This window comes from Prevotella sp. C561, assembly GCF_000224595.1.
GTDB classification, from domain to species: Bacteria; Bacteroidota; Bacteroidia; order Bacteroidales; family Bacteroidaceae; genus Prevotella; species Prevotella jejuni.
This window is the reverse complement of record NZ_JH114140.1, coordinates 99,804-157,474: the sequence shown is the minus strand read 5'-3', so window position 1 is coordinate 157,474 and position 57,671 is coordinate 99,804. Positions and strand designations below refer to the sequence as shown.

Below are 57,671 nucleotides of genomic sequence, written 5' to 3'. Positions count from 1 at the left end.
ATCAATTCATAATCTGTTGGCTGTGCTGGCTCCATAAGGAATACCTCTATAAGTGCTCCTGTTTCCTTGCGAAAGTGCATACGTGCCTGAATGACTTTCGTATTGTTGAAAACCATTAATGCACCTTTAGGCAAATATTCAGGAAGATTATAGAAAATGTCCTCCGATACTTCACCATGTTTATAAAGCAACAGCTTACTATGGTCGCGCTCTGTTAATGGAAACTTAGCGATGCGCTCATCGGGGAGTGGGTAGTTATAATCAGTAATGCAAATATGTTTTGTATCTTCAGACATAATTTAATTTATATAGATAAGACGGCACGAAATGCCGCATAAATGAATGACAATATAAGTACACAGATAACAACGTCTATATCTGCGAAGCTATAACCTGTTCGCGTATATTTCGTAGAGATATAGTGTAACTTATCACTAAACCGAATATACATGCGAAGGTATAAAAAATAAATGAGAACAGCGACACTTGATCCAAATATCATACCTACAAGTACATCTGAAGGGTAATGGACTCCAAGATAAGGACGGGTTAGTGATACGATAATACTCCACACTATCATCAAGATAGAAAAGATACGGTCACGTACTAATAAACTGAAAAAAACAGCAAGAACAAATGCGTTTGCCGTATGAGAAGAGAAGAAGCTGTAGCCATCGGCCACGTAATGGTTTACGGAAACAACTATCCCTTGTAAATCAGGACTATTAAGCGGTCGTGCCCTTGCTATAAGTGGTTTGACAATACCAAGATTGGTGCCATTCACTATGAAAAGACCTAATGCAACAGTACCAATAATAAGCATTATCTTCTGCCAATTCTCATTATTCTTTATAACCAGATAAAGTAAAGACGCATAAAGAGGAATCCACGTGTAAGCAGACGTCAACGTGAGCACAAAAGAGTCAAGAAAGATATTCTCACCTCCATTGAATGCGAGTAAAATTGACTTATCAAATGTCTGTAAAGCGTCTAAATTCATCCTTCGATTAAAACAAATATTAACTGACAACAGACTTAAATAGCCTCAACATTATCAGCCTTAATCCAGCCTTGACGACCATCACTTAATTTGATTTCAGTCCATTGACTCATGCTATTATCTATGATTCTCACTTTCGATCCTTCATGGAGAATAAAGGAGTCAGCAGATTTCTGATCGGGCATCTTTCTAACAACAGCAGAAGGCGACATGATAATACCATGGGTTTCTGAGTCTAATAGATATACCTGTTGTATAGCAAAGAAAGTATTGATAAGGAAGAAGAAAAAGAACAAAGGCAGTACTATCTTAGATAACTTTCTAAGAATTTCTATATCAACAAATAAATAAACAACAAGTGCCACAATAGAAATAAACAGACAAACAAGACTAAGATAAGCCCAGCTATCTATACTAAAGAGATTAACCAATGCCTTATACCAAGTAACAAAAATCATCTCAGACTCAGGAGTTAAATTGTCTATTGTCTTAGACTGCGCTAACTGAAGATTGAAACGAATATCTTCATCACTTGGGGCAAGACGTTGTGCACGCTCATAAGATAATACAGCGTGAGGAATATTATCAAGTCGATAATAGCAGTTACCAAGGTTATAATATAAAGCGGCAGACTCTCCCTGCTTTAATAATTTCTCATAACCCTTCACTGCTTGTACATAATTTCCTTTCTGATAGAGATTATCTACATCTGACTTAGTCTGCGCAGAAAGCTGCGCAGAGAAGAAGAACGACAGACAGAAGAGTAAAGGCAAAAAGAGGAATGCTTTTTTCTTTGAGGATTTCAATTTCTTAATAGCTTCTTCCATATCTGCAATAGCCTTCATTGCAACAGTTAGAGTACGTTTCATATTACCTTTTTCGTCTCCTGGAGCATAACGCTCAAACTCACATTCATCAATAGCGGAGATATAATTATCTATTACTTCCTTTGCTATATCTATCTTACTAAATTGTTCACTCAAATTCTCTCGTGACAAATGTTCTACCGGCAGATTTAGCTTATCACTCGCATAACCCCATAAAGTTTGTAATACCTCATCATAGAAATCAAGGTTCTTATTCTTTAACATCAAGAGCTCAGCAGCACGTAAACGACTGGAAGCTATACGATTTGCGTTCTTACCACGCTTAAAAACCATATCTACACGATAAGCAAAACGTTTACGATAGTAGAAAGACAAACCACCACCTATACTTAACAGTAGAATTAGAATAATATAATATACTGTAGAACCGAAGAATAAATTACCAATATTGTCAAGAGTGCTGTCACCCTTCTTCAAAGGTAATATGTCTTCATTAGGCAAATCAACAGACAGAATATCTTTTGAGGAACCATCACCTCGAGATACAACCAAGTCCATTGGCTCAGTCTGTAACGTAATATACTTTTTTTGTGATAAGTCATAATAACAGAACTTTACAGGAGGAATAGCTACAAGACCTTCTTGATGAGGTATTACAACCTGATCATAAATCATGTTTCCTTCAGCTCCCTTTGTAGTAAGCTGAGTTTTGTCTGTTACCTTAACATCATAAGATTCAACTCCCTTAGGAATTTGAATAATAGGCTGCTTAATTAGTTTCAAGTTGCCTGCTCCACTGACAACAACACGAATAGTAATTGGATTGCCAGCTTTAACTTCCTTCTTATTTAATTGTGCCGAGAGATTGAAATGTCCAACACCACCTGAAAAATTAGCAGGACGATTAGGTAAAGGAAGAACCTTTATAGCTAATTCTGGCGCTACGACATCTTTCTTGAAACTTGTACTCCCTCCATCGATGCCAAAAGCTTCAAAAGGATTGAAACTATTTGGTACCTGAATGACACCATGGAAAGTCAAAGGAGGAACCTTTAATGTACCCGTCATTTGTGGATACATAACATACTGACTCCAAGTGACACAGTTGTACACACGTTTTCCTATACGTTCTTTATGGAAAGTCTTTTGTTGTGGTAAATCTATTTCTTGTACATGAAATCCCGCCAAATCGGGCATTTTACCAATAAGCTGACGTAAGTTCTTTGTTGTATATACCTTATATGTAAGTAAGACTGGCTCCTGCTCATATACAGTGGTCTTATTTGCACTTACCTTGATGAATAAGTCCTTAGCTGTTACCTTTGAAGCAGCTGAACGAGAATCACTTCGCGTATCATAATATCCATTACTCATAGAGCCATGAGACCCTGTAGTAGCCATAATCTTTACAGGTGTTGAAGCTAATTCCTGACCATTCACAAAGATATGTGCAGGACCAATACTTACGCTACCTTTCTTTGTAGCTACAAATACGTATGTGAATGATACAGAAGATGAACTACTTGCATGTCCATCAATAAATTGATAATTGGATTGTGATGAAGTTGCCGGCCCAAATACTTTTTCAACACCGCTTGACAATCTTCCCAACTGAAATCTACGTACATCTTGAGTATATACAACATATTCAACTTGGAACTCCTCTCCAACAGTTACTTGTTTAGGTGCAGCTACTCGTACTCGTTGTGCTTGTAAGAAACAAACACTCATGAGAGAGAATAATAAAAATATATATCGTTTCATATTTCCAATATTACCAGTTTTTATCAAGTTTTCTATCAGAAGGCTGACGCATGGCTTTTGATAAACGCTCTTGAGTCTCTTTCTCTTGTTGCTTAACAGCATTAAGAAGCTGCTCAGCATTCTCTTTACTCATATCTTGCTTATCTTTCTGCTGATTATTCTTTTTCTGATTGTTCTTTTGATTCTTATTCTGAGACTGCTTCTTCTTATCTTTATCCTTATTTGATTTATTCTTCTTATCGTTTGATGATTGTTGCTTCTGCTTTTGTTGCTTCTGCTTTTGTTTACACAACTCAAGGTTATATCGTGCGTTATTGTGGTTTGGATTATGACGTAACGCATTTTTATAAGCCTCTATCGCCTTTGTGTAGTCTTTTTCGTTTTGGAAGATAGTTCCTAAGTTATTGTAACTACTTGACTGACGAATAGGATCCTTCTCTAACTTTGCTGCAGCTTCATAAAACTTCTTTGCTTCTGCGTTCTTCTTTTGTTCTTGTAGGCTTCGGCCTAAATTATAATTAGCTATAGCATTGTTGACATCCTTATCTACTGCTTTGCGATAAAGTATCTCAGATTGAGCATACTTCTTTGAGGAAAAGAGTCTATTCCCTTCCCTTATCAGTTGATTAGATGTTTGTCCATTCATTTCAACAAACATCATCAACAAGCATACTATGATATAAAGTCGTTTTGTCATACTCTTACCATCGTCTTTTTCTTTCAAGTAATACAGCATCTGCAATCAATAAAATAACAACAAGCAATGCTAATGCTTGAAATTGCTCATCAAAGTCGCTATAAGCAATATTATTGATTTTTCCTTTTTGAAGTTTATCGAGTTCTCTACCCAGCACAGCATCGGCAGTACTACTATTATTAACATGAAGATATACGCCATGACCTGCGTCAGCAATTTGTTTACACATCTCTTCATTAAGATGTGTCTTAACAACATCACCGGTCGAAGTCTTTAATAATCCTCCATCTGGCATTGGAATAGTGGCCCCTTCTTTTGAGCCAATACCCAAAATGAAGACTTTTATTCCCTTACTTTGTGCTTGCTTTGCCATTTCTTCAGCACCACCTTCATTATCTTCACCATCTGTTATCAAGATAATAGCCTTACCCACTTTTGAATTAGGTGTGAAGCTATTCATAGAAAGTTGGAGTGCTTTTCCGATGTCAGTACCTTGTGTTTCAATTAATGAAGGGTTGATATTATCTAAAAACATCTTAGCAGAAACATAATCACTTGTTATCGGTAACTGAACAAAAGCATCTCCAGCAAAGACTATTAACCCTATTCTATCCTCGCTAAACTTATTCATTAAGTTCTCTACCAACAACTTACTCTTTTCTAAACGAGACGGAGCAACATCCTCTGCCAACATAGAGTTACTAATATCAAGTGCTATAATAGTCTCTATTCCTTCTCGCTCCTTGTTAGTTGCAAGCTTACTTCCTATTTGTGGACGGGCAAGAATAAGTATGAGAAAAAGCAATGATAATTCAAGTAACACAAATTTAATCCAACTACGCTTCTTACTTGTCATTGGAGATAGTTGGCGTACAAGTATGGGATTCCCAAATCTTGCTATTCGTTGCTTACGCTTACGAATAGAATACAAGTAAATCATTACTGATAAAGGTATCAGTAACAACAACCATAGATATATAGGATTATCAAATCTAAACATTCTTCAAATATTCTTGTTATGCAATTGATCTATTATTGACATTACAAAGAGATAAACTTATGGTAATCGTCTAAAGACTGTCCAACGAAGTAATAGCTCAAAGCAAAAAAGTATCAATGCTAACCATGCAAAAGGCATATAAGCTTCATGTAGATGGTCATAAGCCTTTACCTTCATCTTAGTTTTTTCAAGTTTATCAATATCTTGATAAATTTTAGATAACTCTGCCTGACTTTGTGCTCTATAGAATTCTCCATGTGTTGAAACGGCTATGTCCTGCAGAGTCTTATAGTCAATAGCACCTATATCCTCACCAGTCTCTCTACCAAGACCAATCGTATAGACTCTAATACCGAATTTCTTAGCAATAGAAGCTGCTGTCATCGGAGAGATAGAACCAACATTATTACTACCATCAGTTAAAAGGATGACTATCTTACTCTTTGCCTTTGAGTCTTTCAAACGACTAACAGAATTCGCCAACCCCATACCAATAGCAGTACCATCTTGCATCAGTCCACTCGTAACTAAATCTGTACGCACACCATGAAGAAGATTCAATAAGGCTGTATGATCAAGTGTCATTGGACATTGCGTGAAGGCTTCACCTGCAAATATCGTAAGTCCGATGTTATCATTTGGTCGACTATTAATAAACTCAGACGCTACTTCCTTAGCTACTTCCAAGCGATTAGGGAATACATCTTCTGTTAACATACTCGCAGAAACATCCATTGCCAGCATTATATCAATACCTTCCGTATCTTTATCATCCCAAGTATTATAGGTCTGAGGGCGTGCCAATATTATAACCACCAAAGTATAAACAATACAACGCAAAACCATAGGAAGATGAATTAATCTTACCTTCCAACTCTTGGGAGCATGTTGATAAGCAAATGTATCGCTCATCCTCATGGTTGGCTCTTTACCTTTACCACGAAAGAAATACCATAAAATATATGGTATCAGTAATAGTAGCAAAAGTAGATATCCTATATTGGCAAATTCCATTCCTTATATCATATTTATATTACATTACGAGAGTATACACTTCTGATAGTGTATAAAGAAATACTACTACAGACGCAACAATTAACAACGCAATTGTAAGTTTTAGCATCTTACGTGAACGTTTATCTTTTATATCCTCTTTTGGTTCGCTTACAACTTCAACAGGTTCATTTATCTTCGTACTATCAATAAAATGCTCAATACTATTAAGATAATAATCCATATCATTCAAGTTAGTTGAATACTTAGCGAATTTAACCAAATCAACAGTTGTCAGTATCGCTCTTAAGTCGTCAATCTTCAATGCGTCACACGTCTCTTTAAGAGAATCCAACATTTCATGAGAAGTCATTTCCAATGCATTGATATTGAATCTCCGATAGATGTATGTCCTTAACACGTTTGTAACATCTGTATAATAATCCTTTTGCTCTTTATACATCTGTTTCTTTGTCGCAATCTCAGTAAGGTCGTGTTTAGCTTGTTCATAAAAAGATAAAGTCTTTGATTTCTTTGGTTTCCATCCTGACTTCTTATGACGAAGGATACGATAGAGATAGAATGCAACACCAAGAAATAGGATCATCAATAAGATAAAGATAAATACTGGTATCCACTCATGCCAAGAGAAAGGAACTTTCTGTATGTCATCTGGTGGCATTGGCATGTTCTTTACTGTATCTACAGGAATAGCTTGAACATTCAAGCCAACCTTTCCTGTCATCGTTGTAGCATCTCCTACAACTACTTTCTGTGCAGGAATTGTATAATGCTTAGCATCCCAAGCTGTTATAGTATATATCTTTCTTATTCTTAATTCGTTATTTACTTCTGTTGTATCACTCTTAGTCTGGAGAACTTCCACTCCTGCTGCTATCTCCTTTTTATTATTATATTCTGGGAAAGAAACCGTCTTACCCTTGGGTACATTTACAGTAATGTAATAGTGTGAACGTCCCCCAATTAATATCTGGGCAGAATCCACACTTGCCGTTACCTGTACCTGTGCATGACATATAACAGTCAGAATTAGCAATACAAATAGTATAATATATCTTTTCATCGATTTCTCTTTGCAAACAACGACATCAACATTTTAACATAATCATCATCCGTTGCTATCGCCACACTATCTACACGACTCTGGCTTAACGTATCATGTAGGCGTTTCTCACGCTCCATCCAATACCGTTTATGTTCCTTTCTTAAGCGCACATCATGTGTATCAACATACATCTCATGCCCAGTTTCAGCATCAATAACTTTCATTAATCCTATATCAGGCATATCCTTTGCACGAGGATCATATACTTGAATCGCAACGACATCGTGCTTCTTATTAGCTATTCGAAGTTCTTGACTAAAATCCTTACGCGTATAGAAATCACTAATAACAAATGCAGTGCAACGTCGCTTCATCACTTTATTAAGGTATTCAAGACTTACTCCTACATCTGTTTTCTTACTATTAGGTGTGAAAATTAACATTTCACGAATAAGATAAAGGATGTGCTTACGTCCTTTCTTTGGAGCGATGTATTTCTCTATACGGTCTGAGAAGAATATAACACCAATCTTATCATTATTTTGAATAGCAGAAAAAGCTAAAATAGCAGCTATTTCTGTTGCACATTCTCGCTTTAACTGACCTAAAGTACCGAAATCAAGTGAGCCACTAACATCAATCAGCAACATCACTGTTAACTCACGTTCTTCTTCAAATACCTTTACATACGGACGATGGAAACGGCCTGTTACATTCCAATCAATATCTCTAACATCATCACCATACTGATACTCACGCACCTCAGAAAAAGCCATACCACGACCTTTAAAGGCAGAATGATACTGCCCAGCAAAGATATTCTGGCTTAGTCCTAAGGTCTTGATTTCTATCTTACGGACCTTCTTTAATAATTCAGTAGTCTCCATAAAAAATGACGATAATGCTTTCTAAATACTTCTAAAGCCTAATATAGAGATTATGGCACTTGTACTTTATTAATAATTTCACTTATAATCTTCTCTGTAGTAAGGTCAGCAGCCTCAGCCTCGTATGATAGTCCTATTCTATGACGTAGCACATCATGAGCCATAGCACGCACGTCTTCAGGGACAACATAACCACGATGCTTAATAAATGCGTATGCCCGACTAGCCTTTGCAAGATTAATACTTGCACGTGGACTACCTCCAAATGTCATCATTTGCTTCAATTCTGGTAACTGATAACGTTCTGGATAACGCGTAGCGAATACTATATCTGCAATATATTGCATTATCTTTTCATCAATATATACATCCTTAACTACACGACGAGCCTCAAGAATCTCATTGGCACTAACGACAGGATGCACAACAGGCATACTCTCTTGAAGGTTCTCACGTATAACAAGTTTCTCCTCTTCTATCGTAGGATAGTCTATAACAACCTTTAACATAAAGCGGTCTACTTGTGCTTCTGGCAGCATATAGGTTCCCTCCTGCTCTATTGGGTTCTGAGTTGCCATAACAAGGAAAGGATTAGGAAGTTCAAAGGTAGTCTCACCTATAGTAACTTGATGTTCTTGCATTGCTTCCAACAAAGCACTCTGAACTTTCGCTGGAGCTCGATTGATCTCATCTGCAAGCACAAAGTTAGCAAACACAGGACCTTTCTTTACATGAAAAGCCTCATCCTTTTGTGAGTATATCTGCGTACCAATAACATCTGCAGGTAAAAGGTCTGGAGTAAACTGAATTCGACTATAACGAGCATCTATGAGCTGTGATAACGTTTTAATTGCAAGCGTCTTTGCTAAACCTGGTACTCCTTCAAGGAGAATATGACCATCACTGAGCAGTGATATTAATAATGAATCTATCAGATGTTTTTGCCCAACAATGACTTGATTCATTCCCGTCGTCAAGTTGGTAACAAATGTACTCTGTCTTTCTATCCGCTCATTTAACTCTCTAATATCAATAGATTCTGCCATTATCTTACGAATTATTATTGTACTATTATATTCTTATTCTATTAGTCGCAAAAGTACAACATAAATGCGGATGAAGCGAAGAATAGTGTCTAAATTATATTAAAAAAGTCCTTAAAACATATTTTAAGGACTTTTTCTACATAATCACACCTGCGCAAGGTGGTTATAATTTTATATAAAACAACGAAACTTTACCTATTCCTATACTCGGGTCTTAATTCAACCTTAGGTACTTTCATTGTATCACCAGCTTGCATTGTCTTACAACCATTAAGTACTTGGAAATAGCCAACCATATCTGCACCAAGCGTCTTGCGGCTATATTTCTCCATTGTTTCACCCTTCTTCAATACAACAATGCGGTCTATACCAACAATGTTATATGCCCCATAACGGATACGAGCGTCATGGTTTAGTGCTGCAAACGACTCAGCTTCAGATGTTTCTTTCTTTTCTAATACCTTCTTAGCTTTAGTCTTACTAACTGTATCTGCTGGAACCGTTTTTGTTCCAAGTGAAGGGTTATCTTCTTTCTTACTTGTTTGTTCCGCAACATCAGTCGAAGTTTTCCTTACTTCTTTATTACCTATTCGTGTCCAAAGGAAAATACCAAGACATACAATTACAAGGAAAGCTATCAAGGCAACCTTCTTTAATGTACCATTTGCAGAGCTTTCCTCATCACTATCATCATCATTTGACAGCTTTGAAGGCTCTTCCTGCTTAGAAAGATTTGCAACATCTGCTACATTCTCGTCCTGCGAAGGTTCTTCTCTCTGTGGGTCTTCTACAACTTCATTGCTAGCTTTCGGTGATTCTGACTGTTTTGAATCTTCTCCAACACCTTCATTAATAATCTTCGAAGGCACCTCCTGCTGTGACTGTTCTACAACAATCGGATTATCATTCAATGGAGGTTCTTTCTGTTCAGCTGGTTTCTTTGAGTTAGTTTGTTCTGCTTTGGAAACCTCCTCAGCCCATTTCACAGTAGCATCAACCGTCTCTTCTTGTAACACATCTTCGATTTCATCTTGTGTCGAAGGTTGTTCGATTACTGTTGAGAGATTTTCGTCTTTTAGTAAAGAAGGTTCTTCATCAGCTTCATTTGAATGACTTACTGTGCTCAAGTTGTCTTCAATAACCTTCTCTACTGGCAGAGACTCTTTTTCTACATGCTGGTTCGTCTCTTTAGCAAGCTCCTTCTCTCTGTCTTTTTCCTCACTAATACTATCTGATTGTACATCTGTAATAGTAGTAGTTGAAGTTTCATTTGTTGCTTCAGACTTTACCTCTTCTGAACTATCCTCAATAGGAACACGTTCTAACTCTTCTGTATTAACACCATCATTAATAACAACAGTTTCAAACTGTGAGAATGGCTTGTTGACAAGTTCTTTCATGACAGCGTCAGGAGTGAACGTAATCTTATCATGACCTTCAATAAGTACACGCTCACCTGTATTAACGTTAACACTCTCACGAGGTTTAACGGACTGAACCTTAAAGGTACCAAGTCCTTTAATCTTAACTTGATTACCATTCTTCAGTTCCTCACTTACTATATTGAAAAAGGCTTCAACAAAAGTAGTCGCCTCTGCTGCAGACAGGTTGAAATCCTTAGCCAATCCGTTAGCTATAAGTTGTATTGTCGTCTTAGCCATTTTCCATACCTCCCTTTCTTACGTGTCCTTTTATTGTTGCAGCAGGTTTGAAATTAAGAACCAACTTAGGAGGAACCAACATACGCAAACCAGTAGAAGGATTGACCATCACACGCTCCAGTCGTTTCTTTACTTCAAACGTACCAAAACCAACCACAGGAACAGGCTCTCCTGATTCGAAGGACTTACCCATCAAATCAACAATAGCTTTCGCCATCTTTTGACTTTCATCCTGTGTGTATCCAGTCTTTGCTGCTAATGTAGCAATGAATTCTTTATTGTTCATCCTGTTTTCTCCCTATATTCAAATTCAGAATTATTAGCCTACTACCTTTTTACTCAACAACCTCACCAAAAAGGTCGAACTCATCGGAGTTTGTTATATGTACATTATAGAATTTACCAACTCGAAGAGATTTACCTTTGGATGATATCAAGACTTCTGGGTCTACTTCTGGCGAGCAGAACTCTGTTCGACCAATATAGTAATCACCTTCTTTACGGTCTATAATAACCTTAAAGGTCTTACCAACTTTTTCTTCTTCCAATTCTTCAGAAATACCTTGTTGAATAGCCATTAGCTCATCAAGGCGAGCCTGCTTAACATCCTCTGAGACATCATCTTTATAATGATTTGCACTATAGGTACCTTCTTCTTCCGAATAAGAAAAGGCTCCCATACGCTCAAAGCGAGCTTCGGTAACAAATTCTTTTAATTCTTCAAAGTCCTCATCTGTCTCACCAGGGAAACCAACAAGTAGCGTCGTACGAAGATGTATTCCTGGCACTCGACGCCGTATTTCTGCTATTAAATCGAGTGTTTCTTGCTTAGTAACATGCCTATGCATACGGTCAAGCATGTGATCAGAGATATGCTGAAAAGCTATATCTAAATATTTACAGACATTTGGTTTCTCTGCAATCACATCAAGCAGGTCGAGTGGGAATTGATTAGGATAAGCATAATGTAAGCGTATCCACTCTACTCCCTCTATATCAGCCATCCGAGAGATAAGCTCTGTAATATGATGCTTACCATCAAGGTCAACACCATAGTAAGTTAACTCCTGTTCTATTATCTGAAATTCCTTTACTCCTTCGGCTACAAGTCCTTTCACTTCCTCCAACACTTCCTCTACAGGACGTGAGCGATGCCGACCCGTTATCAAAGGAATAGCACAATAAGCACAATGCCGATCACAACCTTCAGCAATCTTGACATAAGCATAATGACGTGGTGTTGTTAGATGACGCACACCATTACATGCAGGCACATCAGCTTTCCCAAGATCTGTCAGCAGTTGTTTATAATTAAACTTACCATAGAACTTATCTACTTCTGGTAATTCTGCTTCAAGTTCATCTTTGTAACGCTGTGAGAGACAACCCATCACGTAAAGTCTATTGAGTTGTCCATTCTTCTTTCTATTGATAAATTCAAGGATTGTATTGATACTCTCCTCCTTTGCGGCTTCGATGAAACCGCACGTATTGATAACAGCAATCTCACCCTGTGGACGCTTTGAGTCATGCGTACAATGGTAGCCGTTTGCTTCAAATTGTTTCATGATAAGCTCTGAATCTACAAGATTCTTAGAGCATCCCATTGTAACTATATCTATCTGATTTTTCTTCATTTGTTCTTTGGTTTGGTGATGGGTGTCGTGGGGTAGGTGTTGATGAATTGTAGGAATATAATATCAATTCATCAACACCTAACATTTATCACCTAACACCCTATTTAAATAGGCTATCAACAAACTGCACCTTATCAAAGAGCTGCAAGTCTTCCATACCTTCACCTAAACCAATATATTTAACAGGAACCTTCAATTGGTCACTGATACCTATCACAACTCCACCCTTAGCTGTCCCATCGAGTTTTGTGATAGCAAGTGAGGTAATCTGTGTCACGGCAGCAAACTGGCGAGCCTGCTCAAAAGCGTTCTGACCTGTACTACCATCAAGTACCAAAAGTACCTCATGTGGAGCTTCAGGAACAACCTTCTTCATGACATCTTTAATTTTCTTCAGCTCGTTCATCAAGCCAATCTTATTATGCAAACGACCAGCTGTATCAATAATAACTACGTCAGCACCATTTGCCTTCGCACTTTGTAATGTATCAAAAGCCACACTTGCTGGGTCTGCTCCCATCTGCTGCTTCACCACTGGCACCCCTACACGGTCACCCCATATCTGAATCTGTTCAACAGCAGCAGCACGGAAGGTATCTGCTGCACCAAGATAGACTTTCTTCCCAGCCTGCTTAAATTGCCAAGCAAGCTTACCTATCGTTGTGGTCTTACCAACACCATTTACTCCTACAACAAGTATTACGTATGGGTGTGTCCCTTCTGGTAGTGTCCATTCGCCATTGTCTCCTGTATTGTTTTCTGTCAGCAATGCGGTAATCTCGCTTTTGAGAATACCGTTCAGCTCGCTTGTTGAAACATACTTATCGCGAGCAACACGCTCTTCAATACGATGAATAATCTTGATAGTTGTGTCCACACCTACATCCGACGTAACAAGAATCTCTTCAAGGTCATCTAAGACTTCATCATCTACTTTTGACTTTCCTGCCACTGCACGTGCCAGTTTTGAGAACACATTTTCCTTTGTCTTCTCAAGTCCTTTGTCAAGTGTTTCTTTTTTCTTCTTACCGAATAAACCGAATAATCCCATATAATTAGCTAATTTGTTGCAAAGATAATAAAAAGTTGACGAAAAAGCAAATTTGCTTTACAACACAATGAAATTTAGTTTTATCCTACAAATATTTATGTTACAATTTAAGTTTTTTAGTCAAATTATAGTCTTCCTTACGACAAAAACCTGCATCAGAGTTCATCTTCTATTGACATATTATTGTTCACCACTTATCGCACGAGGGCCTAACGCTTTACATTATGATGAAATATAAAGTAACATTCAATGGTTTTTAGAAATACATTTTATTACTAAGGACAAAGGATACAGGTTTATTCAAAACTAAGTATTCACCTTTCTTCAGATAGTAATATTCGCAAGTAAGCATTCCTTATACACTAAGAAATGCTTACTTATAATACTATTAACAATCTTCATAATATATTTACTAAAAGTATCTTATCACACATGTTTATAACATACTAATAGTCAAAGATATGATAACAAAGCTTTCAAGTAAACCTATCGATGTTTATGTTTTATATACCAACTATGGATGAATGTATCATAGAGTATCAAAGAGGCTGCTAAAATACCAAGACAAACCCATAAGACAAGCGGTTGCTCAAGATGGAATAAGCCGTAAGAAAGAACCAAACCTATACCTATACCTGTTTCCCATGCAAGTAAGAAAGTACTCTGACTGGTTCCACGCTGACAATGGTCAGACATCTTTATGAAAAAGAGTAAGAAGCGACTTCCTATCAATCCTACGCCCAAACCAACGAGAATAGGCACTATATAACTAACACTCTCCTGCCTGCGCGTTATCATCAATAGTACTGCAATACCAATAACTATCATCCCAGTCGTAGCTTCACTGCGGAGATCAGCATCAGCAAATACAAAACGCTCTGCAAGAATAGCTATCACAAAGCCCAACATCATCATCCCGTAAAAACGTGGAGTATGTTCAATGCTTAAAAGAACTCCTACTACAGATGTGACAAGGACTACATTGACAAAAAGCCAATGGCTCCCCTTTAATAGGAATCGGTCGAAAGAAAAGCGGGAATAATCCTCACTTGGCATACGAAATGGGAACCTGATTAGATTGACAAAGACAAAGGCTACAAGTAGACAAATACATGACAAGATGAGTACAGAACCAAAGTTCATCGACTGATATACGTAGATTCCAGCCAGCGGACCAAGAGAGAGGGCAAAACGCCCAAACCATGTCGCTGCATGATTAGCTTCTGTTCTGTGTACAGCTTCTACTGTATCAATTATCAATGTACTAAGTAGCACCAGTTGCGAGAGTCCATAGAAGGCTCCTTGCATAAAACGAAGACCAACGAGTAGCATGTAATCGAAGGAATTATAAGGTAGACTACTCAGATAATAAAGTACACCTGTAACGGCTAAGAGCAATAATATTGAAAGATTAAACACATTCTTGCGACGATAGCGTTGAACAAGATAGCCGGAAAGGCTACCGAACAGGTAGATTCCAATGAAGAACACTCCCATTACCAAAGCTATTTGCAATATTGAATATCCCCTAACCTCCATACGTAAAGGTATGGTAGCTACCAGCATATAAGAAGACATAACTAACAAGAGATTGGCCATTGCTAATAACCAAAAGTGCTTATTCCACAACCGAACGTGAACGGGTATGTTTTGAGTATCCATACTATATTACCCAGAATTTATCGTTATAAGTTATAACATGAAATATGTGACGCTTGCTTACATGGAGTTAAGCAAACAGAACAGTACTAACTTAACTTTTCTTTTCAGACTTATCTATTTAATAAATCATGACCTTTAATCATAAATTTTCCCTTTAATCAATTTTTAATATGACTCTGATTCTGAGGGGAAACTTACTTCTTTCACACATTTAATATACTCTTGTACGCCCTCTGTCATACATTTGTTCACATTCGCAAAATGGCGGAGAAACTTTGGCTTAAATCCTTGTGTCATACCAAGCGCATCTGCATAAACAAGGACCTGACCATCGGTACCATTCCCAGCACCTATACCTATCGTTGCAGCTTTGACCATTGAGGTCACTTTAGTAGCCAGAGCTGCAGGCACCTTCTCAAGAGTAATAGCACTAACACCTGCTGCGTCAAGGGCAAGCGCATCTTCTATTAGCTTCTCAGCCTCAGCTTCATCTTTTGCACGAAGACCATAACCACCAAACTTGTGGATGCTTTGAGGAGTAAGACCAAGGTGGCCTATAACAGGAATACCTGCTGCTACTATTCCTCTAACAGTGTCAGCAATCTCCTTGCCCCCTTCCATCTTGAGCGCACCAGCACCTGTCTCTTTGATAATACGGATAGCATTACGGATTCCATCTTCACGACTCACTTGATAAGAACCAAATGGCATATCACAAACAACAAGGCAGCGCTGACACGCACGAACAACAGAACGTGCATGATAAATCATCTGATCAATGGTTATAGGCGTAGTGTCTTGATTACCAGCCATCACGTTTGAGGCTGAGTCACCAACAAGGATGCTATCAATACCAGCAGCATCTATAATCCCTGCTGTCGTGAAATCGTATGCAGTCATCTGGGTTATCTTTTCGCCAGAAGCCTTCATTTCCAATAATGTCTTTGCTGTTACTTTTTTCTTATCTGTTGTTAAATATCCCATAATCTATCTTTCATTCAAACTCAAAGACTATTTGTCTGAATTTGCCGACCGTCATCAATACGCTCGAACATTGTTTTTTGTTTTGGGATGCAAAGTTACCTCTTTTTAATGGTCTGACAAAGTAAAACCATCATAATTACTAATTACCTCCTTTGTAAAGGGTTCTATCTCAGCGACAGAATTGGTTGTTGCAAGCCCTATCACACGTGCTCCAGAGGCAATACCAGAACGTAAGCCGTTGAAACTATCCTCAAAAACGACACAGTCCTTAGGCGACACTCCAAAACGAGCAGCTGCCTTGAGATAGCAATCAGGAGATGGTTTACTCTCATCAAAGTCTTCTGAGGTGAGAATATCATCAAAATATCCCTTAAATTCTGGGTGCTGTTTGTAAACATTCTGCATCTTCTCGAGATTAGAACTTGTCACAACCGCTGTCTTTATACCTTTTCTTTTAAGTTTATCAATAAAAGTCTCAAAACCAAGTATATAGTTATAAGACATGTGACGTTCGTACTCATTCAATAACTGAACAATCTCTTTTTGTGCATCAACGTCATCAGCAAAGTATTTATCAAATATCTGCACCAATGTTTGACCCTTAATAATATACTCGAAGTTAGGCACATTAGGGCGAAAGTTCTTCCCTATATTATTCCAAAACAACGTATATAAAGGTTCTGTATCAAATACTACTCCATCCAAATCAAACAGACATGCTTTTACCATAATTGCTCATTAATTATTAAATATATAATGCAAAGTTACAAAACTTTTCGTAACTTTGTAGCCTATATATGATGAAGAATTTATTTATAAGATTTGGGTTCTTAGCCATCCTATTGTTCTTGATGAGCAGTTGTGGGCATAAATCAACAACACCAAAGAGGTTGGATATACCCACAGGTGTGGTTTCTGTAGATACCGTAGCTCATCCTTCAGAAGCTATACAATGTCATGTTCATGTTGAGTTTGCTTATCTTAAAGGGAACAAATACGCTGTTGTCAATGACTCTCTACTTAGGATGGGCCTTTTACAGCCAGACTATTTCGCTATTAATTATGATAAGCTTACGCCTCAAAAAGCCATCCCTACGTTTGTAAGGCAGTATATTAAAGACTATATAGAGATTGCACAGCTTATTCGCCAAAGGGAGAAAAGCAAGAGCCAGCTCATCGGTGAACTATCTATCAAGACTGAGCTGAGGGCTTCAATAGACAACTATGTAACTGCTCTCTCCCATATCTCCATTAATAATGGTAATGGACAATTAACGAAGTACACGATTGTTCGTAACTTCAACATCAAAGACGGACACGTTACCACACTCCAAGAACAATTCGGTAAAGACTATAAAGAGAAACTAACAAAGGAAATCATTGAGCGAATAGCCGACCAAGAAGACCTTGAGGAAGATGACCTTACAGGGCTACAAGCTAAAGGCTATTTTACAGGGATTGCCCCTTATCCTTCTGATAATTTCATCCTTACAGATGACTCTACGGTGTTCATCTATACTCCAGGTGAGATTAATCAGAAAGAGGTCAGGGTGGCTATCGATAATTAACTTGCTCTTTACTTTCCACAACAACCCCCATATACGAAGAATATGATTGAACTAATAAAGAAATACTTTCCCCATCTCTCTGCTAAACAGATAGAACAGTTCACAGCACTTGATGCACTCTATCATGATTGGAATAGTAAGATTAATGTCATCTCACGCAAAGACATTGATAATCTCTATGAGCATCACATCCTTCACTCACTTGCTATTGCCAAGTATATCACTTTCCGTGAGGGTACCAACGTGCTTGACTTTGGGACTGGTGGGGGCTTCCCTGGTATTCCTCTCGCTATTTTCTTTCCAGAAGCCAACTTCAAACTCATTGATGGAACAGGCAAGAAAGTAAGGGTAGCACAGGAAGTTGCTGATGCTATTGGGCTTGAGAATGTTCTTCCAGCACACTTGCGTGGAGAAGAGGAGAAAGGTAAGTTCGATTTCATTGTGTCACGTGCTGTTATGCCATTGCCCGACTTGATGAAGATTGTAAAGAAGAATATTGCACCCGATCAACACAATACTTTGCCCAATGGTGTCATTGTCTTAAAAGGTGGAAACCTCAACGACGAATTGAAACCATACAAGAAGATTGTTGAGAAGACGGAACTCTCACAATGGTTTGACGAAGAGTGGTTTAAGGAGAAATACCTCATTTACGTACCAGGATAACCCTCTGCGCACACTTGAAAGTGTTATACTACTCAATTATCACCATTTCTTATCCACATTATCACTTATGCTTAAAATCCAGACTTTCGAGGTTAATCCTCTTCAAGAGAACTGTTACGTAGTCAGCGATGAAACAAAAGAATGTGTCATCATAGACTGTGGCGCACTTACTGAAAGTGAACAAGACGCTATCATAGCGTATATAAAGAAAGAGGGACTCACTCCTGTTCATAATCTTGGCACTCACGGACATCTTGATCACCACTTTGGAGACGCCATCATCCTTGCTACTTATAATCTTCAACCAGAAGTTTCTGAGGGCGACGCAGTGTTTATGAACAATCCAAAGCAGGCTGCAGCGCAGATGCTTGGGATGGAATTAGGCCATGACTTACCGGCTGGTGAGTTAAATCTAACCGAAGGGCAATTAATAGAATTCGGTTCTCATACCTTCAAAGTCATGCGTACTCCGGGACACTCTGGTGGTTCTGTATGTTTCTATTGTGCGGAAGAAGAGGTCTTGTTCACGGGTGACACATTATTTAAAGGGAGCATTGGCAGAACAGACTTCCCTGGTGGTAGTATGTTCCAGATTATAAGTAGTCTTCGAGAACTCGCACAGCTTCCCGATACAACAGTCGTTTATCCAGGGCACGGACCGCAGACCTCTATAGGTTTCGAGCTTGCTCACAACCCTTACATGGACCGATAAAACGGATTTCAAACAATTCCTAAGAATGAAAGCAAGAAGTTCACAACCCGAAAAGATACTACTCGGTATCGACCCTGGCACCAATGTCATGGGTTATGGGGTATTGCGTGTCTGTGGGAATAAGGCTGAGCTTGTTGTTATGGGGGTCATTGACATGCGCAAGGAGAAAGATGTCTACCTCCGTTTAGGCAGGGTTTTCGAGCGTGTAACTGGTATTATAGACGAATACCTACCCGATGAGGTTGCTATCGAGGCGCCCTTCTTTGGAAAAAACGTACAGTCAATGCTTAAACTGGGACGTGCACAAGGGGTGGCCATTGCAGCAGCTATCAACCATGATGTACCTATACAGGAGTATGCACCACTGAAAATAAAGATGGCTATAACAGGTAATGGCTCCGCTTCTAAGGAACAAGTAGCTGGCATGCTACAAAAGCTTCTACATCTAAGGGACGACCAGATGCCCCATTTCATGGATGCTACTGATGCCGTTGCAGCTGCTTATTGCCATTTCCTTCAGATGAATAGACCGGCAACAGACGCTAAACATTATGGCTCTTGGAAAGATTTTGCACGCAAGAATGCGGACAGAATAAGGTAAACGGGGGTTTCACACCGGTTATAGCTACGTCAAAATATAGCTGTGCCTATAATACTCCAAAGACTTCAATAACGTCATAGACATAAAAGAAAACAACACAAGACTTTCAATATCAAGCGTATGAAAAATAAGATGATAGCCCTTTCCTTATTTCTTGCATCCGTTCTTACGGTTAATGCCCAGCAAGAACGTGTATCGAAGCAACTATATACAAGTGCGTATAAGATTGCTACTGACAGTAAAGAGGATGTCAACGTGCGCAAGGCTGCTTCCTTCAAAGTTGATGCAATCACCTATCTTAATACTCGTACACTGTCTGCTATCGTTGATACAACAAAGCAGTTATCCAACAAGGAGATTGCTCATCTCAACGCTCAACTTGACTCAATGGCATATTATATGCACGAATATGTCAATCTCTTTACAAAGGAGTATGCACGTGCCGACAAGCAAAAGCGAAAAGAACAGGTGCTTAAGATATTTCGTAATGCCAGCATCAACCATCCTCTCTACAACGATCCTGACAAGAGTCTTGTCTTAGTTTACTTCAATAGTGAGGACTATCTTACTCAATTCTCCCTTGATACTGACTGGATAGCAGCACTTGCAGAGGTGAAGAAGAAGTTGGCCGAGTAGTATAAAATCAATGTTTTAAGATACATAACAATGCAAGACGAACAATTAAAATACCCATTCGAGGAGAAATTCAAAGAAGACTTAACTACTTATCTACAAGGGAAAGACCTTGTAGACATGATGTTGCCAGACATTGCCGACATGGAGGAGAAGTGGTTAGGGATTGCTGAAGCTTACTTACCAGACGGTATGCGAGAGTTTGCAGACTACCCTACTGTGTCTCTTGGATGGATGATGTACATCGGTATGGCCATTGCCAAGTATTGGGATGAGGATTGGGAGTTATATAATAAGGTGGAAAATCTCTACATCTATCTGCGCGATCGCATTGACTACGACCACATGGACGACTACATCTGTGAGAAGGTATTGCTCCTTACTGCCGACGAGCACAAGACACTTGCAGATATGGTAGGTAAGTGTGCAGCACGAACAAATAGCTTACTCCGCCATCTTCCGATTGCTCCTGGTAGTAAAGATGCCTTTCAAGCCTACTTGGCTGCTCTCCATCAGCTTTACTTCATGGGTGCAGCCATGCAACTAAAACGTATGGGTTATCACATGACAAAGATATAGTCATCGAACAAAACTTATCTTGTTCACCATAATGATAGTGCTGATTAATAAACACATTCATCCTAAATTAGCGATGAACAGCTTACTTAACATCAGCACTATGATACCTTTCCTACCCTTTTTTGTCCTTGTACGGAGGATTAGTATATGTTATGCAGAGACTCACCTCTCACAGAGCCAACAAACAAAACAGATACTCACTCGCACATGTATGTAAACTCACAGAGGGCCTTGCGACTGACAGAAGATAGCACACTTTCGCTAATAATAGTATTAACGTCCGTGATGTCTGCCGCGCGCAAGGCCTTCTGCGAGTTCCACTCGTATGCAAAAACCTGTGTGATTCTATGAGAGAAAAAGTCGGTTTATTACCATTCCCAGTATATTAATATGAAAATAGTAATAACCACACCACTCTACAAAAGAGTTAACAACCTCGTAAAGAATCATTACATTATAACAAGATAATTGCCCTCTAAGAAAGGGTGTAACATCATCTACAAACGAGTTGATAACTCACAATAAATCAGCACATTACATACTACGTTAAAGAAGACGCCTTTCTTGCTTCAAGAAGGGCGTCTTCTACATGCAAGAAGGGTATGTTCTTGAATACAGACAGGCCTCTTCTATGAGCCTAAACAGCATGTGTTAGGTTCGAGAAGAGCGAAAAATGTTTACGAGCTATCGAGGAGTTAGAGGAATGAAAGGGAGTAAAAGGAGTTTAGACAACACAATCCATCCTATCCACTCCTACCTTTTACAACCCGCTTAGTCCTCTCCTTCTTACAAAATAGAATATAAGGAGACGCATTGGATACTACTATTTTTCATGGAGTAGAATGTAGACAAACTTGTTGAATACGACTTTCCATCACAGAACAGCATATAAATAGAAGCGTTGAATACAGTCCAAGGGAATATAATAGAGGGACAACAAATCACTGAATTACCTTTATTAGAGGCAATATCCACATAGTATTATCCTCTCAACAGCAGTCGTATAGGGATAACCTCACTAACCACTCCCCTCACTTTGGGGGAGGGTTAGGGGGAGGGACAGCTACTTCTACATTATTACCTATTAGAAGTACTCCTCCTGTATACCGTTTACATTAATTGTATCGGCAGTTTGACAAGGATTAAACTTAGCTGGCATGGTGAACTTAGTGCTCTGGCTATACCCTAAACGCTTGTCGGCATAAACACGTTGCATATAGTAAGCCCATACAGGCAAAGCCATTGTAGCACCTTGACCCATAGAGGTATGATCGAAGTGGATGTCACGATCCTCGCCACCTACCCAGCAACCACTTACCAAGTTAGGCGTAATACCCATGAACCAACCGTCTGCGTTGTTATTCGTTGTACCCGTCTTTCCACCCATGTCGGCCGTGAGATGGTAAGCATAACGCAATCGGCTACCTGTTCCACCTTGGATAACAGCACGCAACATATCAATCATCTGATAAGAGCTAACCTCTGAGATAACCTCAGTCATCAATGGTTGGAACTTAGCAATCACGTTACCATGACTATCTTCTATCTTTGTTACGAACAATGGTGCACAACGGATACCACCATTGGCAAAGGTGGTATAGGCACTTGCCATCTCTCCAACAGATGCTTCACAAGGTCCGAGACATAACACCGGACTCGTGTTCTTATCAATATCTGGGTTGTTCAATCCGAAGTCATGTAGGATATTCACAAATTGAGAAGGCCCTAAGAGGTTGATTAGATAGGCTGATATCCAGTTGTTAGACTGCTGTAAAGCCCAACGCAAAGGTACTTCTTGACCGTAACGAGCACGTGAACCATTACGAGGAGTCCACCCACCATAAGTGCGTTGAACGTTCGGTGCAAGTGTACATGGAGTCATACCATTCTGCATTGCAAGTGCATAAAGGAACGGCTTGATGGTAGAACCAACCTGACGACGACCTCCCATGACAACATCATACTTGAAGTGTTGATAGTCGATACCGCCTACGTAGGCCTTAACAGCACCCGTATGTGGGTCCATACTGACGAAGGCAGAACGCAAGAACGACTTATAATAGCGGATAGAATCAATTGGAGTCATCACCGTATCTACATCACCATGATAAGTGAAGATAGTCATCTCGTGCGGTGTTTGGAAACTACGCCTAATCTCATCAGGTGTAGCACCCTGCTCTTTCAGCCGCTGATAACGCAGTGTCTGCCGACAAGAGCGATTGAGAATCTCCTTTATTGTACGACGAGAGATATTTGATGAGAATGGAGCATTCTTCTTATAACGCATTGCAAGATTAAACTGTGACTGCAAATATCCGCCTACATGCTTGCGAACAGACTCTTCAGCATACTGCTGCATACGGGTATCAATCGTTGTATAGATACGCAAACCATCAGTATTAACATTATAAGGCTCGCCATTACGTTTCGTATTCTTATTACACCAACCATATAGTGGGTCTTGCTCCCAAGCGATAGAGTCGAGTACAAACTGACGATTTTGCCATGCTTGATAATCCTCACGTACAGGCTTCTTAGCCATCATATACTGTCGAAGATATGCCTGGAAATAGTCGGCCGCACCGCTAACAGGCTTTGCTTTAGTGAAGTGTAAGCCCAATGGACGTTGTGACAACTCGTCGTATTCAGCCTTCGTAACATAACCAGACTTAACCATCTGCATCAAAACAACATTGCGACGCTGCTTACAACGTTCTGGGTAACGAAGCGGATTGAACATAGATGGATTCTTACAAAGGCCCACCAACATGGCAGCCTCCGTCACTGTCAACTTACGAGGTTCCTTATTAAAATACACATTTGCAGCTCGCTTGATACCAACAGCATTATGTAGAAAGTCGAAGTAATTGAAATACATGGCAAGTATCTCTTCTTTCGTAAAGTGGCGTTCGAGCTTTACAGCGATGATCCACTCGATAGGCTTCTGCAAAAGACGTTCCACTGTGCTATGCGCTTTCTCGGAGAACAACTGCTTAGCAAGCTGTTGTGTAATCGTTGATCCACCACCCGCACTTGCTTGTCCCATCACTCCGCGCTTCACAACAGCACGTCCGAGTGCAATGAAGTCAACACCTGAATGTTCATAAAAACGCTCATCCTCAGTAGCGACGAGAGCATGAACAAGATGCGGTGACAAGCCGTTGTAGTCGATTGCCACACGGTTATTATTATCCGCATTCCATGTTCCGATGAGCTGTTGATCAGATGAATAGACCTGCGAAGCAAACTTATCTATAGGGTTAGACAATTCATCCATATTAGGCATATACCCTACCCAACCATTCCAAACAGAGATGAAAAATACGGTAATAACACCCAATATAGCAAGGAGCGAGCCCCAAAGGAAATGTACAAAATGTCTTCTCATAACGTTGTGAAAATATTATGCAAAGATAAACTAAATCAATGGATAAGCAAAATAAATAGATGTTTTTTTATAATAGATAGATATTTCCCTTTTTATCGTTCGTTGGATAGGAAATAATAATGTACCTTTACCACCAGAAAAAGAACTAAAACATCACAAAACAAATATGGAAAAGCATAACTTTGTGAATATCCAAGGGTTGGAACGTGACCAGTTGCTCTATCTTATTGAGATGGCTCAGGAGTTTGAGAAACACCCAAATCGTGAGTTACTCAAGGGGAAAGTCATCGCAACACTATTCTATGAGCCTTCTACACGAACCCGACTTAGTTTTGAAACTGCCGCTAACCGACTCGGTGCACGCGTTATTGGCTTTACCGATGCCAAGGTGTCAAGTGTCAGTAAAGGGGAGACTTTGAAAGATACGATACTCATGGTTTCAAACTATGCTGACGCTATTGTCATGCGACACTATATAGAAGGTGCAGCACAGTATGCGTCAGAGGTAGCACCTGTGCCTATCATCAACGCTGGTGATGGTGCACATCAACATCCTTCACAATGCTTACTCGACCTCTATACTATCTATCAGACACAAGGGACATTGGAGAATCTAAACATATACCTTGTGGGTGATTTGAAATATGGTAGGACTGTTCACTCTCTCCTTATGGCTATGCGTCATTTCAATCCAACGTTTCACTTTATTGCACCGAAGGAACTCGCTATGCCAGAGGAGTATAAGGTTTACTGCCACGAGCATAACATCCGCTTCGAAGAACACGAGGATTTCACACCAGAAGTGATTGCGAATGCAGACATCATCTACATGACGCGTGTACAAAAAGAGCGTTTCTCTGACTTGATGGAATATGAGCGTGTGAAGAACGTCTATATCCTTCGCCGTGATATGCTTGCTTTGGCACGTACAAACATGAAGATTCTTCATCCACTTCCACGTGTGAATGAGATTGCATACGATGTCGATGATAGTCCACATGCCTACTATATTGAGCAGGCTCGCAATGGTCTCTTTGCCCGTGAAGCTATCTTCTGCCATTGCCTTGGAATATCAATGGAGGAGGTAAAAAACGATAAAACGATTCTTGAATAAGTACTTAATAAAGGTTATGAACATGGATAAATTAAAGAGAGGTACTTTTGCAGCATTGTTGTTCGTTCTTTTGTCTACCTTATTCAGCTGTAATAAGTATACAGATGATGACCTTCACAGGGTAACCATGAACTGGACATCGGACTATACTGGCGACCCAAGGAATATAACTGTTCCTGCTAATGGGGGAACCTACAAGTTGGTATGCACCAGCTATCCAACCTTAAGGTTTGCAAGTATGGTTGTTGAAGAATCTGCAGCACAATATGGGGATAAGGTCATCAGCACCGGTATGGTAGGGAGATGGTACACAGCAGAATTAACAGGCAACACTCTCACGATTACCATCAAGCCCAACACCACTGGTAAAGTACGTAATAAACTCTTTTGGTTAAGGTCAGATGACGCTATCGATAGAGTTAGCATAACCCAAGAAAAATAAAAAACATACTCATAATGCCTATGAGTGAACAAAGAAAACAGCCCACGAACACCCTGTCAGGCATACCTTTCAACAGAGGAGACAGAGTGAGGCTTATATGATTATGTCAAAGAAAGAACGTCTGGTAGCTGCCATTGAAAGCGGCACAGTTATAGACCATATCCCAGCAGAGAAGACTTTTCAGGTTGTGAACCTACTACAGCTCCAGAAGCTCTCCACACCTGTCACTATCGGTTTCAACTTCTCATCGAAGATGGTAGGCACAAAGGGAATCATCAAAGTGAGCGATAAGTTCTTCACTGATGATGAGATTTCTCGTCTGTCGGTCGTGGCACCGAACGTGGTGTTGAACATCATTAATGACTATGAAGTGGTAGAGAAGAAGAAGGTGGTGACACCGGACGAGCTTCGGAGCATTGTGAAATGCAACAATCCAAAGTGCATTACTAATAACGAGCCAATGGACACCATCTTCCATATAGTGGATAAGGAACATGGTATTCTCAAGTGTCATTACTGCGACAAAGAGCAGGAAATGGATAAAGTGGAACTTGTTTAGTTGGCAAGTAGATGGGTAAACAAGTTTATTGATAGACGAGGGAATGAATAAGAAGTAGGCGAGTCGCTTATATTAAGAGGGTAGTTCTATAAAATAATTAGCTGTATATTAGCCATTTACTTATCATCGTTAAAGCTAAAGAAGACCTCCTCCTTTATACCTCTAAAACTTGTTTTCTCTTTCAGAACACAATCAACATCGAATTATTTTCATGAAAAGAAATATTTATTTACGTGACTGAAAATATTTCTTTTCATGAAGATAAATAATTCTCATCATGATGAAAAATAACGATGAACTTAGTAGATGCATTGAGAAATAAGCACTACATACCCTATAAACCTACATTTCATGATGCTACAAATAGGTTTTCTCATTTTTTTTTCGTACATTTGCAAGCATGGTATAAGGATGTTTTTCATTCGTTTATAGACATGTAATAGAATCTTAAATGGATAATAAGAGTGCGACTTTAGAGTTAGGGACGAAGCCTGTAGGTAAACTATTGGTACAATATGCATTCCCTGCTATTATTGCGATGATAGCTGCCTCGCTCTATAATATTATAGACAGAATATTTATCGGACAGATCGTTGGTCCAATGGCGATATCAGGTTTGGCCATAACTTTCCCTTTTATCAACCTCGGAGCAGCCTTTGGAGCAGCCGTAGGAATAGGTGCATCGACGTCTATCAGTGTTAAGTTAGGGCAAAGAGACTACAAAACAGCAGAGAACATCCTTGGTAACACGATAACACTGAACTTGATCATAGGAAGTTCCTTCGGCATAATATGCCTCATCTTCCTCGACCCCATCCTGCGCTTCTTTGGTGCAAGCGATACCACCATCCCATACGCTCGTAGCTTCATGGAGGTTATCTTAGCTGGTAATGTAATCTCTCACATGTACTTTGGAATGAATGCTGTACTCCGAGCTGCGTCAAAACCACGACAAGCCATGACGGCTACCATATTCACTGTATTGATGAATATAGTGTTAGACTTTATCTTTATCAGACTTTGGGGATGGGGAATTCGTGGCGCTGCATTCGCTACTGTCTTATCGCAAGCATTAGCTTTATGCTGGCAGATGAAGCAGTTTACGAATAAAGATGAGATACTACATCTTAAACGAGGAATATATCGTCTTAAAAGACACTTGGTTGAGAACATCATTTCGATTGGTATTTCTCCTTTCTTGATGAATGTTTGTGCCTGCATTGTGGTTATCTTCATGAATAATCAACTTGTCAGATACGGTGGCGACATGGCTGTTGGAGCATTCGGCATCGCCTATAGTATAGCGATGATCTTCGTCATGTTCATCATCGGTTTAGACCAAGGTATGCAGCCAATAGCGGGCTATAACTATGGTTCTCAGCAGAATGACAGATTGATGCGAGTACTGAAACTGACCATCTTTGCCGCAACGGGGATTATGGTCACAGCTTGGTTAATAGCCCATTTAGCTCCACAATACTGCGCACGCATGTTTACCACGGACCCAGAACTAATTCAACAAGCTATCAAAGCAATTAAGATAAACATGATGATGTATCCTATTGTAGGATTTCAAATGGTTGTAACAAATTTCTTCCAGTGTATTGGTAAGGTGAAGATAAGTATCTTCTTGTCACTCTCTCGCCAACTACTATTTCTTATCCCACTCCTTATCATCCTACCGAACTTCTTCGACTTAGATGGTGTGTGGGCTTCGCTGCCTTCAAGTGATTTCTTAGCATCATTAGTTGCGGCCATCATCCTTGTTACTTATATGCGGCGAATGAAGAAACAACTGGTGAACAATCAAAACTCAGAATCATAATAAAGAATCTAAAGATGGAAAAGGAACTAATCATAAACGTTGGTCGTCAGATAGGTAGTGGTGGCCATATCATTGCAAAGATGCTTGCAGATGAGTTCGGATGTCAATACTATGACCGTGAGATACTCAATATTGCAGCTAAGGAGAGTGGCTTCTCTGAGAAGTTCTTTGAGCAAAATGATGAGCAGAAGGGATTTATGAAAGGACACTTCCACATACATCTCCCGCTCTTAGGCGACAATGACTTTTATAAGAGTAATTTCTCACAAGAAAGTCTATATCAGTTCCAAAGCGATGCTATTCGGGAGATGACAAAGCAGAACCCACGCTGTGTATTTGTCGGGAGAACTGCCGACTATGTCTTACGTGACAATCCTAACACGGTCAATATCTTTATAACAGCTTCATTAGACACCCGTATTACTAATATATGTGAGCGACGCGGATGTACGAAAGAAGAGGCTCGCAAGTTTATTGAGAAAGGTGAGAACGAACGTGCTAAGTATTATAACTATTACACAACAAAGGTTTGGGGACATGCAGAAAGCTATGACCTCTGTATTGATGCCAGCATACTTGGCTTAGAAAAGACCAAGGACTTGATAGCTGATTTCATCAGAAAGAAGAACAGTTAATGAAACGTATTGGTATAATCTCTGATACCCACGGCTACTGGGATGATAAGTATGAATACTATCTTGGCAATTGTGACGAGATATGGCACGCTGGTGACATTGGCTCATTAGAGGTTGCTGATAAGTTCGAAGCCATGAAGCCTATCTTCCGAGCCGTATGTGGGAATATAGATGACAATACTCTGCGTGCTCGTTATCGGGAGATTCTACGCTTCAAGTGCGAGGATATTGATGTACTCCTTAAACATATCGGAGGTTACCCAGGTCGTTATGACCGCTCAGTACAGGGTATGCTATTTGCTTCGCCGCCCAACTTGTTCGTTGACGGACATTCGCATATCCTCAAAATACAGTTTGATAAGACGTTAAACCTACTTCATATTAATCCAGGTGCAGCTGGTCTACGTGGATGGCACAAGGAAAGAACATTGGTGAGGTTAACCATTGAAGGCAATAAATTTACTGATTGCGAGGTTATAACATTAGGTGATAAACAATCTGAACATATATAATATTCCTCTGAAATGTAATGGTCTTAGACGTTACATACAATAAAGACTATTAAAACTTACCCATAAGAATAACAAACAAATTAATAATAAAGATATGAAAACTTATTTAGTAACTGGTGCTGCCGGCTTTATCGGAGCAAACTACATTAAGTATCTACTTCATAAGAAGTATGTGAATGAAGAAATTAAGGTTATCGTCCTCGATGCTCTTACATACGCAGGTAACCTTGGTACTATCAAAGATGATATCGACGATGAGCGTTGTGTCTTTGTAAAAGGAGACATTCGTGACCGCGAACTTGCCGATAAACTCTTTACTGAATATGATATCGACTATCTCGTAAACTTTGCTGCAGAAAGTCATGTCGACCGTTCTATTGAAGACCCACAGTTGTTCCTTTCAGTTAACATCCTCGGTACACAGAACCTTTTGGACGCTGCTCGTCGTGCATGGGTGACAGGTAAAGACGAACAGGGCTACCCTACTTGGAAAGAAGGTAAGCGCTATCACCAGGTTTCAACAGATGAAGTATATGGTTCATTGGGTGCTGAAGGCTACTTTACAGAGCAGACCCCACTCTGTCCACACAGCCCTTATTCTGCCAGCAAGACCAGTGCTGACCATTTTGTAATGGCTTATCATGATACTTATCACATGCCTGTCAGCATTACACGATGCTCTAACAACTATGGTCCTTACCACTTCCCAGAGAAGTTGATACCATTAATTATCAACAATATCCTCGAAGGTAAGAAACTACCAGTATATGGTGAAGGATTGAATGTACGTGACTGGTTGTATGTAGAAGACCATTGCAAGGCTATTGATATGGTTGTACGTGAAGGACGCGAAGGCGAAGTCTACAATGTTGGTGGTCATAACGAAATGAAGAACATCGACATCGTTAAGCTTACTATCAAGACTATTCATGATATGATGGCAGAGGACAAGAACCTCCGTACTATACTTAAGAAGCAGGTGAAAGACGCAAATGGCGATATCGACATCAGCTGGATTAATGAAGAACTAATCACACATGTCCCTGACCGTTTAGGCCATGATGCACGCTATGCCATTGACCCAACAAAGATTAAGAACGAGTTAGGTTGGTATCCAGAAACGATGTTTGCGGATGGTATCGTTAAGACTATCCGTTGGAACTTAGAGCATCAAGACTGGATACAAGAGGTTACTTCTGGTGATTACCAAAAGTACTATGACATGATGTACACCAAGAAAGGTAGATAACATAAGTAACTAAAATATAATTCTACACCCTCGTCTATTCATCAGACAACAACGGCGAGGGTATTAATCCTTCTCACATTCAAAACGTAGACAATATCTCTTCACATGAAAAAAATCTTGTTATTAGGCTCAGGCGAACTGGGCAAGGAGTTCGTTATTGCGGCTAAACGTGCTGGACAGTACGTCATTGCTTGTGATAACTATGAGAACGCACCAGCCATGCAGGTAGCTGATGAGTCTGAAGTAATAGATATGCTTGATGGTACAGCACTTGATGCTATTGTAGATAAGCACAAGCCTGACCTCATCATTCCAGAGATAGAAGCGATCAGAACAGAACGCTTGTTCGATTATGAAGAGCGTGGAATACAGGTTGCTCCATCAGCACGTGCCGTGAACTTCACGATGAACCGCCGTGCTATACGCGACCTCGCAGCACGTGACTTAGGGTTAAGAACAGCTAAATACTTCTATGCCAAGACTTATGAAGAGTTTAAGACAGCAGCCGACGAGATTGGTTTTCCATGTGTTGTAAAACCTCTGATGAGTTCAAGTGGGCATGGGCAAAGCTATGTTCACAATGATGAAGAACTCGAAGAAGCGTTTAAGAATGCGATGGATGGCGCACGTGGCGATGTGAAGGAGGTGATTATTGAAGAGTTCATAGACTTTGAGAGCGAGTTTACCCTGCTCACGGTGACACAGAAGGACGGTCCTACCCTCTTCTGCCCACCTATCGGACACATACAGAAAGGTGGAGACTACCGTGAAAGCTGGCAACCATACGCTATCTCAGAAGAGGCTTTACGGCAGGCAGAGCATATTGCCAACGAGGTAACACGTGCTCTTACAGGATATGGTATATGGGGAGTTGAGTTCTTCCTAACAAAGAAGGGGGAAGTAATCTTCTCTGAGCTATCACCTCGACCACATGATACTGGTATGGTCACATTGGCTCACACAACCAATTTCAACGAGTTTGAGCTTCATTTCCGTGCCGTTATGGGACTCCCAATCCCTGCTATCCACCTTGAACATGCAGGTTGTTCTGCTGTTATTCTATCTCCTACAGAGAGCGACAAACCTCTGTCTTACAATCTAATAGAAGCTTGCAAAGAAGACAGGACACGCCTACGTATCTTCAATAAACCTATCGCTCACGTCGGACGACGTATGGGTGTAGCACTCTGCTATGGAGAGGTTGGCACCGATATGGATGTACTTCGTGATAAGACTAAGCGTGTTGCTGCAACCGTATTAGGTACAGATCCCTATATGAAGAAGTAAAAGACGATAAGTCAAAAGACTGTAAGAATGAACGAAACAGAATCTTCAATAGGAAAGATTATCTCTTTGCAAAAGATAGTTGACCCACGTGGCAACCTCTCTCTTGCTGAGGCAATGAAAGACATCCCCTTTAACATCTCTCGAGTATATTGGACATACGATGTACCATCAGGCGCTTGCCGTGGTGGTCATGCCCATAAACACTGCCGAGAGTTCATCATAGCTGTTAGCGGATCCTTTACTGTTACGCTCGATGATGGACGTGATAAGCAATCTTTCCTACTGAATCATCCCTATCAAGGGCTCCTTGTCAACACAGATATATGGCGTTCGCTCGACGATTTCTCTTCGGGGGCTGTATGTCTCGTCTTGGCCGAAGACCCTTTCGATGAGGGTGATTATATTCGTGAATATAAGGAGTTTCTTAATTATATAAGTATTAAGGAGAAATAAGAGAAGCCCCACCAAATTGGCCTAAGAACACCTTTCTGACGTTTAATGCTAATATATAATGATTGAGGTAAAGCAATATACGCAAAAACAAGCGCAAGAGTGGAACGACTTTATAGAGCAATCTCGACAAGAAACATTCCTCTTCAACCGTTCTTATATGGATTATCATGCTGATAGATTTCAGGATGCTTCGTTGATGATTTACCGTAAAGAACAACTCTATGCACTCTTACCTGCTAACCGTTTAGGCGATACACTTTACTCTCATCAAGGCTTAACTTATGGTGGACTTATAACAAAGAAACAGGCTACTACAGCAGAGATTTGCGAGGTATTTATTAGGATTAATGAATATCTTTACCATTCTGGAGTACAAAGAGTTATCTATAAACCTACGCCATGGATATACCATTGTTATCCTGCCGAGGAAGATCTCTATGCGCTTACATATATTTGTCATGCGCAACTAACGTCTCGTGACATCTCAAGTACTATTCCACTCGATTCACTTATGACGTTTGGAAAGGACCGTAGGAGAGGAGTTAGGAAAGCAACACGTGCTGGCGTGACAGTTCGGGAGAGTAAAGACCTTGCTACTTTTTGGGATATTCTCGATAAGAACCTTACCAATAAGTATGCTACTCATCCTGTACACTCCCTTGAAGAATTAACTTTACTCCACAGTCGGTTCCCTAACTCGATTAGACTATTCATGGCTTTCAATGACAAAGGGATTGCTATTGGGGGCACTATCATCTATGAGATGCCACAAGTAGTTCATACTCAGTATATCTCAGCATCCCCAGAAGGGAAAAGACTTGGGGCCATCGACCTCCTTTTTGACTATATTCTTAATGACGTCTATGCCAATCGTAAAGGCTTCTTTGACTTTGGTAAGAGCACAGAAGAGGAAGGGAAGATTCTTAATACTACGCTTATTTTCCAAAAAGAAGGCTTTGGAGGACGAGGAGTATGCTATGATTGTTATACGTGGGAAACACGTTCTGTCATAGAATAATTCGAGTAATCCCACAACATCAAACCTTCCTTTATAAAAGCATAAACATGATTGATTACCTCTCACTTCAAAAGATAACAGCCTTGCATGAGGCAGAGATGACTGCTGCTGTTAATCAGGTACTACGCTCAGGATGGTATCTGCAGGGGGAGTGTACGACATTGTTTGAAAAGAACTACGCACAATATATTGGTACGAAGTACTGCGTAACCTGTGGTAACGGACTTGATGCACTGTGCCTTATCCTCCGTGCTTATAGGGAATTAGGGCTACTTAAAGAAGGAGATGAGGTCATCGTACCAGCTAACACCTACATAGCAACTATCCTTTCTATCACCGAGAACCGCCTTACCCCTATCCTTGTTGAACCCGATATCAACTCGTTAGAGATTGACAGTCAGCTGATTGAACAAGCTATCACACCTCGTACACGTGCCATCATGCTTGTTCACCTCTATGGAAGATGTGCTTTCACTCCTTTCATAAGCGACCTCTGTAAGCGTCATAACCTCCTACTACTTGAAGACAACGCACAAGCTCATGGCTGCCACTACAGAGACAAACGGACAGGAAGCCTTGGTCACGCAGCCGCTCACAGCTTTTATCCAGGTAAGAACCTCGGCGCCTTGGGGGACGCAGGGGCTGTGACAACCAATGACGAACAACTGGCACAGACAATCAGAAGCCTTGCCAACTATGGTTCAGCACGTAAATATGAGTTCACTTTCAAGGGCCAGAACAGTCGTATAGACGAAGTTCAAGCTGCTGTGTTGAACGTGAAACTACCCTATCTCGATGGTGAGAACCAACGGAGAAAACAGATTGCTAAGACGTACTACGACAATATTAACAACCCACAAATAACCCTCACAGAGGATAAGGACAGGGATAATGTGTATCACATCTTCCCCATCTTCTGCCCTACTCGCAACCGCTTGCAGCAATATCTAAGGCAGAATGGCATTGGAACGATGATACACTACCCTATTCCACCCCATCAGCAACAGGCTTATAAGGAATGGAACGACCGACATTATCCTATCACAGAGCTCATTCATCAGCAAGAGCTCTCCCTTCCTTGTAACCCCACAATGACTGATGAAGAGGTCTATCAGGTTGTTGAACATATCAACAAGTATCAATAAAACTAAATCATAACGTATGAGAAAGATTACCTATATTACATCAACATTCGTTGCACTTATGGCATTACAAGTGCAAACTGTCAATGCTGACAATATTAATAAGGTACAAGTAAACCATCTCACCTGCCCAGCAGATGCAGTAACACTCGTCTCAAAGCGCCCTAAAGAGGCTGAAAGACTTTTCCGTTCAGAGGCTGTAGAGAAAGAGATTCAAAGCATCGTAAGGAAGTTGACGAATAAACGACTTGCTTGGATGTTTGAGAATTGCTTCCCAAATACACTCGATACCACCGTTCACTATGGTGAAGAAGCTGATGGAACACCTGACACATTCGTCTATACTGGCGACATCCCTGCCATGTGGCTACGCGACTCTGGTGCACAGGTATGGCCTTACGTACAGTTGGCTGGTAAAGACAAGAAGTTAAGGAAGATGTTAGCTGGTGTAATCAATCGCCAGTTGAAGTGTATCAATATTGACCCATACGCCAATGCTTTCAATCATAAGCCAGACCCAAATGGTCGTTGGATGACCGATGAGACAGATATGAAACCAGAGATACACGAACGTAAGTTTGAGATTGACTCTCTCTGCTATCCTATCCGTCTTGCCTTCGAATATTGGAAGGTTACAGGCGACACAAGTGTCTTTGGACCTGAATGGATTAAAGCAGTAGAGAACATACTCAAGACTTTTCATGAACAACAGAAGAAAGATGGGAGAGGAACTTACAAATTCCTGCGTGTTACAGACCGTGCACTTGACACAATGAACAATGCGGGCTGGGGTGCACCTGTTAAACCTGTTGGATTGATAGCATCTGCCTTCCGCCCTTCAGACGATACTACAACGCTACAATTCCTTGTCCCATCAAACTTCATGGCTGTGTCTTCTCTACGCAAGGCAGCTGAGATTTTGACTAAAGTAAACAAGGACACAGCACTTGCCGCACAGTGTACTGACCTTGCCAATGAGGTTAGCAATGCCTTACAAAAGTATGCTGTCTACAATCACCCTAAGTATGGTAAGATATATGCATACGAGGTAGATGGTTTTGGAGGCTACTTCTTAATGGACGATGCCAACGTACCGAGCCTGTTAGCAATGCCTTATCTTGGTGATGTAAGCGTTGATGATCCGATCTATCAGAACACCCGTCGATACGTATGGAGCGAGGATAACCCCTACTTCCATCGTGGTAAAGCGGGTGAGGGCATTGGTGGTCCGCACATTGGTAACGACATGATATGGCCAATGTCCATCATGATGAGGGCCTTTACCTCAAAGGATGATAAGGAGATTCGACAGTGTATCGAGATGTTGATGAATACTGACGCCGGAACAGGTTTCATACATGAAAGCTTCTATAAGGACGATGCCAATAAGTTTACTCGTGAGTGGTTTGCTTGGCAGAATACTTTGTTTGGAGAGCTAATCATAAAGTTAGTTAATGAAGGCAAGCTCGGATTGCTTAACAGCATACAATAGTCAAGTGGAAAGACGAATGTGGAGATATTTTAGAAAATAGGGAATAAAAACTGTATATTCACCTTATTTAACATTATATATTTGGGTATATAACAAGATTTAGATATCTTTGCAACGTGTTTTTCATGGTATTAGATTATTAAGGTTAGAAGATTAGTTGTCGTGAGACAAGTAATCTTTCAGTCCCAGACTAACAAGTCTGGGACTTTTTTTATTTATTAATACACTTAGTGTTTATTATCTAAAAGAATCTAAATAACAGTTTTCTAAAAAACTTGAAGAGAATAAGAACCTCAGCCTTTCACCAATTACTCTTCTTGACACCTCCATTAAAGCTTATCACCAAAAAGGTTTTTATAAATCTAAACAACAAACAATCATGCAACAGCAGGAGCCATTTTTCCCATAAAATAGTTGTTCGTTTATAGCCTACTTGATGGCTTCTCCCTCTACTTCTCCCCCGTAGTAAGTGAGAAATCTCACCTCCTCTTATTTTCTTAAACGCTTTCCCTCCACACCTCAAAGGTACAAGTGCAATAGTAAAATATCATTACATATTGTCACACTAAACACCTTCTACCCAAGAGTATATCATCGCTTAAAGAGGAGTTGGTAACCTACACGAAATCAGAACATTACATACTGCATTTAAGAAGACGCCTTTCTTGCTCCAAGAAGAGCGTCTTCAACACCCAAGAAGGGCATGTTCTTGATTGTAGAAGGGCCTCTTCTATTAGCTTAAAAGGCATGTGTTAGGAGAGAGAATAGCGAAAATTATTGACAAGGAAATAAAGAAGGGACCTCTCCCCCAGCCCCTCCCCGAAAGGGAGGGGAGCGCCTAACGGGACAAAGTTCGCTATAATTTTAACACCTTTCACTCAACAGTTAATAGCCAAAACAAGCCATTAACACCTAACATTCAACACCCAACACCCAGCAAAACAAGCCATCAACACCCAACATTCACCACCTAACACCCAGCAAAATAAGCCATTAACACCCAACATTCAACACCTAACACCCAGCAAAACAAACCATTAACACCTAACATTCACCACCCAACACCCAGCTAAACAAGCCATTAACACCTAACATTTAACACCTAACACCCAGCAAAACAGGCCATTAACACCTAACATTCAACACCCAACACCCAGCTAAACAAGCCATTAACACCCAACATTCAACACCCAACACCCAACAAAACAAGCCATTAACACCTAACATTCAACAACCAACACCAAGCACTCAACACCTAACACCCAGCTAAACAAGCCATTAACACCTAACATTCAACAACCAACACCAAGCTAAACATACTGTGGGTATTAATCTTCAACCTTACTTATCAGCTCCTTAATATTGATTGATTTCAGTTCATTTAGATAAGCTACACGCACACTCCCCACCTTATTATATATATCATGGTTCCATATCCTTTGAGGAGAGAAGCCTAAAAGACCCAACTTCGACGACTCAGGAGCCGACTCCAAACGAGCTATCATCTCACCAACAGTAATGTTTGTTGTATCGTAAGTGGGCGTGTAAGTGACCTCATCAGAAGTGGGAGAAACGTTTTCAGAAACAAGGTCTACCTGCATTAACTTGTAAAGTATCTCCACCGTGATACGTACCGGAATATCCGTTGCATCCTTTATCTGCAAAGCTGTATGCGGTTTCTCACCTTTTGCAAAGCGCTGACAGATATGGCTTAATACCGTTGCACACATCATCATAAAGTCATTATGACATATATCCTCCGTATCAATCTGACACTCATAGTACTCTAAATTCTGATTGATATAGCTAAGCTCGGCACAAAAAAGGCAGATATACCATGACACAAGTATCCATAACATAAACAACGGGAGTGCTGCAAACGAACCATAAATGGCATTGTAACTGGTAAGAAATATCTGTCCATGGATATAAACAGCTTGTAGACAGAGCATAGCTAAGCTCGCCATCATCGCAGGACCAATTGTTTTCGTTATCTTAACCTTCGCATTAGGCATGAAAACATAAAGTACAATGAACATAAGCGTAAGTATAGTCCACGGCACAAGATAGCGAAGTGAGAAGCTCGCAATGGTCCCAAGGAAACGAAGATGGTTTAAGTTTTCTACAAAACTATAGAAATAGATACTCAAGCCAGATAATATGATGATACTTATGGGTACAAGAAACATCATGGCAGTATAGTCTATAATCACCCTACTAAGGGGACGAGAGCCCTTAACTTGCCATACACTATCGAATGCACCTTCTACTGTTCGTATCAAAGAGAATACGCTATAAAGCATAATCACCAAACCTATTCCAATAAAGATGCCTGTTTTAGCATGGATAAGGTATGATTGCGTAAGCTTAAGTAGCCAAGTAGCGGCCTCTGGTTGGGCCGACAGCATCTCACGAAACTGTTTTTCAAGGAATTGTCCAAAGCCAAAACCATTCGCAATAGCGAAAATCATGGACGCTATAGGTACAATTGCCATAATCGTGGAGAACGATAGCTCTGTCGCAGATGCTGCGTGGTTGCGTTCAAAAAAGAATTTCACAGCAAGATAGAACTTCTGTAACTCTCTGATGGCAATGTCCTTTCGCTTCGAGCTATGCTCCCTCTTCAAGAAGAGACCTACTGTTAAGAAGTATTTTATACGGTTGATATCGACCTTCATAATTGTTCTTTTTATAATAAAGTATAGGAGTTATTGTGCAAACTTAATAAAAATAAGTTGAATACTCACCAAAAGATAGATCTAAGTAAACACACACATACATCTTTATAAATAATCTGGACTAAGCTATATTCAAGTATTCAATAATATTTTCGCACCTGCCTCACCTATAAAAACACCGTTTACAACCATTTTGTAACCTTTGTTGACGACAGCTTAAAGAGGCTTCCCATAGGACAAACAAAGCGACAATAAGGGCGTGGAACAAAGATAGAAAGTAGCACAAAGACGATGGCCAAAAGAATAATCACCCAAGAAGCTGACTTGAAAATGAAAGCAACAAAAAGCTCATAGTTCATCCATTCTGACCATACACCCGTGAGCATCAAAAGCATTAGAAGCCAAAAGAGAATCTTACGGAAACGTTCTAAGTATTGTACCGTTCGCTTACTCATCTTCCATTTAGTATGATTAGCCATTCCAGCTAAATCTTGTATGGATCCCAAAGGACAAATGTTCGTACAGTAATAATTCTTCTTACCAAATAGTGGATAGATGAATGCGGTAATCAACATGATGATAGGAATTAGTGAAACCCACATGTTGACACCGCCTGACATGAACCCAACAAGGACAGACCACGAAAGAAATGTACCACACCAAAGGCCTAAGACAACGAAATTCAGTAGGAGTTGGAACACACGATAACGCTTAGACTTGATAAACAAAGGAATAATAGCAGCCATGAGAACCACGATAAGCCCTACAAGAGTTTTCGTTCGTAAATCTAACTTATCGAGGAAAGACGTTTCTTTCACGTTATTTGCAGCATACTGTAGACCCGCCTTCATATTCCCAATAATGCCCTTTGAGCTGAATGTAGCACCCGTCACCCCGTCTACCTTCATAGCTAATGCTTGCTCAGTGGTCTTACCGTCCCAACGAGTCAATAAGGCACTCGCCTCATGAAAGAAGTCGGGAGTTTCTGAATTGGGTAAGGCTTCCACCTTTACTATCCTACCTTTCTTTATGTAAATCTCTAAAGGTACTGCACCGCCAAAGCCTTTCACATCCTTAGCTAAGTAAGTCGTATTAATAACTACCGTCCCATCATCCAACGTACGGAGCGTATCTACACGAGCTTTTGTGACCTTCTTTTCATTGTTAAACACACTATTTCCTAATAGTTTACCATCCCTTTGTACGGCAGCAACAGCAACAACTAATAAGCATGCAATAAGTAATAATATCTGTTGTAACTTCTTCATCTAACTAATCCCTTTACTATCTTGATGAGATACAAAAGTACTAATAAATATTGGAAACCATTAATTATACAACTCACAAAGTCAACCAATTCTTAACTTTAAGTTTATTAACATCATTTCTTGCGATTTTATTTTGTAACATCATCACTTTTCTTTATTTTTGCAACCGAACTTAATTCTTAAAGCCAACCTATTGTAAATATACATATAGGTTACAAAAAAAGAACAGAACTTAAAACCTAAACAATATGACAAACAAAAGAACTTGCCTTTATGACAAACACGTTGCATTAGGCGCACTAATTACTCCATTCGCTGGATTCGATATGCCCATTCAATACACAGGCATTATTGATGAGCATAATGCCGTTAGAGAACATTGTGGAGTGTTCGATGTCTCTCACATGGGAGAAGTTGTCGTAAGCGGTCCCGACGCTGATAAGTACATTAATCACATCTTTACAAACGATGTGAACGGACTTGCTGCAGGGAAAGTACTCTATGGTATGATATGCTATCCAGATGGTGGTGTAGTAGATGATACCTGTATTTGTAAACTTGCCGACCAGCTTTACTTGATGACTATCAATGCTTCAAACATCGACAAAGATGTAGCATGGATTGAACAAAACGCTGAAGGCTTCAATGTTACCATTGAGAACAAGAGTGAAGCATACGGTCAATTAGCCGTTCAAGGTCCTGAGGCTGAGAAGATGTTAGAGGAGGTGCTCGGTCTTGACTGTAAAGATCTGAAGTTCTATGAGGTTAAGTGCTTAAAGCAAGATGGCGTTGACGTTATCGTGTCTCGTACAGGCTACACAGGTGAAGATGGTTTTGAAATCTATGGAACACCTGAGTATATTGTTAAAGTGTGGGACAAGCTGATGGAAGCAGGCGTTAAACCATGCGGTCTGGGCTGCCGAGATACATTGCGTTTCGAGGTGGGTATGCCTCTTTATGGAAATGAACTTTCTGACAAGATAACCCCTGTCATGGCTGGCCTATCTATGTTTGTAAAATTTGATAAGGATGAGTTCATCGGCAAGGAAGCTCTCTTGAAACAGAAGAAAGAGGGAGTCCGTCAGCGTCTTCGTGGTATTGAATTAGACGAAAATGCTATTCCTCGCCACGGATACAAGGTTCTTAAGGACGGTGTAGAAGTCGGTGAAGTGACTACAGGCTATCGTCTTATCTCTACAGATAAGAGTTGTGCTGTTGCATTAGTCGATGAGTCCATTCAAATGGGCGATAGAGTTGACATCCAAATACGCAAGAAGACTTTCCCAGGAACGGTCGTTAAGAAGAAATTCTACGACAATCACTATAAGAAATAAGGTCTGATAAGAAACTATAATGGACGGATTATATTGAGGTTGAATAGTCTTTATAAAAAAGAATGACTATACATAATGTCAATATAATCCATCCCACGTATAAGAGATAACTAATAAACAATCATAAATAAACATATTATGTCAAAAGTAATTGAAGGACTCTATTATTCAGAGTCACACGAATTTGTTAAAGTAGTAGGTAACATTGGGTATATTGGAATTACCGATTATGCACAGCACGCATTAGGTAATGTAGTCTATGTGGATATGCCTGATGTTGATGACGACATTGAAATAGACGATGATTTCGGTGCTATTGAAAGCGTGAAAGCCGCTTCCGACCTCAAAGCCCCTGTTTCTGGTAAGGTCATTGAAGTAAATGAGAGCTTGGAGGATGAGCCAGGTTTGCTGAACAAAGACGCTTACGAAAACTGGATCATAAAGGTTGAACTGTCAGACACAGCTGAACTTAAGAACCTTATGGATGCAAAAGCATACGAGGAGTTCTGCGCTGAGTAAAGTCCTATAACACCACACGTGGGCGTTTATAGGTACTGAATAGCTGAAGAGAAGAACAGCCTATCCTCACTTATAAACGCTCACCTCCTTAATATAACAGCCTACACTAACCTAATCAGTCCTAAACAAATGATTCATAAATTCTTACCTCATACAAGTGAGGATATCCAACAGATGCTTGAACGTGTCGGCATAAAGAACCTTAATGAGCTTTATGCAGAGGTACCAGAGAGTATCCGTTTTAAGGGAGACTATGACCTCCCTGACACGATGAGCGAGTTAGAAATACGCAAGTTCTTCGAGAAACTCGGTCAAAAGAACAATAAACTGACTTGCTTTGCAGGTGGTGGAGTGTACGACCATTACGCTCCAAGCGTTATCAATCACCTTCTAAGTCGCTCTGAGTTCTTAACTTCATATACACCTTATCAGGCTGAAATATCACAAGGTACACTCCATTATATATTTGAGTTCCAAAGTATGATGGCAGAACTTACAGGTATGGACATTGCCAATGCATCCATGTATGAAGGCACTACAGCCACTGCTGAGGCTATGATGGTGGCTTTTGACAATGCGAAAAAAGCTGATACAGTGCTCTATTCTGAAACGTTGTGCAAGAATATCATTGGTGTATTAAAAACATACGCACACTTCCATGGCATCAAACTGGAAGCCATCAAGGCCGTTGATGGTGTAACATCACACGCCGACTTAGAGGCAAGGATGCAAGAAGGGGGTGTAGCTGGTGTTATCGTACAGCAGCCTAACCGATATGGAATCATTGAAGATTTCACGGGCTTTGCAGACACCTGTCATAATAAGAAAGCACTATTCATCATTAATAGTGTTGCTGCCGACCTCGCCTTACTAAAGACTCCAAAGGAGTGGAATGCGGACATTGCTGTCGGTGATATTCAAAGTCTTGGATTGCCAATGGGCTTTGGTGGACCTTACGCAGGTTATATGTGTTCAACAGAAAAGCTTATGCGTAAACTCCCAGGACGTATCGTTGGTAAGACAGTGGATAGTCGTGGTCAACGCGTATTTGCCCTTACTTTGCAAGCACGTGAGCAGCATATCCGTCGACAGAAGGCTACTTCCAACATCTGTTCTAACCAGAGTTTGATGGCTCTTTATGCTACTATCTACATGAGCATAATGGGAAAAGAAGGCCTGAAAGAGGCAGCACAGATAAGTTACGATGCTGCTCATTATCTTTGCGAGCAACTCCTTAATTCTAAAAGAGTTAAACTTGTTTACGACAAGCCTTTCTTTAACGAGTTCCTTGTGCATGTTGAAGACCGCGACAAGTTCTTCGATAAGGCTATACAGCAGGGTATTCTCCCAGGAATAAAGGTTGATGATGACAAACTCCTTATTGCCGTTACAGAGAAACGAACTAAAGAGGAGATTGACACACTCGTCGGATTATTATAGTAACACCATGTCTTTCTAAATCTAAACAACAATGAACAATAAACTATATGGCAATCTGATTTTTGAGTTATCACACCCAGGAAGACGTGCTTACAGCCTCCCAGAAAATCAATTTGGACATCATCCTTTACCCGATTTCTGCAAGAGAGAGAAGGATGCTGAGCTACCAGAATGTGACGAGATGACCGTTGTGCGCCATTATACTAACCATAGCGAAAACAACTTTGGTGTAGACAATGGGTTCTATCCATTGGGATCTTGCACCATGAAATATAATCCTGTCATTAACGAAGAGGTCGCATCTATGGCTTCATTCACTGACTTGCATCCTCATCAACCTATTGAAACAGTGCAAGGAGCATTGGAAGTGGAGTATAATATCCAGCGTGCACTTGCTTCTATCACAGGTATGGCTGATGTCACACTCAACCCATACGCTGGTGCACATGGCGAACTTACGGGTTTGATGCTCATTGCTTCTTATCATCAGCAGCGTGGTGACAAGAAACGTACAAAGGTTATTGTACCTGACTCTGCGCACGGAACTAACCCTGCATCAGCCGCAGTTTGTGGATTAGAAATAGTAGAGGTAAAGAGTACATCGGATGGTCTTGTTGATGTAAACGACTTAAAGCCACTCTTAGGTGACGACATTGCAGGAATGATGATGACCAATCCTAACACGTTAGGACTATTCGAGAAAGATATTCCTGAGATTGCTAAGCTCATTCATGAGTGTGGTGGTTTGCTCTACTATGATGGTGCTAACCTCAATCCACTGTTAGGGGCAGCACGCCCAGGAGACATGGGCTTTGACGTTATCCACCTCAATCTCCATAAGACATTCTCAACCCCTCATGGCGGAGGTGGACCAGGCGCAGGTCCTGTTGGTGTTTGTGAGAAACTGATACCATTCCTTCCAAAGCCACATGTAAGCAAGACAAAGGATGGATTTGTTATTGAAGACTCAGAGAATACAGAAGAGTTCTCAACTGCAAACATCCGTATCAGTGGTTATCTCGGTAATTTCCTCGTCATCCTCCGTGCCTATACATATATTCTCACACTTGGTAAGAAGCATATAAAAGAGGTGGGACCATTTGCAACACTGAATGCTAACTATATCAAGGAATGTCTGAAGGATGATTATGAACTTCCTATTGACACTCTTTGTAAGCATGAGTTTGTATTCGATGGCTTGAAGGACAAGAGTACAGGAGTTACGACAATGGATGTAGCTAAACGCTTGCTCGACTATGGTTATCATGCCCCAACAATCTATTTCCCACTTCTGTTCCATGAGGCAATGATGATTGAGCCTACCGAAACAGAGAGCAAAGACACGATTGATGGATTTATCGAAGTGATGCATATCATTGCTAAAGAGGCTCGTGAAAACCCAGAGTTAGTTAAAGGGGCACCTTACAACACTCCTATCGGACGTGTGGATGATGTGCTTGCTGCCAAGCATCCTATCCTTACTTATCGTCAACTTATCAACGACACAGAAGAGAGTGTATAGAAATAGGAGTACTGTTTGGTAAATAAATCTCGCAGATGTTAGTCGATATCGGCATTAGCCACCTTATTATATTATACTAATAGCAACTCGCGCAACTCTCTTCGAGCGATGTGCTCATATTCTGCATGTGTGTTGCGTATAGCAAACACGACAGGAACGTAGACTTAACACCATGTAAGATAATTACATAGCGGAAGTAAGATGTTAGTAGAAAAAATGGAACTACTACCGAAGACTAACATGCGAAAAGATATCCTTATTAAAGTGTTATCAGCCAACAGTAAACATAAAACTATACATTAAACACTCTAACTCTATAATAGAGACTGAATATGAAAAAGACAAATCTATTAATAATCGGTTCGGGACCTGGCGGTTACCGGACCGCTTCCTATGCTGCTCAAAACGGTTTGGAAGTAACGATTATCGAGAAAGGACAACCTGGTGGAACATGCCTTAACTCAGGTTGTATACCAACAAAGTGTCTTGCACATGACGCTGAAATACATCTCATTGGCTCTTCGCTTTACAACACACCTCCCCCACTCGATTTCACAAAAGTCATGGAGAGAAAAGAGGGAGTTATGGGTCAGCTCCGAGATGGCGTAGAGGCATTATTAAGCCAACCTGGTATAACATTTATAAAAGGGAAAGCTCGCTTTGTTTCTGACCATGTTGTCGAAGTGAATGGCGAACAGATAGAGGCTGAGTATATCATCATTGCTACTGGTTCGCGCTCAAAGATGCCACCTTTCATGACTGAGGAAGACTTCTTGAAACAAGATAAAACAGCACAGAACATTGTTACCTCCACCGAACTACTCTCTATTCCAAAGCTTCCTAAGCGTCTTACCATCATAGGAGCAGGCGTGATAGGAATGGAGTTTGCGTCAGCTTTCTCTGCTTTTGGTAGTGAGGTTACTGTCATAGAGTTCATGAAGGAATGTCTCCCCCCTATTGATAGCGACATTGCAAAACGCTTGAGAAAGATATTAGAGAAGAGAGGTGTAACCTTCTATATGCAAAGTGCAGTTAAGAAGATTGTATCTCCTTCAGAAAGTGAACAAGCCCATACAACCGTAATATTTGATAAGAAGGGGAAAGAGACAAGCGTAGAAACCGACCTTGTATTGATTGCTACGGGTAGACAAGCTAATATCGACAATATTGGTCTTGAGTCAACTGGGATAGAAACAAATGGTAGAGGTGTTGTTGTAAACGACAATATGGAAACCAATATAAAAGGAATCTATGCCATTGGTGACGTTAATGCACGTCAAATGTTAGCTCATGCAGCAACATTCCAAGGGTTCCGTGCAGTCAATCATATACTTAAGAAGAAAGATGATATCCACCTTGACATAATGCCATCTGCTATCTTCACCTATCCAGAAGCAGCTTGTGTCGGTAAGACTGAAGACCAATGCAAAGGCGAAGAGATTGCATACACAACTCGGAAGGGTTTCTATCGAGCTAATGGAAAAGCCCTAAGTATGGAAGAGACTGAAGGTATGATAAAGATTCTCTTTGCTGAAGACGGTACTATTCTCGGGGCTCATTGCTTTGGAGCACACTCTGCTGATCTTATTCAGGAGGTTGCGGCATTGATGAATTGTAACGCTAAGTTAGAACAGATACGTGACATCATTCACATCCATCCCACATTAGGTGAGATTCTTCAAGATGCACTTATTTAAGGTTCATCGGGACTTTCGAGTGATAGCTTAAATATTTCTTACAATCTTATAACTAATGAGCTAACCCCTATAAGAGGAGCTGTATGGTTAGTATTAACCTTTTACCAGCATCTTATAGGGGGCTAACTCTTTGATTACCTTCCCCACCCTTACTCCACCTCAGTCAATACATATTGATCTTGAGAAAGGACGAAGGCACTTGTCTGTAGCTCTACATGTGTACAAAATGTAGTATTACACAGTGTGAGACGAAAGTATCCTACTTCTTTCATCAGTATCTTCATAATGCAATCTCGGTACTCAACCCACATTTTGGAGGAATTATTAAAACCGCAAAATATCTTTACAAAGCATTACACTAAACCATCTCAAGACACGACTATACGCACTCTACAACAAAAGATATAATATACAAGTAATCAATGTGTTACATACAGCGTTAAAGAAGACGCCCCTCTTGCTCCAAGAAGGGCGTCTTCTATATGCAAGAAGGGCATATTCTTGAACAGAGAAAGGCCTCTTCTGTCATCTTCTCCAGCCTCTTTCCGAAATATAAGGAGCATGATTACTGAAAATTCTCTACAAATTCAGTCTCCATGGTTAGCGTTAATTGCCTCTTTACCAAAAGTTTTATAGGGTTAACCTCGCATACTGCTCCACTCTTCATCACACCCTTCCAATCAGCGGCCGATAGTTCAGATAGAGGAGTAAGGCAGCTTTTATAGGACAAACCTCACTAATCAAATTACCCTTGCAAGGAAAGAAAAAGAGAAAGGACAAACTGGCTGAATCGTGAAATCATCAGTGGGGAAGCAAAGGAATTACTATCCTTTTTTACATTTATAAGCTATTTCATCACATATAATGGAACAACCTCTTTTAATATCAAAAACGAAAACCACACGAGAACAGGCGCAAACATAAGACAAAACTCATACACCACTTTTAATATCAGAAGCGAAAACCACGCAAGAACAAGTACGAACATGAGACAAAGCTCGTACACCACTTTCAATATCAGAAGCGAAATCCCCTCAAGAAACAACTACATATAAAGGAATAATAATCAAACAGTTAGTATCAAACAAACAATAAACAAGAAAGACTAAAAGCATCATTATGGTGTTCAATCCGTTCTATTATCTAACAATTCTCCGCTCATGACAGAGACCATCATCGGTATTAACGGCCGCGATTTGCTATCAATAAAGTAATTACTTTTAAGTATAAAATGTTTGGAAGATAAAAATCTTTATACTAACTTTGCAGGCAGAAAGGATACGGACTTAGTCGTATCGATTCGATCGGGATAGTCATCAAATAAATTAGAAAACCCGAGATGACTTCTTTTGTTAATGGCGGGCCACATAAAACGCATCTTAGCGACTAAGCCGCAAGGCCGGTGGATTACAAAGACGAGGAGCTCTCTTATCATTGATACTCGGACTTTTCATCACATCGTCGATACGACTTTTCTATTTCCCATTTCTGATAAGAAGAGGGATTGAGGTGGGGTTCCAAAGTGGTACCTCACCTTTTTCAATTTTCAAAGTAACGAAATATGTACAACTTAATTTCCTATAAGGAGCCTGTGAATCAATAAAAACCTTCAAATAACACGCATATACGGGTTTACAAACATCTTACAGGAAATACAAAAAACTTTAGCTATGTTCTCAGGAATAGTAGAAGAAATGGCAATTCTTACAGGGATTGAACATGAACAAGAGAATATCCACTTCACTTTCAAATGTTCGTTTACGAAAGAATTGAAGATTGATCAAAGTATTGCTCACAATGGCGTGTGCCTCACGGTAGTACGTTTTCAAGACGACACTTATACGGTCACCGCAATGAAAGAGACTCTTGAACGTTCGAACTTAGGATTGCTTAAGGTGGGAGATCGTGTAAACATAGAGCGTTCTATGATTATGAATGGCAGATTAGATGGACACATCGTACAAGGTCATGTAGACCAGACAGCCGAATGTATCAACATGGAAGATGCAGACGGAAGCACCTATTTCACCTTTAAATATCCTTACAAACGAGAGATGGCACAACGTGGCTATTTTACAGTAGACAAAGGCTCGGTAACAGTGAATGGTGTTTCACTCACCGTTTGTGAACCAACAGAAGATAGCTTTAAGGTTGCAATCATCCCTTACACACGTGAAAACACAAATTTTGCAGACATTTCTATTGGGTCAATCGTAAACATTGAGTTCGATATACTCGGCAAATATATTGCAAGATTAAACCGTTTATCACAATAGGTATTGTAAACATTTTTGTTACAATACGATTAGACTACCCTAAAAGATGCAAAACTAATATAGAAGAGGAGCTATTAAGTGTCTTTTAGGGTAGTTATATTACAAAAAATAAGTTAATTAGTGGGCTTTTGTATATACATTATCACAGGTTAATGTAAATATTTCTCATATAATTCGTCAATACATTTTATTTTACAAAAAGTTTTATTACCTTTGTTTGCAGATATAGATTATATAGACGAACAAAGGTAGTAAATGAGGAAACAAATAGACATATTCAAAAGCTTTTGGGGCCAAATAATTATTTGGGTTCCACTTTTCCTCATCCCCATCTTGTATGCACCGAGTGGACATACATCTTGGCAGAACGACCTTTCATTATATATAATCCCACTATCCATGATGGTTGTCGCATATATCAACTATTTTGTACTTGCCCCCATCTTACTGAAAGGACGTAAAAAGGAATTTTGGATAATTAATACTCTACTCATTGTATTCTTGTCTGTCATGCAACATGGATTGTTGTACTATACTTCAAGCGAGCAAGACTTACTGAGTTATCCATATCAGATATATGTAGAAAACAAGGAATTATACCCACACTTGTTCTTCATCATCCGTAACATCTTCAATTTAAGCATCTGTGCTGGTGTTGCCACCTCAATACAGATGGCACAAAGATGGTCGAAGGCTGAAAAGGAGAAGCGTGAGGCAGAGACCGCAATGACAAAAGCCGAGTTGGTAAACCTACGTCAACAAGTCAATCCTCATTTCTTGCTTAACACAATGAATAATATCTATGCGCTAACAGCCTTTGACACCGAAAAGGCACAAAAGGCGATTATAGACCTATCAAAGATGTTAAGGCATATTCTCTACGACAATCAACAGCCATACGTATGCTTAAAAGAAGAGGTAGAGTTCTTACACAACTACGTTGATTTAATGATGATACGTATACCAGAGAATGTGGAGATTAAACGTCAGTGTAACATTCCTTCTAACTGCAACATACATGTTGCTCCGATGATATTTATCTCACTTTTGGAGAATGCCTTTAAACATGGAATTAGTCCAGAACACAAGAACTTTATCCATATAAGGTTAGATGCAAATAATGAAAAAATCGTTTTCTCTATAGAAAACAGTAATTACCCTAAGGAAGAAGCCAAAAGAAATGGCCATGGAATAGGTCTTAAACAAGTAGAACGACGCCTTGAACTTGCCTATCCGGGTAAATACAAATGGGAAAAAGGATATGATAGTAACAGAAAAATATATTCAACAAAAATAATCATTTATGACACTAAACTGTATAATCATTGACGACGAACCTTTAGCAGCGGATTTGCTTGCGAGCTATGCAAAGAAAACACTATTCCTAAACCTTATTGGCGTTTTCAATAGTGCTGTAGAAGGCGTAAAAGCCATCCGTGAGAATAGGGTTGACCTCATATTCTTAGATATTCAGATGCCTGAACTTAGCGGACTTGAATTTGCTAAGATTCTACCTAAGGAAACTAAGATTATTTTCACAACTGCATTTAGTCAGTATGCGATTGATGGTTACAAAGCAAATGCTATAGACTATCTGATGAAGCCTATCAGCTATGATGATTTCTTAGATGCGTCTAACAGAGCATTGGATTGGTTCCAGACTACACATCAAGCAGAGAACGCCTCGACAGACCGCTTTATATTTGTAAAGAGCGAATATAAGCTGGTTAAGATTATGTTTGATGACATTCTCTATATAGAAGGACTAAAAGATTATGTTAAGATTTATCTTAATAATGACCATAAGCCTATCATGACACTGATGAACATGAAGAAGATAGAGGAGTCACTTCCTAAGCCAGAGTTTATGCGCATTCATCGTTCTTATATCGTGCACATGAAGAAGATTGATGGAATCGACCGTTTCCGTATTGTTATCGGTGATGCTATTCTACCAATCTCTGATAGCTATAAGACTATCCTTCAAGATTATCTTGACGGACACACATTATAAGTTTAATCTAAAAACTTTTATACATATAAAAGACATCAGCTCCTATCAACGATTTCAGCGCAGATAGGAGTTGGTGTCTTCTTAGTTTATTGATCCCATAATCAACTGTATGCAAGAGGCTATTAATGTTTACTAAAAGTAAGTCCATTGCGTAAAAGTAACCTCCTTTTACATACCAATGTTCTGAAGAGAATTATAATATCGCACATTCCCCCACCCTTTTACACAATGTTATTACCCCCGAATATCATCTATGAAAAGGTCAATTCTTTTGTGATAAATGATTAAGCTGAAAGTAGAAAATATTCAACGAAAAAGTATTCTACAACAGATAAACAAGATTAAGTTTGTTAGCAGGAAACTTATCTATTAAAGAAAACACATGAGAGGCAATATGCAAGAGAAAAAAGATTAGGGATTATATACCTTTATCCCTTATGAAAAACAATTATTCTACACCTGAATAAGTGTTTTATCACTAACCGACAAAATTCTTAAAAATAATTTTGCTGTCATATCTGTCATCATTCATAGGCTCATAACTATCTCGTTTACAGGATAAATACACGAAATGTTAAATATGACAGCAAAATGAATTTAAACTTTTCTTGTTATATAGAGTATCGTTTCTATCTTGTTTCAGAAAGATTTATCACTCTTTACTCCGCAAGTCCCGCCAATGGTAAAACATGGAAATAAACATATACCAAGAAATATCATCAGCTCCTAAGGCATGTAGGACAAAACGCCATTGGTAGTCAAATAGAAGACTTCTAATTATTTACTCGTAGATAAGCTACTACGTTTCGTACGCTTAAACGAGCGATAATCATCAAGTTCTATTTCAACATCTGGTTCTACCAATTCTCCTGCCCTCGGTAGCTGGAACTTCATATACTTAATATTCAATCCACGCTCAATCCATTGATTCTCATAATAAGTATGAATACCAAGAATCTCACGTGTCTTCTCGTCCATCTGAGAGTCCGCCATTTCCTTTTCACCTAATTCATTGTTGTACAAATCTTCCGTACGATATAAGACAGGTAGTTTGTTCACATTGACCATGTAAGTGGTGTAAGTAAAAAGGAAATTAGAGTCTGTCTTTAGATGAACCAACCCACCATCAACCAAGAACCGACGATAACGATTCATGAAGAAAGTAGAAGTAAGACGCTTATGCACATTCTTCATCTGTGGATCTGAGAAAGTAAGCCATATCTCCTGCACTTCATCTTCGCAGAAAAAGCGGTCGATAATTTCAATACTTGTACGTAGAAAGGCTACATTATCCAATCCTTCATTCAAGGCCTGCTTTGCTCCCGTATAAATACGAGCACCTTTAATATCAACACCGATAAAATTAATATTTGGATAGACACGTGCTAACCCAACCGTATATTCTCCTTTACCACATCCTAATTCGAGGACAATCGGATTCTCATTATGGAAATACTGCTCTCGCCAATGTCCCCGCATCTCAAACGGAACTTCACTAACAACGCTATAAGGGTATTGGAAAACATTCTTAAACGTCTCCATTTCTGCAAATTTCTGTAACTTACCTTTACTCATAGTGCAAAGGTACAACAAAAATAAGGAACAGGCTGTAAGGAGTAGAATTTAATTTATTTAGACTGACTGTATATCTATTATTTTATCTCATTACAAGATATTTTTGTATCTTTGTACACTAAAACAGATACATCATGGCAATAAAAGCTGCATTCTTCGATATAGACGGGACATTAGTATCCTTCCAATCACATCAGATTCCAGCCTCCACAATACAGGCTATCAAACAAGCAAAGGAACAAGGTGTGAAGATATTCATTTCTACAGGTCGCCCTGTAGCGATTATAAATAATATCGACTCTATTCGTCATCTCATCGACGGATATATCACTTTCAATGGGGCAAGAACTTTCATTGACGACAAGGATATTACGCTTATGCCCATACCCGAAAACGAGGTGAGAGCTATGCTGGACGATGCAAGTCGACGTGACTATTCTGTTTTGGTATGTGGTAGAACTGATGTGGCGCTTTACAATCATAAACATATCTTTGATGAGATATTCGTCCAAGACTTGAATGTGAACAATATAGACATTCAGAAACCTGTAGAACCGCTTCTCTATCAACCAGTCTTACAGCTCACCCCTTTCTTCAGTGAGGAGGATGAGAGAGGTGTCTTACCTTTCATGCCACATTGCACATCAGCACGTTGGCATCCAAGTTTTACGGACATAACCTTACAAGGAGCTGACAAGGGGAATGCTTTAAGGCAAATGGCAAAGCATCTTGGACTGAGTTTGGAAGAATGTATCGCCTTTGGTGATGGTGGAAACGATATCAGTATCCTACAAACAGCAGGTATCGGAGTGGCAATGGGCAATGCGAATGACAGCGTAAAAGCTGTGGCTGACTATATAACAACAAGTGTTGACAATGACGGAATACGCAATGCCTTTACGCATTTTGGTGTCATCAATAATTCATAAACAAAGCTTATAACATTCAGACGTCAGTATTGATGTAAACAAATTCTAAACATAGGAAATAAAGAAAGTAATGTCAAATAACATAGAACGTTCTTCACAAGAGAAGCGTACAGCCTTTGTGGTTATCTTTGCCTTCTGTGTAATGATTGCTGAAGTAATCGTGGGACTATCTTCCCATTCTATGGCACTCTTCGCAGATGGCGTACACATGGGGTCACACGTATTGGTTATCGGACTTAACTGGGCTGCTTACATACTCGTGCGCCGATTGGAGAACAAGGGAACAACTCATTATGACACAGAGAAAATACTGAACCTATCGGCTTTCACAAGTGGTATTCTATTGATTCTCATGGCTATCTTTATAATCGTAGAGGCAGTAGAACGCTTCACTGCTGAGAGGGAGATTCTCAACTACGAACTTGCGCTTATCACAGCTGGTATAGGCTTAGTGGCAAATACGATTAGTGCTTCTGTACTTCATGGTCACGACGGTACAACAGATTACAACAGTCATGCAGCTTATCTCCATGTTCTCTCAGACGCATTAACAGAGATTGGAGCTATCATAGGAATACTCTGCGCTATGTTTTGGCATATAACATGGATAGACTCTGCAGTAGCTGTAATAAGTGCGTTGGTCGTTCTTCGTTGGGCTAAAAGACTACTGTGGGATACGGGGAGGTCGCTTACAAAGGCATAAACCTACCCTTCTCTGTAGAAAGAAAGGTTTTCCAAAAATATGGACTAATAATCTAAAGCTTATATTATTATAAGGTACACAAATATACAGAGGCTGTCCCCTTATCATTCAAAAACTCTGAAGGGTCTTTATTCTCTCACAGAACGACACAGAAGAACAGATTTTACAAAGGTACACAGAAACGTTAAGTCAACGGATAACACAGAACCATTCAGCTCACATTAGCTATAACGCTCTGTGATATCTGTCGTCGCTTGCCGGCGTTTGTGGGTTCTCCCTGTGAGCAGAAAGGCTTCTGTTCATCTGTGAAAATCTGTGAGAGATAAAATCCCCAACGAGCTACCACAAAAAAACTTGCCCCATGACACCAACCATGGTGCCAGGGGCAAGAAACGAAAATTAAATTACCGATGTATCGTCATTGATATCACATCAATGCCTTCCCGCTGGAAACATAATTAAAACTAAATTAATCAATTCAGTATTATTAAAACCGAACTTTTTCTTTCTTTAATATTGGCCTTATTAGGCTCATTAGCCTTATTAGCCTTATTAGCCTCATTAGGCCTTATTAGCCTTATTGGCCCTATTGGCCCTATTAGCCCTATTAGCCCTATTAGGCCAATTAGCCCAATATCCTTTCCTATCCTTGGCCCGCTACTGGGCCACTTCCTCCTCCATTCTTTTTCTTATCCTCCTTTTTCTTATCCTTGTCCGTCTCTTCCTTCTTCCTCACCGACTCGTAGGAGTTTGCGGCTAACTCTCGCTTCAATTCTCCGCCAGGCGTGAAGACGACACGAGGCTTAATGGTTGCGGTCTTAAAATCCTCTTCCTTCTCGGCTCCTTTGCTCGACAGTGTGACACGCATCGAGCCAAACTCGCCCAACTGAATACTGAAACCATCACGGAGATAATGGGGCAGACAATCGATAAAGTTATACAACACGTTCGACACATCACCACGAGTCAAGGACGAACGCCCTGCAATGTCACGTGCAATGTCATCGAGCGACTTATGCCCAAGGTTAACAGGGTTAGCATAAAACTTTACTTCCTCCCGCTTCTGCGGATTTTTCTTTGGTACTAAACGAATTTTCATGATTCTTCGTGTTTAAAGTTATACATTAGATTCTTATTATCATAGCGTAGGGCAGCACGCTTCTGCAGCTTTCTTTGCGCTTCTTCATGCTGCCCCATTCTATTTTCTTGGTTTGTTTCCTGCCTTTCATCGTCTCTTCTTCCTCCTTTCAGCATCCTTCTCCTGCTAAATACGTATTCCCTTGCTGCGCAATGCGTATCTACGTGCCGTTAGATGCGGTGAGCGCTGCTGCTAAATGCGGTGAGCGCTGCTGTTAGATACGCATCTGACAGCTGCGCAATGCGTATCTACGAGTAGCTAAATACGCATCCGCCAATACGTAGATACGGTGAGCGCAGCGACGGAATACGCATTTATCAGAACCCTGTCCGTTAGGCACTCCCTCCCCTTCGGGGAGAAGCAAGGTGAGACCTTCTTAAACAAAAGCTACTCAAACAACGGCTCAACTCTGTATCCGAACTTTCGACGGGTATTGTTGATAAGAACATAATTTTTGTCGAAAGTCATGCCGAACGCATAATCACTACTCGATAAAATAGTACTTGACGACCAATAGTGACCGTACTTGTCTAGGTCTTGTAGCTGACTTTCTTGCCGATCATCCCCGTACATACCCATGGCAGGCAGATAGAAATAATTGCCTGCGTCAACAGCAGAAGGCAGGAGCTGTCTTACAAACCATCCATTGCCGTTTTCGCTTGGGCGCCAATCGGTTTCATCAACAGCGGTATTTGCATTGTATCCCTGTATATTTGCCTTCTTCTTAAACCATATACCACCTTTATATAAATGATTCATAGTAGTCCATAGCTCGTCTGCGTCCCAACGAGGATCGCCCTCTGCGGCGTACCATGTCATCTCATTCACATTGGGAAGATTTTTGCATGAATGGATAGCTTGAGATACATTAAGGCCCTCGTGATAGTAACGTGAATCCGTATTGTTCTGGGCGTAATCGCTAGAAGTTGTTCCGCCTGGGAGAATCCTATTAAGTGTTGGCTGGCTTCCACCATGGTTCCATTCGTGATTCTTCCAATAATGATCTTGTGCGTCCCACATATAATAATGATTGGCGTCATAATTATGCGGATTAAGGTTAGCTGTAATATCATGGATAGAACCTGCTGTACAGTTAAGTGTAACAATTTTAGAAACTGTTCCTTCTATTGCGCCTTTTGGATTGTCTGTTGTATTGCGAAGCCAGTAACGAATACGGAAAGTATGAGTACCAGGAGCAACGACTGCATAAGTAGCATTCTTACTCATATCATCAGCGGCATTGTCTATTGCAAAGCCCGAACCAGTTGTTACTGTAATCGTCTTAGAACCACCTGAAGTAAGCGTAAGTGTGCCGTCTGCAGCTATATTATAAGTTCCAGCAATCTCATCATCGCTCATAATCTCAACTTTAATCAACGTGCTGCGCTTTACATATTCGTTGTTGGTACGAGGAATTAAGCAAAGATAGGAAGCCTTATGGTTAAGTGTGAATGTATAATCATTACCAGCTTTATTACCTGTGGCTATTCCGCAATCTCCCGATTCACCTGCATGATTAAAGTTATTTGGTGAAGATTGTGTTTGTTCTGTCTTTATCTCTACTTGTGGTTGAGAGCCTGTAACAGCCTTATTGGTGTAAATAATATCATGTGAAGCACCTGTGTATGTACCTGACAACGCAAACGTAGCATAAGACTGGTTTGCTGCAGAAGGTATTGTTGCCGCAGCACTCTGCTGCCAAGTACCAGCATCATCCTTTACCCATATTTTGTCACTGCTACTCCAATTCACAGAAGCACCAGCACCCTTTGTATGGTTAAGGATTGCCGTACGTGTTGTTGCCTCTGGCTGAGAAGTACCTGTAAAGACGGTTGAACCTGTAGGGATATCGCTTTTCTTCTGTTTCCCCTCCTGCACCGTATCATCATTGGCACAGCTGGCAGTAAGCAATAAAGCTGCAAAACCATAACACATGCCTTGCATTACCGAACTTATAGTTAATCTTTTCATAAGTTTATTCATTTTCTTATCAAACAGTTATTAGTTCTTTTCCGTATTATTCCAAGAAGCATCATCCAATTCTTGCTCACTAAAGACATTTCGTTTTGCCTCTCCTGTTACCGTACCAGGTTGAATTTTTCCAGCATTACCACTGGCGTTATTCAACAAGAATTCTGTCTCCGTGCAAACTATGCTGCATTGAGGCTTTTGATAAATCATTCTTTCAGTTACTATCATTTCGTTTAATTTTTAGAGGATACATAAGTCAACGTATCCTGTATTATTGATTAAAATAAAGTTATTATTTCGTACTTAATTTCTTTTTATTTCGTTTACGTAGGGACACAAAAAAGCGAACAAAGGAAACTTCGAAAAGTCCTTTGTTTACAGGGGTTGCACGGCACGCCTCGCGCGCGTATGCGTGAAGAAAAAAGTGGGGAGGTTAGGCCTGGCCTATATGAGAGAG

Annotated in this window: 51 protein-coding genes (1 of these 51 only partly in view); 28 read left to right on the top strand and 23 right to left on the bottom strand. The window is 40.1% G+C overall.

The genetic code is table 11. The annotated features are described in order from the left end of the window. From HMPREF0666_RS02185 to HMPREF0666_RS02110, 16 genes are all read right to left on the bottom strand, one after another. Positions 1 to 296, bottom strand: the 5' end (the start) of a protein-coding gene (locus HMPREF0666_RS02185; RefSeq protein ID WP_009010665.1) for an S-adenosylmethionine:tRNA ribosyltransferase-isomerase. The gene continues 976 nt to the left of window position 1, outside the view; 296 of the gene's 1,272 nt are visible here — the first part of the coding sequence; its start codon is at positions 294 to 296; its stop codon lies off the left edge, out of view. 8 nt (positions 297 to 304) lie between these two features. Next, positions 305 to 1,000, bottom strand: coding sequence for a phosphatase PAP2 family protein (locus tag HMPREF0666_RS02180; protein ID WP_009010664.1), 696 nt, complete (start codon positions 998 to 1,000; stop codon positions 305 to 307). A 35-nt stretch (positions 1,001 to 1,035) separates the two neighbouring features. Continuing rightward, entirely contained in the window at positions 1,036 to 3,591 is a 2,556-nt protein-coding gene (locus tag HMPREF0666_RS02175) for a BatD family protein (protein WP_009010663.1), read from the bottom strand. A 10-nt stretch (positions 3,592 to 3,601) separates the two neighbouring features. After that, positions 3,602 to 4,288, bottom strand: a complete 687-nt coding sequence (locus HMPREF0666_RS02170; RefSeq protein ID WP_009010662.1) for a tetratricopeptide repeat protein — start codon at positions 4,286 to 4,288, stop codon at positions 3,602 to 3,604. A 4-nt stretch (positions 4,289 to 4,292) separates the two neighbouring features. Continuing rightward, positions 4,293 to 5,288, bottom strand: a complete 996-nt coding sequence (locus HMPREF0666_RS02165) for a VWA domain-containing protein (RefSeq protein WP_009010661.1) — start codon at positions 5,286 to 5,288, stop codon at positions 4,293 to 4,295. 57 nt (positions 5,289 to 5,345) lie between these two features. Then, positions 5,346 to 6,302, bottom strand: a complete 957-nt coding sequence (locus HMPREF0666_RS02160; RefSeq protein WP_009010660.1) for a VWA domain-containing protein — start codon at positions 6,300 to 6,302, stop codon at positions 5,346 to 5,348. Positions 6,303 to 6,321: 19 nt separating this feature from the next. Further along, positions 6,322 to 7,365, bottom strand: coding sequence for a hypothetical protein (locus HMPREF0666_RS02155; RefSeq protein WP_009010659.1), 1,044 nt, complete (start codon positions 7,363 to 7,365; stop codon positions 6,322 to 6,324). Continuing rightward, positions 7,362 to 8,234 carry a DUF58 domain-containing protein gene (locus HMPREF0666_RS02150; protein ID WP_009010658.1) on the bottom strand — a complete coding sequence of 291 codons (873 nt, stop codon included), beginning with the start codon at positions 8,232 to 8,234 and terminating at the stop codon, positions 7,362 to 7,364. The genes HMPREF0666_RS02155 and HMPREF0666_RS02150 overlap by 4 nt, the downstream gene beginning before the upstream one ends. A gap of 50 nt (positions 8,235 to 8,284) precedes the next feature. Next, positions 8,285 to 9,280 carry a MoxR family ATPase gene (locus tag HMPREF0666_RS02145; protein ID WP_009010657.1) on the bottom strand — a complete coding sequence of 332 codons (996 nt, stop codon included), beginning with the start codon at positions 9,278 to 9,280 and terminating at the stop codon, positions 8,285 to 8,287. Positions 9,281 to 9,471: 191 nt separating this feature from the next. Further along, a complete protein-coding gene (locus HMPREF0666_RS02140; protein ID WP_009010656.1) occupies positions 9,472 to 10,941 on the bottom strand; it encodes an HU family DNA-binding protein in 1,470 nt (489 codons plus the stop codon). After that, entirely contained in the window at positions 10,934 to 11,227 is a 294-nt protein-coding gene (locus tag HMPREF0666_RS02135) for an HU family DNA-binding protein (protein ID WP_009010655.1), read from the bottom strand. The genes HMPREF0666_RS02140 and HMPREF0666_RS02135 overlap by 8 nt, the downstream gene beginning before the upstream one ends. 49 nt (positions 11,228 to 11,276) lie before the next feature. Further along, positions 11,277 to 12,578, bottom strand: coding sequence for a 30S ribosomal protein S12 methylthiotransferase RimO (rimO, locus tag HMPREF0666_RS02130; protein WP_009010654.1), 1,302 nt, complete (start codon positions 12,576 to 12,578; stop codon positions 11,277 to 11,279). Between the two features lie 100 nt (positions 12,579 to 12,678). After that, positions 12,679 to 13,629 (bottom strand): signal recognition particle-docking protein FtsY, encoded by a 951-nt coding sequence (ftsY, locus tag HMPREF0666_RS02125; protein ID WP_009010653.1) that lies wholly within the window; start codon positions 13,627 to 13,629, stop codon positions 12,679 to 12,681. A 486-nt stretch (positions 13,630 to 14,115) separates the two neighbouring features. After that, entirely contained in the window at positions 14,116 to 15,291 is a 1,176-nt protein-coding gene (locus HMPREF0666_RS02120) for an MFS transporter (protein ID WP_009010651.1), read from the bottom strand. A gap of 165 nt (positions 15,292 to 15,456) precedes the next feature. Continuing rightward, complete coding sequence (gene panB / locus HMPREF0666_RS02115) at positions 15,457 to 16,275, bottom strand: 3-methyl-2-oxobutanoate hydroxymethyltransferase (protein ID WP_009010650.1); 819 nt, start codon at positions 16,273 to 16,275, stop codon at positions 15,457 to 15,459. A gap of 105 nt (positions 16,276 to 16,380) precedes the next feature. Next, a complete protein-coding gene (locus HMPREF0666_RS02110) occupies positions 16,381 to 17,004 on the bottom strand; it encodes an HAD family phosphatase (protein ID WP_009010649.1) in 624 nt (207 codons plus the stop codon). A gap of 68 nt (positions 17,005 to 17,072) precedes the next feature. Between HMPREF0666_RS02110 and HMPREF0666_RS02105 the strand changes: the two genes are divergently transcribed. From HMPREF0666_RS02105 to HMPREF0666_RS02080, 6 genes are all read left to right on the top strand, one after another. After that, the gene (locus HMPREF0666_RS02105; RefSeq protein WP_009010648.1) at positions 17,073 to 17,843 is read left to right on the top strand and encodes an RsiV family protein; all 771 of its coding nucleotides are present in this window, start codon (positions 17,073 to 17,075) and stop codon (positions 17,841 to 17,843) included. A gap of 42 nt (positions 17,844 to 17,885) precedes the next feature. Continuing rightward, a complete protein-coding gene (gene rsmG, locus HMPREF0666_RS02100) occupies positions 17,886 to 18,509 on the top strand; it encodes a 16S rRNA (guanine(527)-N(7))-methyltransferase RsmG (RefSeq protein ID WP_009010647.1) in 624 nt (207 codons plus the stop codon). A gap of 67 nt (positions 18,510 to 18,576) precedes the next feature. Then, positions 18,577 to 19,221 carry an MBL fold metallo-hydrolase gene (locus tag HMPREF0666_RS02095; RefSeq protein ID WP_009010646.1) on the top strand — a complete coding sequence of 215 codons (645 nt, stop codon included), beginning with the start codon at positions 18,577 to 18,579 and terminating at the stop codon, positions 19,219 to 19,221. 25 nt (positions 19,222 to 19,246) lie between these two features. Next, positions 19,247 to 19,822 carry a crossover junction endodeoxyribonuclease RuvC gene (gene ruvC, locus HMPREF0666_RS02090; RefSeq protein WP_009010645.1) on the top strand — a complete coding sequence of 192 codons (576 nt, stop codon included), beginning with the start codon at positions 19,247 to 19,249 and terminating at the stop codon, positions 19,820 to 19,822. Positions 19,823 to 19,942: 120 nt separating this feature from the next. Then, a complete protein-coding gene (locus tag HMPREF0666_RS02085) occupies positions 19,943 to 20,458 on the top strand; it encodes a hypothetical protein (RefSeq protein WP_176414848.1) in 516 nt (171 codons plus the stop codon). Positions 20,459 to 20,488: 30 nt separating this feature from the next. Next, positions 20,489 to 21,034: a hypothetical protein gene (locus HMPREF0666_RS02080; protein WP_009010643.1), complete on the top strand. Its 546-nt coding sequence runs from the start codon at positions 20,489 to 20,491 to the stop codon at positions 21,032 to 21,034. Positions 21,035 to 22,118: 1,084 nt separating this feature from the next. Here the strand turns inward: HMPREF0666_RS02080 and HMPREF0666_RS02075 are convergent. Next, entirely contained in the window at positions 22,119 to 24,422 is a 2,304-nt protein-coding gene (locus HMPREF0666_RS02075; protein ID WP_009010642.1) for a transglycosylase domain-containing protein, read from the bottom strand. A 166-nt stretch (positions 24,423 to 24,588) separates the two neighbouring features. Between HMPREF0666_RS02075 and pyrB the strand changes: the two genes are divergently transcribed. The 12 genes from pyrB (at position 24,589) to HMPREF0666_RS02015 (ending at position 36,150) form a co-directional block, all read left to right on the top strand. Continuing rightward, positions 24,589 to 25,536: an aspartate carbamoyltransferase gene (gene pyrB / locus HMPREF0666_RS02070; RefSeq protein WP_009010641.1), complete on the top strand. Its 948-nt coding sequence runs from the start codon at positions 24,589 to 24,591 to the stop codon at positions 25,534 to 25,536. 22 nt (positions 25,537 to 25,558) lie between these two features. Continuing rightward, on the top strand, positions 25,559 to 25,978 hold the full coding sequence (locus tag HMPREF0666_RS02065; RefSeq protein WP_232214043.1) for a hypothetical protein: 420 nt from the start codon (positions 25,559 to 25,561) through the stop codon (positions 25,976 to 25,978). Between the two features lie 103 nt (positions 25,979 to 26,081). Further along, positions 26,082 to 26,537: an aspartate carbamoyltransferase regulatory subunit gene (gene pyrI, locus HMPREF0666_RS02060; RefSeq protein WP_042855923.1), complete on the top strand. Its 456-nt coding sequence runs from the start codon at positions 26,082 to 26,084 to the stop codon at positions 26,535 to 26,537. Between the two features lie 451 nt (positions 26,538 to 26,988). Further along, entirely contained in the window at positions 26,989 to 28,362 is a 1,374-nt protein-coding gene (locus HMPREF0666_RS02055) for an MATE family efflux transporter (protein WP_009010637.1), read from the top strand. A 14-nt stretch (positions 28,363 to 28,376) separates the two neighbouring features. Beyond that, the gene (locus HMPREF0666_RS02050; protein WP_009010636.1) at positions 28,377 to 28,997 is read left to right on the top strand and encodes an AAA family ATPase; all 621 of its coding nucleotides are present in this window, start codon (positions 28,377 to 28,379) and stop codon (positions 28,995 to 28,997) included. Then, a complete protein-coding gene (locus HMPREF0666_RS02045) occupies positions 28,997 to 29,509 on the top strand; it encodes a metallophosphoesterase (RefSeq protein WP_009010635.1) in 513 nt (170 codons plus the stop codon). The genes HMPREF0666_RS02050 and HMPREF0666_RS02045 overlap by 1 nt, the downstream gene beginning before the upstream one ends. 94 nt (positions 29,510 to 29,603) lie before the next feature. Beyond that, complete coding sequence (gene rfbB, locus HMPREF0666_RS02040; protein ID WP_009010634.1) at positions 29,604 to 30,758, top strand: dTDP-glucose 4,6-dehydratase; 1,155 nt, start codon at positions 29,604 to 29,606, stop codon at positions 30,756 to 30,758. A gap of 105 nt (positions 30,759 to 30,863) precedes the next feature. Then, the gene (gene purT, locus HMPREF0666_RS02035; protein WP_009010633.1) at positions 30,864 to 32,045 is read left to right on the top strand and encodes a formate-dependent phosphoribosylglycinamide formyltransferase; all 1,182 of its coding nucleotides are present in this window, start codon (positions 30,864 to 30,866) and stop codon (positions 32,043 to 32,045) included. 27 nt (positions 32,046 to 32,072) lie between these two features. After that, positions 32,073 to 32,498: an FdtA/QdtA family cupin domain-containing protein gene (locus HMPREF0666_RS02030; RefSeq protein WP_009010632.1), complete on the top strand. Its 426-nt coding sequence runs from the start codon at positions 32,073 to 32,075 to the stop codon at positions 32,496 to 32,498. Positions 32,499 to 32,556: 58 nt separating this feature from the next. Beyond that, positions 32,557 to 33,516, top strand: a complete 960-nt coding sequence (locus HMPREF0666_RS02025; protein WP_009010631.1) for a GNAT family N-acetyltransferase — start codon at positions 32,557 to 32,559, stop codon at positions 33,514 to 33,516. Between the two features lie 47 nt (positions 33,517 to 33,563). After that, positions 33,564 to 34,661, top strand: a complete 1,098-nt coding sequence (locus tag HMPREF0666_RS02020; protein ID WP_009010630.1) for a DegT/DnrJ/EryC1/StrS aminotransferase family protein — start codon at positions 33,564 to 33,566, stop codon at positions 34,659 to 34,661. Between the two features lie 16 nt (positions 34,662 to 34,677). Next, positions 34,678 to 36,150 (top strand): glycoside hydrolase family 125 protein, encoded by a 1,473-nt coding sequence (locus HMPREF0666_RS02015; protein ID WP_009010629.1) that lies wholly within the window; start codon positions 34,678 to 34,680, stop codon positions 36,148 to 36,150. A gap of 1,328 nt (positions 36,151 to 37,478) precedes the next feature. Here the strand turns inward: HMPREF0666_RS02015 and HMPREF0666_RS02010 are convergent. Together HMPREF0666_RS02010 and HMPREF0666_RS02005 are read right to left on the bottom strand one after the other, a co-directional pair. Continuing rightward, positions 37,479 to 38,828 carry a YihY/virulence factor BrkB family protein gene (locus HMPREF0666_RS02010; protein WP_009010628.1) on the bottom strand — a complete coding sequence of 450 codons (1,350 nt, stop codon included), beginning with the start codon at positions 38,826 to 38,828 and terminating at the stop codon, positions 37,479 to 37,481. Between the two features lie 182 nt (positions 38,829 to 39,010). Next, on the bottom strand, positions 39,011 to 40,096 hold the full coding sequence (locus tag HMPREF0666_RS02005) for a 4Fe-4S binding protein (protein ID WP_009010627.1): 1,086 nt from the start codon (positions 40,094 to 40,096) through the stop codon (positions 39,011 to 39,013). Positions 40,097 to 40,344: 248 nt separating this feature from the next. Between HMPREF0666_RS02005 and gcvT the strand changes: the two genes are divergently transcribed. From gcvT to HMPREF0666_RS01965, 8 genes are all read left to right on the top strand, one after another. Continuing rightward, positions 40,345 to 41,430, top strand: coding sequence for a glycine cleavage system aminomethyltransferase GcvT (gene gcvT, locus HMPREF0666_RS02000; protein ID WP_009010626.1), 1,086 nt, complete (start codon positions 40,345 to 40,347; stop codon positions 41,428 to 41,430). 138 nt (positions 41,431 to 41,568) lie between these two features. Further along, positions 41,569 to 41,949 (top strand): glycine cleavage system protein GcvH, encoded by a 381-nt coding sequence (gcvH, locus tag HMPREF0666_RS01995; protein WP_009010625.1) that lies wholly within the window; start codon positions 41,569 to 41,571, stop codon positions 41,947 to 41,949. A 129-nt stretch (positions 41,950 to 42,078) separates the two neighbouring features. Next, positions 42,079 to 43,389 (top strand): aminomethyl-transferring glycine dehydrogenase subunit GcvPA, encoded by a 1,311-nt coding sequence (gene gcvPA / locus HMPREF0666_RS01990; RefSeq protein ID WP_009010624.1) that lies wholly within the window; start codon positions 42,079 to 42,081, stop codon positions 43,387 to 43,389. A 31-nt stretch (positions 43,390 to 43,420) separates the two neighbouring features. After that, the gene (gene gcvPB / locus HMPREF0666_RS01985; protein ID WP_009010623.1) at positions 43,421 to 44,911 is read left to right on the top strand and encodes an aminomethyl-transferring glycine dehydrogenase subunit GcvPB; all 1,491 of its coding nucleotides are present in this window, start codon (positions 43,421 to 43,423) and stop codon (positions 44,909 to 44,911) included. Positions 44,912 to 45,243: 332 nt separating this feature from the next. Beyond that, positions 45,244 to 46,608 (top strand): dihydrolipoyl dehydrogenase, encoded by a 1,365-nt coding sequence (lpdA, locus tag HMPREF0666_RS01980; RefSeq protein ID WP_009010622.1) that lies wholly within the window; start codon positions 45,244 to 45,246, stop codon positions 46,606 to 46,608. A gap of 1,670 nt (positions 46,609 to 48,278) precedes the next feature. Then, complete coding sequence (locus HMPREF0666_RS01975; protein ID WP_009010620.1) at positions 48,279 to 48,884, top strand: riboflavin synthase; 606 nt, start codon at positions 48,279 to 48,281, stop codon at positions 48,882 to 48,884. 255 nt (positions 48,885 to 49,139) lie between these two features. Next, entirely contained in the window at positions 49,140 to 50,213 is a 1,074-nt protein-coding gene (locus HMPREF0666_RS01970) for a sensor histidine kinase (protein WP_009010619.1), read from the top strand. Continuing rightward, complete coding sequence (locus HMPREF0666_RS01965) at positions 50,188 to 50,898, top strand: LytTR family DNA-binding domain-containing protein (protein ID WP_009010618.1); 711 nt, start codon at positions 50,188 to 50,190, stop codon at positions 50,896 to 50,898. Before HMPREF0666_RS01970 ends, HMPREF0666_RS01965 begins: the two co-directional genes overlap by 26 nt. 777 nt (positions 50,899 to 51,675) lie before the next feature. On the opposite strand, the gene trmB is transcribed toward HMPREF0666_RS01965, so the two are convergent. Next, on the bottom strand, positions 51,676 to 52,473 hold the full coding sequence (gene trmB / locus HMPREF0666_RS01960; protein WP_009010616.1) for a tRNA (guanosine(46)-N7)-methyltransferase TrmB: 798 nt from the start codon (positions 52,471 to 52,473) through the stop codon (positions 51,676 to 51,678). Positions 52,474 to 52,607: 134 nt separating this feature from the next. Between trmB and HMPREF0666_RS01955 the strand changes: the two genes are divergently transcribed. After that, a complete protein-coding gene (locus HMPREF0666_RS01955; RefSeq protein ID WP_009010615.1) occupies positions 52,608 to 53,402 on the top strand; it encodes a Cof-type HAD-IIB family hydrolase in 795 nt (264 codons plus the stop codon). A gap of 70 nt (positions 53,403 to 53,472) precedes the next feature. Next, a complete protein-coding gene (locus HMPREF0666_RS01950; RefSeq protein WP_009010614.1) occupies positions 53,473 to 54,105 on the top strand; it encodes a cation diffusion facilitator family transporter in 633 nt (210 codons plus the stop codon). Positions 54,106 to 54,748: 643 nt separating this feature from the next. Here the strand turns inward: HMPREF0666_RS01950 and HMPREF0666_RS01945 are convergent. The 3 genes from HMPREF0666_RS01945 to HMPREF0666_RS01935 all read right to left on the bottom strand — a co-directional run bounded on the left by HMPREF0666_RS01945 (position 54,749) and on the right by HMPREF0666_RS01935 (position 57,442). Then, positions 54,749 to 55,204: an HU family DNA-binding protein gene (locus tag HMPREF0666_RS01945; RefSeq protein WP_009010613.1), complete on the bottom strand. Its 456-nt coding sequence runs from the start codon at positions 55,202 to 55,204 to the stop codon at positions 54,749 to 54,751. 426 nt (positions 55,205 to 55,630) lie between these two features. Next, complete coding sequence (locus tag HMPREF0666_RS01940; RefSeq protein ID WP_009010611.1) at positions 55,631 to 57,226, bottom strand: hypothetical protein; 1,596 nt, start codon at positions 57,224 to 57,226, stop codon at positions 55,631 to 55,633. 18 nt (positions 57,227 to 57,244) lie between these two features. Continuing rightward, complete coding sequence (locus HMPREF0666_RS01935) at positions 57,245 to 57,442, bottom strand: hypothetical protein (RefSeq protein WP_009010610.1); 198 nt, start codon at positions 57,440 to 57,442, stop codon at positions 57,245 to 57,247. Positions 57,443 to 57,671 lie beyond the last annotated feature (229 nt).

What these genes read in the sequence shown, in the direction of transcription:
- HMPREF0666_RS02180 (WP_009010664.1), bottom strand. Translation starts at nt 1,000, where the DNA reads ATGAATTTAGACGCTTTACAGACATTTGATAAGTCAATTTTACTCGCA.
- HMPREF0666_RS02175 (WP_009010663.1), bottom strand. Translation starts at nt 3,591, where the DNA reads ATGAAACGATATATATTTTTATTATTCTCTCTCATGAGTGTTTGTTTC.
- HMPREF0666_RS02170 (WP_009010662.1), bottom strand. Translation starts at nt 4,288, where the DNA reads ATGACAAAACGACTTTATATCATAGTATGCTTGTTGATGATGTTTGTT.
- HMPREF0666_RS02165 (WP_009010661.1), bottom strand. Translation starts at nt 5,288, where the DNA reads ATGTTTAGATTTGATAATCCTATATATCTATGGTTGTTGTTACTGATA.
- HMPREF0666_RS02160 (WP_009010660.1), bottom strand. Translation starts at nt 6,302, where the DNA reads ATGGAATTTGCCAATATAGGATATCTACTTTTGCTACTATTACTGATA.
- HMPREF0666_RS02155 (WP_009010659.1), bottom strand. Translation starts at nt 7,365, where the DNA reads ATGAAAAGATATATTATACTATTTGTATTGCTAATTCTGACTGTTATA.
- HMPREF0666_RS02150 (WP_009010658.1), bottom strand. Translation starts at nt 8,234, where the DNA reads ATGGAGACTACTGAATTATTAAAGAAGGTCCGTAAGATAGAAATCAAG.
- HMPREF0666_RS02145 (WP_009010657.1), bottom strand. Translation starts at nt 9,280, where the DNA reads ATGGCAGAATCTATTGATATTAGAGAGTTAAATGAGCGGATAGAAAGA.
- HMPREF0666_RS02140 (WP_009010656.1), bottom strand. Translation starts at nt 10,941, where the DNA reads ATGGCTAAGACGACAATACAACTTATAGCTAACGGATTGGCTAAGGAT.
- HMPREF0666_RS02135 (WP_009010655.1), bottom strand. Translation starts at nt 11,227, where the DNA reads ATGAACAATAAAGAATTCATTGCTACATTAGCAGCAAAGACTGGATAC.
- rimO (WP_009010654.1), bottom strand. Translation starts at nt 12,578, where the DNA reads ATGAAGAAAAATCAGATAGATATAGTTACAATGGGATGCTCTAAGAAT.
- ftsY (WP_009010653.1), bottom strand. Translation starts at nt 13,629, where the DNA reads ATGGGATTATTCGGTTTATTCGGTAAGAAGAAAAAAGAAACACTTGAC.
- HMPREF0666_RS02120 (WP_009010651.1), bottom strand. Translation starts at nt 15,291, where the DNA reads ATGGATACTCAAAACATACCCGTTCACGTTCGGTTGTGGAATAAGCAC.
- panB (WP_009010650.1), bottom strand. Translation starts at nt 16,275, where the DNA reads ATGGGATATTTAACAACAGATAAGAAAAAAGTAACAGCAAAGACATTA.
- HMPREF0666_RS02110 (WP_009010649.1), bottom strand. Translation starts at nt 17,004, where the DNA reads ATGGTAAAAGCATGTCTGTTTGATTTGGATGGAGTAGTATTTGATACA.
- HMPREF0666_RS02105 (WP_009010648.1), top strand. Translation starts at nt 17,073, where the DNA reads ATGATGAAGAATTTATTTATAAGATTTGGGTTCTTAGCCATCCTATTG.
- rsmG (WP_009010647.1), top strand. Translation starts at nt 17,886, where the DNA reads ATGATTGAACTAATAAAGAAATACTTTCCCCATCTCTCTGCTAAACAG.
- HMPREF0666_RS02095 (WP_009010646.1), top strand. Translation starts at nt 18,577, where the DNA reads ATGCTTAAAATCCAGACTTTCGAGGTTAATCCTCTTCAAGAGAACTGT.
- ruvC (WP_009010645.1), top strand. Translation starts at nt 19,247, where the DNA reads ATGAAAGCAAGAAGTTCACAACCCGAAAAGATACTACTCGGTATCGAC.
- HMPREF0666_RS02085 (WP_176414848.1), top strand. Translation starts at nt 19,943, where the DNA reads ATGAAAAATAAGATGATAGCCCTTTCCTTATTTCTTGCATCCGTTCTT.
- HMPREF0666_RS02080 (WP_009010643.1), top strand. Translation starts at nt 20,489, where the DNA reads ATGCAAGACGAACAATTAAAATACCCATTCGAGGAGAAATTCAAAGAA.
- HMPREF0666_RS02075 (WP_009010642.1), bottom strand. Translation starts at nt 24,422, where the DNA reads ATGAGAAGACATTTTGTACATTTCCTTTGGGGCTCGCTCCTTGCTATA.
- pyrB (WP_009010641.1), top strand. Translation starts at nt 24,589, where the DNA reads ATGGAAAAGCATAACTTTGTGAATATCCAAGGGTTGGAACGTGACCAG.
- HMPREF0666_RS02065 (WP_232214043.1), top strand. Translation starts at nt 25,559, where the DNA reads ATGGATAAATTAAAGAGAGGTACTTTTGCAGCATTGTTGTTCGTTCTT.
- pyrI (WP_042855923.1), top strand. Translation starts at nt 26,082, where the DNA reads ATGTCAAAGAAAGAACGTCTGGTAGCTGCCATTGAAAGCGGCACAGTT.
- HMPREF0666_RS02055 (WP_009010637.1), top strand. Translation starts at nt 26,989, where the DNA reads ATGGATAATAAGAGTGCGACTTTAGAGTTAGGGACGAAGCCTGTAGGT.
- HMPREF0666_RS02050 (WP_009010636.1), top strand. Translation starts at nt 28,377, where the DNA reads ATGGAAAAGGAACTAATCATAAACGTTGGTCGTCAGATAGGTAGTGGT.
- HMPREF0666_RS02045 (WP_009010635.1), top strand. Translation starts at nt 28,997, where the DNA reads ATGAAACGTATTGGTATAATCTCTGATACCCACGGCTACTGGGATGAT.
- rfbB (WP_009010634.1), top strand. Translation starts at nt 29,604, where the DNA reads ATGAAAACTTATTTAGTAACTGGTGCTGCCGGCTTTATCGGAGCAAAC.
- purT (WP_009010633.1), top strand. Translation starts at nt 30,864, where the DNA reads ATGAAAAAAATCTTGTTATTAGGCTCAGGCGAACTGGGCAAGGAGTTC.
- HMPREF0666_RS02030 (WP_009010632.1), top strand. Translation starts at nt 32,073, where the DNA reads ATGAACGAAACAGAATCTTCAATAGGAAAGATTATCTCTTTGCAAAAG.
- HMPREF0666_RS02025 (WP_009010631.1), top strand. Translation starts at nt 32,557, where the DNA reads ATGATTGAGGTAAAGCAATATACGCAAAAACAAGCGCAAGAGTGGAAC.
- HMPREF0666_RS02020 (WP_009010630.1), top strand. Translation starts at nt 33,564, where the DNA reads ATGATTGATTACCTCTCACTTCAAAAGATAACAGCCTTGCATGAGGCA.
- HMPREF0666_RS02015 (WP_009010629.1), top strand. Translation starts at nt 34,678, where the DNA reads ATGAGAAAGATTACCTATATTACATCAACATTCGTTGCACTTATGGCA.
- HMPREF0666_RS02010 (WP_009010628.1), bottom strand. Translation starts at nt 38,828, where the DNA reads ATGAAGGTCGATATCAACCGTATAAAATACTTCTTAACAGTAGGTCTC.
- HMPREF0666_RS02005 (WP_009010627.1), bottom strand. Translation starts at nt 40,096, where the DNA reads ATGAAGAAGTTACAACAGATATTATTACTTATTGCATGCTTATTAGTT.
- gcvT (WP_009010626.1), top strand. Translation starts at nt 40,345, where the DNA reads ATGACAAACAAAAGAACTTGCCTTTATGACAAACACGTTGCATTAGGC.
- gcvH (WP_009010625.1), top strand. Translation starts at nt 41,569, where the DNA reads ATGTCAAAAGTAATTGAAGGACTCTATTATTCAGAGTCACACGAATTT.
- gcvPA (WP_009010624.1), top strand. Translation starts at nt 42,079, where the DNA reads ATGATTCATAAATTCTTACCTCATACAAGTGAGGATATCCAACAGATG.
- gcvPB (WP_009010623.1), top strand. Translation starts at nt 43,421, where the DNA reads ATGAACAATAAACTATATGGCAATCTGATTTTTGAGTTATCACACCCA.
- lpdA (WP_009010622.1), top strand. Translation starts at nt 45,244, where the DNA reads ATGAAAAAGACAAATCTATTAATAATCGGTTCGGGACCTGGCGGTTAC.
- HMPREF0666_RS01975 (WP_009010620.1), top strand. Translation starts at nt 48,279, where the DNA reads ATGTTCTCAGGAATAGTAGAAGAAATGGCAATTCTTACAGGGATTGAA.
- HMPREF0666_RS01970 (WP_009010619.1), top strand. Translation starts at nt 49,140, where the DNA reads ATGAGGAAACAAATAGACATATTCAAAAGCTTTTGGGGCCAAATAATT.
- HMPREF0666_RS01965 (WP_009010618.1), top strand. Translation starts at nt 50,188, where the DNA reads ATGACACTAAACTGTATAATCATTGACGACGAACCTTTAGCAGCGGAT.
- trmB (WP_009010616.1), bottom strand. Translation starts at nt 52,473, where the DNA reads ATGAGTAAAGGTAAGTTACAGAAATTTGCAGAAATGGAGACGTTTAAG.
- HMPREF0666_RS01955 (WP_009010615.1), top strand. Translation starts at nt 52,608, where the DNA reads ATGGCAATAAAAGCTGCATTCTTCGATATAGACGGGACATTAGTATCC.
- HMPREF0666_RS01950 (WP_009010614.1), top strand. Translation starts at nt 53,473, where the DNA reads ATGTCAAATAACATAGAACGTTCTTCACAAGAGAAGCGTACAGCCTTT.
- HMPREF0666_RS01945 (WP_009010613.1), bottom strand. Translation starts at nt 55,204, where the DNA reads ATGAAAATTCGTTTAGTACCAAAGAAAAATCCGCAGAAGCGGGAGGAA.
- HMPREF0666_RS01940 (WP_009010611.1), bottom strand. Translation starts at nt 57,226, where the DNA reads ATGAATAAACTTATGAAAAGATTAACTATAAGTTCGGTAATGCAAGGC.
- HMPREF0666_RS01935 (WP_009010610.1), bottom strand. Translation starts at nt 57,442, where the DNA reads ATGATAGTAACTGAAAGAATGATTTATCAAAAGCCTCAATGCAGCATA.